General features: G+C 45.2%; 57 protein-coding genes, 1 tRNA gene and 1 pseudogene. 12 read left to right on the forward strand and 47 right to left on the reverse strand.

Going from position 1 to position 57,671, the window contains the following annotated elements:
* Positions 1-462: pseudogene (locus D1151_RS01325) on the forward strand (DDE-type integrase/transposase/recombinase); the annotation flags it as partial.
* A gap of 111 nt (positions 463-573) precedes the next feature.
* Positions 574-1,656 (forward strand): ISL3 family transposase, encoded by a 1,083-nt coding sequence (locus tag D1151_RS01330; protein ID WP_243151142.1) that lies wholly within the window; start codon positions 574-576, stop codon positions 1,654-1,656.
* Positions 1,657-1,821: 165 nt separating this feature from the next.
* Here D1151_RS01330 and D1151_RS01335 read toward each other — a convergent pair whose 3' ends face one another.
* From D1151_RS01335 to D1151_RS01455, 25 genes are all read right to left on the reverse strand, one after another.
* Positions 1,822-3,657, reverse strand: a complete 1,836-nt coding sequence (locus D1151_RS01335; RefSeq protein WP_161907668.1) for an extracellular solute-binding protein — start codon at positions 3,655-3,657, stop codon at positions 1,822-1,824.
* Entirely contained in the window at positions 3,654-4,466 is an 813-nt protein-coding gene (locus D1151_RS01340) for an ABC transporter permease (protein WP_160201547.1), read from the reverse strand. The genes D1151_RS01335 and D1151_RS01340 overlap by 4 nt, the downstream gene beginning before the upstream one ends.
* On the reverse strand, positions 4,459-5,532 hold the full coding sequence (locus tag D1151_RS01345) for an ABC transporter ATP-binding protein (protein WP_161907669.1): 1,074 nt from the start codon (positions 5,530-5,532) through the stop codon (positions 4,459-4,461). Before D1151_RS01345 ends, D1151_RS01340 begins: the two co-directional genes overlap by 8 nt.
* 21 nt (positions 5,533-5,553) lie before the next feature.
* Positions 5,554-6,087: a helix-turn-helix domain-containing protein gene (locus D1151_RS01350; protein ID WP_160201545.1), complete on the reverse strand. Its 534-nt coding sequence runs from the start codon at positions 6,085-6,087 to the stop codon at positions 5,554-5,556.
* Between the two features lie 198 nt (positions 6,088-6,285).
* The gene (locus D1151_RS01355) at positions 6,286-6,798 is read right to left on the reverse strand and encodes a CarD family transcriptional regulator (protein ID WP_160201544.1); all 513 of its coding nucleotides are present in this window, start codon (positions 6,796-6,798) and stop codon (positions 6,286-6,288) included.
* 176 nt (positions 6,799-6,974) lie between these two features.
* On the reverse strand, positions 6,975-7,916 hold the full coding sequence (locus D1151_RS01360; RefSeq protein WP_161907670.1) for a hypothetical protein: 942 nt from the start codon (positions 7,914-7,916) through the stop codon (positions 6,975-6,977).
* Positions 7,917-7,930: 14 nt separating this feature from the next.
* Entirely contained in the window at positions 7,931-9,001 is a 1,071-nt protein-coding gene (locus D1151_RS01365) for a CobW family GTP-binding protein (RefSeq protein WP_160201542.1), read from the reverse strand.
* An 81-nt stretch (positions 9,002-9,082) separates the two neighbouring features.
* Positions 9,083-9,394: a hypothetical protein gene (locus tag D1151_RS01370; protein WP_161907671.1), complete on the reverse strand. Its 312-nt coding sequence runs from the start codon at positions 9,392-9,394 to the stop codon at positions 9,083-9,085.
* A gap of 11 nt (positions 9,395-9,405) precedes the next feature.
* On the reverse strand, positions 9,406-10,098 hold the full coding sequence (locus D1151_RS01375; RefSeq protein ID WP_161907672.1) for an LrgB family protein: 693 nt from the start codon (positions 10,096-10,098) through the stop codon (positions 9,406-9,408).
* Positions 10,091-10,450, reverse strand: coding sequence for a CidA/LrgA family protein (locus tag D1151_RS01380; RefSeq protein ID WP_160201539.1), 360 nt, complete (start codon positions 10,448-10,450; stop codon positions 10,091-10,093). Before D1151_RS01380 ends, D1151_RS01375 begins: the two co-directional genes overlap by 8 nt.
* A 395-nt stretch (positions 10,451-10,845) precedes the next feature.
* Complete coding sequence (locus D1151_RS01385; RefSeq protein ID WP_161907673.1) at positions 10,846-12,207, reverse strand: FAD-dependent oxidoreductase; 1,362 nt, start codon at positions 12,205-12,207, stop codon at positions 10,846-10,848.
* 171 nt (positions 12,208-12,378) lie between these two features.
* Complete coding sequence (locus D1151_RS01390) at positions 12,379-13,437, reverse strand: type IV pilus twitching motility protein PilT (RefSeq protein ID WP_160201537.1); 1,059 nt, start codon at positions 13,435-13,437, stop codon at positions 12,379-12,381.
* A gap of 16 nt (positions 13,438-13,453) precedes the next feature.
* Positions 13,454-13,885, reverse strand: coding sequence for a hypothetical protein (locus D1151_RS01395; RefSeq protein WP_160201536.1), 432 nt, complete (start codon positions 13,883-13,885; stop codon positions 13,454-13,456).
* On the reverse strand, positions 13,885-14,313 hold the full coding sequence (locus D1151_RS01400) for a hypothetical protein (RefSeq protein ID WP_160201535.1): 429 nt from the start codon (positions 14,311-14,313) through the stop codon (positions 13,885-13,887). Before D1151_RS01400 ends, D1151_RS01395 begins: the two co-directional genes overlap by 1 nt.
* On the reverse strand, positions 14,310-14,801 hold the full coding sequence (locus tag D1151_RS01405) for a DUF4860 domain-containing protein (RefSeq protein ID WP_161907674.1): 492 nt from the start codon (positions 14,799-14,801) through the stop codon (positions 14,310-14,312). The genes D1151_RS01400 and D1151_RS01405 overlap by 4 nt, the downstream gene beginning before the upstream one ends.
* Positions 14,798-15,121 carry a hypothetical protein gene (locus D1151_RS01410; RefSeq protein WP_160201533.1) on the reverse strand — a complete coding sequence of 108 codons (324 nt, stop codon included), beginning with the start codon at positions 15,119-15,121 and terminating at the stop codon, positions 14,798-14,800. The genes D1151_RS01405 and D1151_RS01410 overlap by 4 nt, the downstream gene beginning before the upstream one ends.
* A 15-nt stretch (positions 15,122-15,136) precedes the next feature.
* Positions 15,137-16,171 (reverse strand): type II secretion system F family protein, encoded by a 1,035-nt coding sequence (locus D1151_RS01415; protein WP_161907675.1) that lies wholly within the window; start codon positions 16,169-16,171, stop codon positions 15,137-15,139.
* A 98-nt stretch (positions 16,172-16,269) separates the two neighbouring features.
* Positions 16,270-17,268 (reverse strand): transglutaminase family protein, encoded by a 999-nt coding sequence (locus D1151_RS01420; RefSeq protein WP_251613735.1) that lies wholly within the window; start codon positions 17,266-17,268, stop codon positions 16,270-16,272.
* Positions 17,269-17,700: 432 nt separating this feature from the next.
* On the reverse strand, positions 17,701-18,210 hold the full coding sequence (gene citX / locus D1151_RS01425; protein WP_160201531.1) for a citrate lyase holo-[acyl-carrier protein] synthase: 510 nt from the start codon (positions 18,208-18,210) through the stop codon (positions 17,701-17,703).
* A gap of 235 nt (positions 18,211-18,445) precedes the next feature.
* Complete coding sequence (locus D1151_RS01430; protein WP_160201530.1) at positions 18,446-19,708, reverse strand: TRAP transporter large permease; 1,263 nt, start codon at positions 19,706-19,708, stop codon at positions 18,446-18,448.
* 2 nt (positions 19,709-19,710) lie between these two features.
* Positions 19,711-20,208, reverse strand: coding sequence for a TRAP transporter small permease (locus tag D1151_RS01435; RefSeq protein WP_160201529.1), 498 nt, complete (start codon positions 20,206-20,208; stop codon positions 19,711-19,713).
* Between the two features lie 24 nt (positions 20,209-20,232).
* On the reverse strand, positions 20,233-21,264 hold the full coding sequence (locus D1151_RS01440) for a TRAP transporter substrate-binding protein (RefSeq protein ID WP_161907676.1): 1,032 nt from the start codon (positions 21,262-21,264) through the stop codon (positions 20,233-20,235).
* Positions 21,265-21,279: 15 nt separating this feature from the next.
* On the reverse strand, positions 21,280-22,137 hold the full coding sequence (locus D1151_RS01445; RefSeq protein WP_160201527.1) for an SGNH/GDSL hydrolase family protein: 858 nt from the start codon (positions 22,135-22,137) through the stop codon (positions 21,280-21,282).
* A gap of 13 nt (positions 22,138-22,150) precedes the next feature.
* Positions 22,151-22,987: a hypothetical protein gene (locus D1151_RS01450; protein ID WP_160201526.1), complete on the reverse strand. Its 837-nt coding sequence runs from the start codon at positions 22,985-22,987 to the stop codon at positions 22,151-22,153.
* Positions 22,988-23,016: 29 nt separating this feature from the next.
* A complete protein-coding gene (locus D1151_RS01455; protein WP_160201525.1) occupies positions 23,017-24,249 on the reverse strand; it encodes a hypothetical protein in 1,233 nt (410 codons plus the stop codon).
* 209 nt (positions 24,250-24,458) lie between these two features.
* Here D1151_RS01455 and D1151_RS01460 point away from each other — a divergent pair, with 209 nt between their 5' ends.
* On the forward strand, positions 24,459-25,178 hold the full coding sequence (locus tag D1151_RS01460; protein ID WP_160201524.1) for a GntR family transcriptional regulator: 720 nt from the start codon (positions 24,459-24,461) through the stop codon (positions 25,176-25,178).
* A gap of 215 nt (positions 25,179-25,393) precedes the next feature.
* Here D1151_RS01460 and D1151_RS01465 read toward each other — a convergent pair whose 3' ends face one another.
* The 4 genes from D1151_RS01465 to D1151_RS01480 form a co-directional block, all read right to left on the reverse strand.
* Complete coding sequence (locus tag D1151_RS01465; protein ID WP_161880229.1) at positions 25,394-26,050, reverse strand: helix-turn-helix domain-containing protein; 657 nt, start codon at positions 26,048-26,050, stop codon at positions 25,394-25,396.
* Positions 26,031-26,660: a DUF3990 domain-containing protein gene (locus tag D1151_RS01470; RefSeq protein ID WP_160201585.1), complete on the reverse strand. Its 630-nt coding sequence runs from the start codon at positions 26,658-26,660 to the stop codon at positions 26,031-26,033. Before D1151_RS01470 ends, D1151_RS01465 begins: the two co-directional genes overlap by 20 nt.
* Positions 26,661-26,715: 55 nt before the next feature.
* Positions 26,716-26,803: transfer RNA gene (locus D1151_RS01475), tRNA-Ser, on the reverse strand.
* A gap of 313 nt (positions 26,804-27,116) precedes the next feature.
* Positions 27,117-28,106, reverse strand: a complete 990-nt coding sequence (locus D1151_RS01480; RefSeq protein WP_161907677.1) for a diacylglycerol kinase family protein — start codon at positions 28,104-28,106, stop codon at positions 27,117-27,119.
* Positions 28,107-28,217: 111 nt separating this feature from the next.
* Between D1151_RS01480 and D1151_RS01485 the strand changes: the two genes are divergently transcribed.
* Positions 28,218-29,327, forward strand: a complete 1,110-nt coding sequence (locus D1151_RS01485) for an aminopeptidase (RefSeq protein ID WP_161907678.1) — start codon at positions 28,218-28,220, stop codon at positions 29,325-29,327.
* A gap of 71 nt (positions 29,328-29,398) precedes the next feature.
* Here D1151_RS01485 and D1151_RS01490 read toward each other — a convergent pair whose 3' ends face one another.
* From D1151_RS01490 to D1151_RS01520, 7 genes are all read right to left on the reverse strand, one after another.
* Complete coding sequence (locus tag D1151_RS01490; protein WP_161907679.1) at positions 29,399-30,724, reverse strand: DUF2812 domain-containing protein; 1,326 nt, start codon at positions 30,722-30,724, stop codon at positions 29,399-29,401.
* 4 nt (positions 30,725-30,728) lie between these two features.
* A complete protein-coding gene (locus D1151_RS01495) occupies positions 30,729-31,052 on the reverse strand; it encodes a PadR family transcriptional regulator (protein ID WP_160201519.1) in 324 nt (107 codons plus the stop codon).
* 483 nt (positions 31,053-31,535) lie between these two features.
* Positions 31,536-33,035, reverse strand: coding sequence for a carboxypeptidase M32 (locus D1151_RS01500; protein WP_161907680.1), 1,500 nt, complete (start codon positions 33,033-33,035; stop codon positions 31,536-31,538).
* 347 nt (positions 33,036-33,382) lie between these two features.
* Positions 33,383-34,336: an oligopeptide/dipeptide ABC transporter ATP-binding protein gene (locus D1151_RS01505; RefSeq protein ID WP_330588239.1), complete on the reverse strand. Its 954-nt coding sequence runs from the start codon at positions 34,334-34,336 to the stop codon at positions 33,383-33,385.
* Between the two features lie 2 nt (positions 34,337-34,338).
* Positions 34,339-35,325, reverse strand: coding sequence for an ABC transporter ATP-binding protein (locus D1151_RS01510; protein WP_161907681.1), 987 nt, complete (start codon positions 35,323-35,325; stop codon positions 34,339-34,341).
* A 15-nt stretch (positions 35,326-35,340) separates the two neighbouring features.
* Positions 35,341-36,207 (reverse strand): ABC transporter permease, encoded by an 867-nt coding sequence (locus D1151_RS01515; protein ID WP_161907682.1) that lies wholly within the window; start codon positions 36,205-36,207, stop codon positions 35,341-35,343.
* Between the two features lie 18 nt (positions 36,208-36,225).
* Positions 36,226-37,158, reverse strand: a complete 933-nt coding sequence (locus D1151_RS01520) for an ABC transporter permease (RefSeq protein ID WP_160201514.1) — start codon at positions 37,156-37,158, stop codon at positions 36,226-36,228.
* A gap of 181 nt (positions 37,159-37,339) precedes the next feature.
* Between D1151_RS01520 and D1151_RS01525 the strand changes: the two genes are divergently transcribed.
* The 6 genes from D1151_RS01525 to D1151_RS01550 all read left to right on the forward strand — a co-directional run bounded on the left by D1151_RS01525 (position 37,340) and on the right by D1151_RS01550 (position 45,127).
* The gene (locus D1151_RS01525) at positions 37,340-39,292 is read left to right on the forward strand and encodes an FAD-dependent oxidoreductase (protein WP_161907683.1); all 1,953 of its coding nucleotides are present in this window, start codon (positions 37,340-37,342) and stop codon (positions 39,290-39,292) included.
* Positions 39,289-39,585, forward strand: coding sequence for a ferredoxin family protein (locus D1151_RS01530; RefSeq protein WP_161907684.1), 297 nt, complete (start codon positions 39,289-39,291; stop codon positions 39,583-39,585). The genes D1151_RS01525 and D1151_RS01530 overlap by 4 nt, the downstream gene beginning before the upstream one ends.
* Positions 39,585-40,595, forward strand: a complete 1,011-nt coding sequence (locus tag D1151_RS01535; RefSeq protein ID WP_161907685.1) for a M42 family metallopeptidase — start codon at positions 39,585-39,587, stop codon at positions 40,593-40,595. The genes D1151_RS01530 and D1151_RS01535 overlap by 1 nt, the downstream gene beginning before the upstream one ends.
* 49 nt (positions 40,596-40,644) lie before the next feature.
* The gene (locus D1151_RS01540; protein WP_161907686.1) at positions 40,645-42,168 is read left to right on the forward strand and encodes an ABC transporter substrate-binding protein; all 1,524 of its coding nucleotides are present in this window, start codon (positions 40,645-40,647) and stop codon (positions 42,166-42,168) included.
* A gap of 100 nt (positions 42,169-42,268) precedes the next feature.
* Entirely contained in the window at positions 42,269-43,378 is a 1,110-nt protein-coding gene (locus tag D1151_RS01545; RefSeq protein ID WP_160201509.1) for an aminopeptidase, read from the forward strand.
* 15 nt (positions 43,379-43,393) lie between these two features.
* Entirely contained in the window at positions 43,394-45,127 is a 1,734-nt protein-coding gene (locus tag D1151_RS01550; protein WP_161907687.1) for an aminopeptidase P family N-terminal domain-containing protein, read from the forward strand.
* A 124-nt stretch (positions 45,128-45,251) separates the two neighbouring features.
* Here D1151_RS01550 and D1151_RS01555 read toward each other — a convergent pair whose 3' ends face one another.
* Positions 45,252-46,601 (reverse strand): MATE family efflux transporter, encoded by a 1,350-nt coding sequence (locus tag D1151_RS01555; RefSeq protein ID WP_161907688.1) that lies wholly within the window; start codon positions 46,599-46,601, stop codon positions 45,252-45,254.
* Positions 46,602-46,692: 91 nt separating this feature from the next.
* Here D1151_RS01555 and D1151_RS01560 point away from each other — a divergent pair, with 91 nt between their 5' ends.
* Complete coding sequence (locus D1151_RS01560; protein WP_161907689.1) at positions 46,693-47,526, forward strand: MerR family transcriptional regulator; 834 nt, start codon at positions 46,693-46,695, stop codon at positions 47,524-47,526.
* Here D1151_RS01560 and D1151_RS17280 read toward each other — a convergent pair.
* The 10 genes from D1151_RS17280 to D1151_RS01610 all read right to left on the reverse strand — a co-directional run bounded on the left by D1151_RS17280 (position 47,518) and on the right by D1151_RS01610 (position 56,700).
* A complete protein-coding gene (locus tag D1151_RS17280; protein ID WP_161907827.1) occupies positions 47,518-47,775 on the reverse strand; it encodes a helix-turn-helix transcriptional regulator in 258 nt (85 codons plus the stop codon). The genes D1151_RS01560 and D1151_RS17280 overlap by 9 nt on opposite strands.
* 39 nt (positions 47,776-47,814) lie before the next feature.
* The gene (locus tag D1151_RS01570; protein WP_161907690.1) at positions 47,815-48,438 is read right to left on the reverse strand and encodes an AraC family ligand binding domain-containing protein; all 624 of its coding nucleotides are present in this window, start codon (positions 48,436-48,438) and stop codon (positions 47,815-47,817) included.
* A 94-nt stretch (positions 48,439-48,532) separates the two neighbouring features.
* Positions 48,533-48,850 (reverse strand): cupin domain-containing protein, encoded by a 318-nt coding sequence (locus D1151_RS01575; RefSeq protein WP_161907691.1) that lies wholly within the window; start codon positions 48,848-48,850, stop codon positions 48,533-48,535.
* A 430-nt stretch (positions 48,851-49,280) separates the two neighbouring features.
* Complete coding sequence (locus D1151_RS01580) at positions 49,281-50,009, reverse strand: MerR family transcriptional regulator (protein ID WP_161907692.1); 729 nt, start codon at positions 50,007-50,009, stop codon at positions 49,281-49,283.
* Positions 50,010-50,029: 20 nt separating this feature from the next.
* Positions 50,030-50,587, reverse strand: coding sequence for a peptidylprolyl isomerase (locus D1151_RS01585; RefSeq protein ID WP_161907693.1), 558 nt, complete (start codon positions 50,585-50,587; stop codon positions 50,030-50,032).
* Positions 50,584-51,198: a TetR/AcrR family transcriptional regulator gene (locus D1151_RS01590; protein WP_161907694.1), complete on the reverse strand. Its 615-nt coding sequence runs from the start codon at positions 51,196-51,198 to the stop codon at positions 50,584-50,586. Before D1151_RS01590 ends, D1151_RS01585 begins: the two co-directional genes overlap by 4 nt.
* Before the next feature lie 12 nt (positions 51,199-51,210).
* The gene (gene proC / locus D1151_RS01595; protein ID WP_160201501.1) at positions 51,211-52,002 is read right to left on the reverse strand and encodes a pyrroline-5-carboxylate reductase; all 792 of its coding nucleotides are present in this window, start codon (positions 52,000-52,002) and stop codon (positions 51,211-51,213) included.
* An 18-nt stretch (positions 52,003-52,020) separates the two neighbouring features.
* The gene (locus D1151_RS01600) at positions 52,021-53,403 is read right to left on the reverse strand and encodes an aminopeptidase (protein WP_161907695.1); all 1,383 of its coding nucleotides are present in this window, start codon (positions 53,401-53,403) and stop codon (positions 52,021-52,023) included.
* Between the two features lie 11 nt (positions 53,404-53,414).
* Positions 53,415-55,790 carry a trans-4-hydroxy-L-proline dehydratase gene (hypD, locus tag D1151_RS01605; protein ID WP_161907696.1) on the reverse strand — a complete coding sequence of 792 codons (2,376 nt, stop codon included), beginning with the start codon at positions 55,788-55,790 and terminating at the stop codon, positions 53,415-53,417.
* Positions 55,791-55,794: 4 nt separating this feature from the next.
* Positions 55,795-56,700: a glycyl-radical enzyme activating protein gene (locus tag D1151_RS01610; RefSeq protein WP_161907697.1), complete on the reverse strand. Its 906-nt coding sequence runs from the start codon at positions 56,698-56,700 to the stop codon at positions 55,795-55,797.
* A 234-nt stretch (positions 56,701-56,934) separates the two neighbouring features.
* Here D1151_RS01610 and D1151_RS01615 point away from each other — a divergent pair, with 234 nt between their 5' ends.
* Complete coding sequence (locus tag D1151_RS01615; protein WP_161907698.1) at positions 56,935-57,597, forward strand: GntR family transcriptional regulator; 663 nt, start codon at positions 56,935-56,937, stop codon at positions 57,595-57,597.
* Positions 57,598-57,671 lie beyond the last annotated feature (74 nt).

Raw genomic sequence — 57,671 nt, forward strand, 5'->3', positions numbered from 1 at the left:
AATATACAATCATAGATGAAGCTTCCAGACAGCGCTTCCTCTACCCATATAAAGAACAGAGTTCTTATTCTACCGTTAATTTCATAAAGCGCGCTATCCAATTCTTTGGATATACGCCCAAAATGATTCAAACGGATAATGGCGCTGAATTTACTTATCCAAAAGACTACAAAAAACTACATCCGATGGATAAACTCTGTGATGAACTTGGCATTACCCACAAACTGATTCGTCCACGCACACCAAGACACAATGGCAAAGTGGAACGCAGCCATCGACTGAATCAGGAGCGATTCTACAATTACCTGCATTTTCTACTCCTATGAAGATTTAAAAGTGCAGATGCTCCGCTATCTAAAACGTTACAACAACACCCCTAAACCAGTCCTTGGGTGGGCTACACCTTTGGAGAAAAGGTCATCTTTGGAATTGCATTCTTATGATACCATATCGTCAAATTAATGCTCTCTTTTGGGTGTCATATCATTGACAAACCAACAGTCAAAAGAACTGCTATGCACAATTGCAGAAAAAATCCAATTCATTGATGAAACCTGCGTCGTACACATTACTATGCAGCAAAGAATTCACCAGTGCCCAGAATGCAGTACCCATACCTCAAAAGTACATGGCTACAGAATCCAGCGGGTCAAACATATCCCTATCGGTAATCCCCCCGTCATTCTCAGCATTCGTAAAAGACGTCATGTTTGCCCCTGCTGCGGTAAAAAGTTCTTTGAAACAATTCCATTCCTTCCCAAATATCAAAGAACCTCCAACGCATTATGGGCAATGGCACTTTTCGAATTATCAAAAACCGCTTCGATGAAATCTATTGTAGAAAGACTTAACGTCTCCGCTTCAACCACTGCACGTATTTTGGACAAAGTGAATTACCCTTGTACCACCCTGCCATCTGTAATTTCCATCGATGAATTCAAAGGCAACACCGGCGGCAGAAAATTCCAGTGCATCCTAACCAATCCCAAAGAGAAGAAAGTGCTGGATATCCTTCCAAACAGAAAAGGCGATACCTTGTACCAGTACTTTTCGAAGTTTCCAGATCGAAACAACATAAAATACGTTGTCATGGATTTAAGCACACTCTTTAGAAGTCTGGCAAAAACCGCATTTCCAAAAGCAGAAATCGTTGCCGACCGATTCCATGCCCTAAGACTTGCCATTTACGCATTAGAACAAGTTCGCAAAGAAGCCCAAAAGAACTTTCATACAAAACGAAGGAGATACTTCAAACACGCCAGAACACTTCTCATCAAACACAAAGAAAAGCTGGATTCAGAAGAACTCGAACAAGTAGCGAATATGCTCTCACTATCTAAGGAACTGGCACAGGCATACCATTTAAAAGAACTAGCATACGAACTATTTGCTTCCCTTGATGTGTATACCGCCAAGAAAAAGCTACTTGCCTTTAAAATGGCTGTACAGGTTGCAAACCTTGCCCCATTCAATAAAGTTGCTTCTACCTACACACAATGGGAGAAAGAAATACTAAATGCCTTTGATGTACCATTCTCCAACGGATATACCGAAGGCTGCAACAATCGAATCAAAGTCACCAAGAGAGTCGCTTATGGCATGAGAAACTACGAAAGATTTAAGAAAAGAATTCTACATACTATGGTTCAATATTAAACCAAAAGAGACAGCTTTATCACTGCCTCCTCAGTCACTTAAATTTTTTTAGTTTGCGTTCCACCTCAACATTTGACATAGAACCTCAAAACCGCAAACCGGAAGACTCAGGAATTTCTGAGACCTTCTGATCTGCGGTTTTTTCTAAGGCGCAGGGAGGAAATCCTACGACTTAAATTTCTTCCAGTATTTGGTGAACAAATCGTCCGCTTCTGCGCCAAGATTTCTAAGAGACTCACACTGTTTCAGCACTATTTCATCCGGAAACAGGATATCCATCTTGACCGAATCACCCTTAACACTATCTATAACACTGATATTTGGAATTGAGTATGTCAAATAATCGAAGTTTATCATCGCCGTTTCCTTTTCCAGCATAAAATTGATCCAGGCGTGGGCACTATCCCGATTTTTCGCAGCTTTCGGAATCGCCCAGGCATCGGTAAAATACTCACTGCCTTCTTTTGGAACGACATAAGCTAAATTTTCTTTTTCTTCGCGACAATACAAAACTTCACCATTCCAGATGACTGCAATATCCGCAGATCCGCCGAGAATCATATCCCTCGCCGAATCATTGGCATATTTGTATACCAGAGATTTTTGCTCTGTCAGATAAGCTGCTGCTTCAGAAAGTTCCGCCTCGCTGACAGTATTTAACGAATATCCCTTTGCTTTCAACGCAATTCCCATAGTGTCACGCATACTATCAGGCATAACAATTCTGCCCGCATATTCCGTCTTCCAAAGATCATTCCAGGAAGTGATCTCTCCCTCAGGAATTTTATCCGTATCGTATAAAATTCCCAGCGTGCCCCATGTATGAGGAACCGCATATTTATTTCCCGAATCGAAAGACTCCGCAAGCTGCAGATATTTTTTCTCCAAATTAGAGATATTTGGAATCGAAGAATAATCTACTTCTGCAAGCAAATCCTCGCTGATAAGTTTTTCAATCATATAATCGGAAACACAAATCACATCGTAATTAACCGAACCATTTTTTATGACAGGATACATTTCCTCTGCTGTGTCAAAAGTGTCCATGACCACAGATATCCCTGTTTCCTGTTCAAATTCTTTAATGAGCGCAGGATCAATATAATCTCCAAAAGCATAGACATGGACTTCCTTTCCGGTGTTGCCTCCTGTGGAACCGCTGAGATAAAGAGTTCCGCAAAGCAAACAAATCACCAGCGCTGTCAGCACTGCCATAATACGCTTTTTCGTCTTTCCGCCTGCCTTGGCCGACGCAACATTGGAAGTAGTCAAAACCAGCAGCACGGTAACAAAAATAACTGTAGACAGTGCAAAAAGTGTCGGTCTGATTCCTACTTTCACCTGGCTATAAACCAAAGTCGAAATCGTATTAATGCCAGCGCCTCTTGTAAAGTGTGTAATTACAAAATCATCTACAGACATGGTGAACGCCAGCAGAAATCCGCTGACAATGCCCGGTCTAATATCAGGAAGAACGACTTTATAAAACGCATAAAGCGGCGTTGCTCCAAGATCCAGTGCAGCTTCATAAGTATTTCCAGAAATCTGTTTAAATTTTGGCATCACCGACAGAATCACATAAGGAATGCTGAAAGTGATATGCGCAAGCAGTACTGTACCCCAGCTCAGTGAAATACCGAAGGCAATAAATGCCATCATCAGAGAAATACCTGTAACAATATCTGCATTGAGCAGAGGAATATTGTTCAGCGCCATGATTACATTTTCTGAGCGCTTTTTCATCGCCATAATCCCGATACATGCAGCAGTCCCGATGAGGGTTGCTATGGCGGCAGCTGCCAGCGCAATCGTGAATGTGTTCCAGATTGCTTCCATAATCATGGTATTTGACAGCATTTCCTTGTACCATTTCAAAGAAAAGCCCGTCCACAGAGACATAGACTTGCTCTCGTTGAAGGAAAAAAACATCAGGATCAGAATTGGCAGATACAAAAACAGCAGAACGAGGATCAGATAAATGCTTTTTCCAAGTTTTTTCATATCAGCGTCCCCTCCCCATTTTTGTCTAATTTAGAGAGCGCTGCCATGCTGATAACAATAAATACCATCATGACAAGAGACAGGCCCGAGCCCAGATTCCAGTTGGAACTTGTCGTAAATTCCTGCTCGATGATATTTCCAATCAGATTGATTTTCCCTCCGCCCAGCATGTTGGAGATTACAAAAGTGGTCAGGGACGGTACAAACACCATGGTAACACCGCTGGCAATACCCGGAATGCTGAGAGGCAGCAGGATATCTGTCAGTACCTTCCGCTTGGTCGCTCCAAGATCGTAAGCAGCTTCTATAATATGATCATCTATCTTCATCAGTGTATTATAGATCGGCAGTACCATAAAAGGCAGAAAATCATAAACCATTCCCAGTACAATTGCTGCCGGTGTATTGATCAGCGCAAGAGGCGGCAGATGTAAAAGTCCCAGCAGACCGTTGATCAATCCGCCCTTTTCCAGAATTACCTGCCACGCCATCGTTCGTAGTAAAAAGTTCATCCACATCGGCAAGATAAAAATGAACACCATAAAGCCCTGCCGTCCAAGCTTGCTCCCCTTTAAAATCAGCGCCAGCGGAAAAGCGATCACAAAGCAAATCACAGTACTGATTAATGACAGCAAAAGAGACAGTAAAAGCGCCTGCGCATGCTCTGCGCTCAGCATTGCAATCAAATTAGCAAAAGTAAATGTGCCGCTTCTGTCTGTAAAACCATAATAAGCAACAACTGCCAAAGGAATCACAGTACCGCAGATAATCCACAAGAGAAATGGCGCTGCAAAACTTTTTTTAGACATCGATTTCTATCGCCTCCTCTTCCTTGGACTGTGGTTTATGCATAATTTGAATATTTTCCGGAATCACATCCAGACTAACCTTAGTTCCTACCGGATAGCTGGTGGTATTCTGTGCAAGCCAGGTGAATCCGCCTGCTTCAATTTCCATTTCATAGTGTACACCAATGAATACATTGTGAGTCACTTCACCATCTAGCCTGCCTGCACCCGGTTTTCCAATAATCAGATCCTCCGGTCTGATTACAACATCGACTGGCTTATTTCTGCCAAAGCCGTCGTCAATACAAGGAAATACTGTACCACAGATCTTCACATAAAAATCTTCCATCATTGTGCCATCAATAATATTGCTGTCACCGATAAAATCTGCAACGAAAGCATTTTCCGGCTCGTTGTAAATCTCTTCCGGCGTACCCATCTGCTGAATATATCCACCGTTCATTACCACTACTTTATCGCTCATAGTCAGGGCTTCCTCCTGATCGTGAGTAACGTAAATAAAGGTGATGCCAAGTTCATTCTTCAGGCGAATCAACTCATACTGCATATCCTGGCGCAATTTCAAATCCAATGCTCCCAAAGGTTCATCAAGCAAAAGCACCTTCGGTTCATTGACAATAGCTCTTGCCATAGCAATTCTCTGCTGCTGACCGCCGGAAAGCTGATCGATTTTTCGTTTCTCATAGCCGTCCAGATTGACAAGTTTCAGCGCATATTCAACTTTATCTTTAATATACGATTCGCTCTTCCCGCTAATCTTAAGGCCAAAGGCGATATTCTGTCCCACATTCATATGTGGAAAAAGCGCGTACTTCTGAAATACAGTATTCAGATGGCGCTGATTCGGCGGCACATCGGTAATATCCTTTCCTTCAAAGAACACCTGCCCTGCATCAGGCTTTTCAAAACCGCCTACAATACGAAGCGTTGTAGTCTTTCCACATCCAGAAGGTCCCAACAGTGTGATAAACTCGTTCTCATTTACCGTTAAATTGAAGTCATCCAGCACCTGTGTATCTTCAAAAGACTTGTAAATATGCTTTAATTCGATGAGTGATGATGTCATTTAAGTTCCTTTCTTTACATCTTAAAAGCTTGGCGGCGAGCTTACCCATATCAGTTCTGCGCCTGCTTTCGATGAAATATAATGTTTTCTTGCTGGTGTATAATAAAATGAATCGCCGGCCTTTGCCTGATGGATTTTCTTTCCTATATGAATGGTAATCTCACCTTTCAGTACAAATCCAAACTCTTCTCCCTCGTGCGGATTGTCAGGATATGTCTGGCCGCCCGCCTCAAGGCTCAGGCGAATAGGCTCCATAACGTTCTTTTGCGCACTTGGAATAATCCACTCTATTTTATTCTTTAATTCAAGGTCTATTTTCTCAAAATAATCTTCATCTGCAAATACAATCTGTTCATCGCTGTCCTCTGCAAAAAACTCTGAAACAGATACTCCCAGGCACTGCAATATGTCTGAAAGTGTTGCAATAGATGGAGATGTCAAATCTCGTTCCAGCTGAGAAATGAAGCCCTTAGAAAGCTCCGCCCTGTCAGCTAGTTCCTCCTGAGTCAGTCCATTGACAATGCGCAGGGCTTTAATCTTGGAACCAATCTCCATATTCCTACTCCCTTACTGTGTCACAAACATTAAACTTCAAGTTTAGTATTTCTAAACTGTAGTGCAAGATTATTATACTCGTTTTTGATAACATGTCAATAGGTGATTTAACTTTTACAAATTTTTTGTCAAAAAAAATAAATCGGATTTCAAAACAATTTGCATTGTCTGGTATTCCGATCTATTTCTTATATTTACTTACAGCTCCTCATCACCTAGCCTGTTTCGGATATAATCCTGTACATCATCTCTGGAAATTCCCAGCGCTGCTGCGAACTCTCCGAAAAGAAGGTCTTCTGCACGTTTCATAAATTTTTTGTCAATCTGCCCAAGGTGGCGATTCTGAGCAAGTGCATCCAGCTTTTTTTGATGTATGGACTTGGTCAGTTTAAGCAAGTCTATACATTTATGGCTGTCAATGACTGACTGATAATACTTCGTAAGCTGTTGCATGCTACTGTTTTTGTAAATTTCCGTGTGAATCTGCGGAATATTGTCAATCAGATCTTTCGCTTCATCTTCGGAGATTACCGCACGCATAAACACTTTCTGATTATCTACTGGTGCATAAATGACGCCGCTTTGATAAAGAGGCTCCAGCACATAATACAGCCTGTCCTCATCTCCACCGGCAAAATCCGACTTACGAATATCCGATACTTTGCAAACGCCTGTCGTGCCATACATAATCAGGTCATCAATGTTATACATTTCGGCTCACATCTCCTTTCTTCTTCCATTATTTCTATCTCATTTATTATTATAACACGTTTTTGAAAGAAAATGTAAGTTTTTTGTATACAATTCCAAAATATTTTTATCATATCATTTTTTGCACGCAAAAGGGAACGACGATAAATGCGTCTGTTCCCTAAATTCTTGTCAGTTTAAAATTGTGCTACTTCAGGATCGGCTTCTTCTGTCTCTTCCACTTTTGTGCAGTAGAGCACAGGTCCCACCTCACCATAAGTTTCATCTTCTTCTACTTTCACTTTAGCTATAATCGTTACCCAGCCGCCGTGTTCCAGCAAATTTGCTGCATTTTCCCATCTACATACAAGTCCTGCAAACTGAATATCCTCTACACAGCATGTCATCACATGACGACCAAAGACAAATTTGTCGTCCGGCATACCGCCGCCAAGAACGCTGCGACCCTTTACAGTAATCACCTTGCCGTCATACTTGTCCTGCTCCTCGTTGATATCTCTGTACCACTCCGCATAGGCATTGTCTGCAATCTCAATCAGCGGCGCATTGAGGTCAAAAGGCAGAGGATCCGGAATCTGGTCCAGTTCCACATCGTCTTTATCATATTCATAAAGAATCTGGCTCTTTCGGTTAACTCCGCGAACAATTTTATGAAATTCCATCTTGTCAAAGCCTTTTTCGCAGCGGTTGAACACAACCATCTCAGCGCTTTTCAGTTTATCAAAGACCAGCTGCCGCATATTCTGATTATACACAGAAAAAGTCTGCGCATCTGCAAAAAACATTTCCTGATAGGTAATCCACTCCTTCGGCATATTTCTGTAGATCGTGTCCAAACTCCACATGCCGTTATACTCGATGATTACCCGTTCGACCTTATGCTTTTTCTGCAAAGCGCTAAGCGTCTCTTCCGTTAAATCTTCTTCCTCTTCAACCCGTTCAATAAACACGTTGGTTCCGAAAAACTTGACCGGATGATATTCTTCCTCACCCTCTTCACACAGAAGCAGCAAGGTTCTTTCTCCGGCATTGAAGTCATCGCCCTCCAGCGCCTCCTGAATAAACGTGGTTTTACCGCTTTCTAAAAATCCGGTAAACAAATATACTGGTATTTCCATATGCTACTACCTCTTTACAGTCCAAACAACTCTTTAATGCTGTCCTCTTCGATGCCTGCACCAATGACACACAGCATACCTGTTACTGCCGCAGTGCCATATCTAACATCAGGTTCACCCGGCACATAGTCAAAATGTAACCACTTACCGTCTTCTCCCTCTACAATTCCTTTCGCACGAAGCACCTGTCCATACATTGCAAAATTTGTCAAAGCGCTCAGCGCTTCTTCAATCTGCTCTTTTGTAAACTTATGAGATGTTTCCAGTCCAAAACTCTGGAATACTTCATCGGCGTGGTGATGATGGTGGTCATGATGATGTTCATGTTCGTGACAGCCGCAGTCACAATCTTCATCGTGGTGATGATGGTCATGATGTTCATGCTCGTGTGCGTGGTCGTGGCAGCCGCAATCCTCATCGTGATGATGATGACCATGGTCGTGATGTTCATGCGCTTCTTTCTCAAGAGTTGCCAGCTGCGCTGCCAGTGTATTCTTCTGCTCGATCGTTTCCAGAAGCTGCTGTCCTGTAAGCTCTTCCCAGTCTGTTGTTACTACAGGCGCTTTCTCGTTATATTTACGAACAAGCGCTACACAGTCGTCCAGTTTCTTCTGCGCAAGCCCCGCCGTATGGCTGAGAATAACTGCTGCCGCATGTTCAATCTGATTATTATAAAACTCCCCAAAGTTCTGCATGTACATCTTCGCCTTCTTTGCGTCCACAACCGCAACCGCAGCATTTAAGCACAATGCTTCGTTATGCAGATTTGTCACAGCAGTTATCACATCGCTAAGTTTTCCTACACCGGACGGCTCGATGAGAATTCTGTCAGGCGCAAACTCTGCCAGTACCTTTTCTAGTGCCTTTCCAAAATCACCAACGAGGCTGCAGCAGATACAGCCAGAAGTCATCTCATTAATTTCAATTCCTGCATCTTTGAGAAATCCGCCGTCAATCCCGATTTCTCCAAATTCATTTTCGATGAGAACTACTTTCTCATTCTGATACGCTTCTTCAATGAGTTTCTTAATTAGCGTTGTCTTTCCGGCACCTAAAAATCCGGAAAAAATATCTACCTTTGTCATATTATCATCTCTCTCCTGTAAAGTTCTACTTTATAGTATACCACAAATTCCCATAATTCTCACCGGAAATATAGAAATTTTCTATTCTGCGTCATAATACGCTTTGACTCTGCTTTCTACAAGTGCCATAACCTGATCCCAGCCGCCGATACAGATCCAGTCCTGCGCAAGATGTACCTTTACTACCTCATAAAGCCATGTCTTATAGTGTTCTATCGCCGCCTCAAAGTTCAGCCCCTGTTTCTGCAGCTGCTTAACATCAAAGGCAGCAAACTCTACTGTAATTTTACAGCGCTGCCGCGGCACTTCTTTTAACCCCTTTGGAAAGTCCAGCACTGCTACATCTACACTATTAAAAAAGGGAGGGTCCATCCTCAGCTGAATTTCTTTCATTTGATTCTCCTTTACCAAAAACAAGCAAATACACTGGCACCTACCACTGTGACAAGACCCGCCACCGCAATGGAAAGGCTGCTCATAGCACCTTCAATTTCTCCTATTTCTATCGCCTTTGCCGTGCCGACGGCATGAGACGCTGTGCCAAAGCCCACACCCTTTGCGATAGGCTCTTCTATGCGGAACAGTCTGCAAACCGCTTCGCCGAACATATTTCCTAAAATCCCCGTAATGATTATGACGGCTACCGTAATCGTGACATAGCCGCCCAGCGTTTCCGAAACACCCATGCCAATAGCTGTCGTAATAGATTTTGGCAGTAGAGTCACATAAGTTTCGTGGCTGAGGCCAAAGAGGACTGCCATAGCAAGTATGGAGACAAGGCTTGTCAAACAGCCTGCAATAATTCCAGCCATAACTGCTTTCCAGTTCTTTTTCAAAAGACTCATCTGTTCGTACATAGGAATGGCAAGACATACTGTAGCCGGCGTCAGCAAATAACTAATATACTTTGCACCTTCGTAATATGTATCGTAGTCCATATCTAAAAGCAGAAGCGCACCGATAATCAGCACCGTTGCGATCAAAATGGGGTTAAACAGGGGAATTTTCAGCTTTTTCTTTGCAATTTGTCCAATTTCAAAGCAGAGCAGCGTAAGCCCCACGCCGAAGAATACAGACTCAATCAGAATATCATTCATCAGCTTCACCGCCTTTTCGAATCACAAACTGGGTCACTCTGCCGGAGACCGCCATCACTACTACAGTTGAAATGACGGTGATGCAAATAACTGGAATCCACACCGGCTTCAGTACGCCCCAGGATTCCAGAAGCCCTACTGCCGCAGGCACAAACATCAGCGGCATAATCTCTACCATAAACGTTCCGGTCTCTCTGACCGCTTCCAGAGGAATAATCCCACTCAAAAGACATATCAGCATAATTACCAGTCCATAAATGCTGGCAGGTACCGGAAGCGGAAGTAAAAAGTTAAGCATCTCTCCTGCAAAAGAAACTATCATTACAATTAAAACCTGTCGTATATATTTCATTGATTTCCTCGTTTCTATCTAAAATTGCAGCTTGTCCCTCTGCCGCAATTTAATAGTATATCACCTTGCCGAAAAAAAGCAACCGTCTTTCCCTCTTCACATGAAGAAGGAATCTCGACAAGTTTATCAATGGGAAGCTTAACCTAAATTTTGTTTTTATACCAAAAATGTATAAATCTAACGGCAAATCTTAACCTAAAATGAAAAAGTATTAAAAAAGTGTATAAGAGAAACTTGAAACATGGTCGAAACATCCTTGTAAACGAAACATTTGCCAAAGGAATGCAAGTGCTTTATACACTTTTTTAGCTTTTTTAAATTCTCGGTTAAAATTTTGGTGTTCTCTTATACACTTTTTTTTAAAATTTCTATTTTAGGTTAAACTCTTGTTCCTTCTAAATCCTTTTTTTCATATCCATTTGCGCCGGATTATCAATCAATTTTCCATCCCCTGCAAATCTTGAACCGTGGCAAGGGCAATCCCAGGTTTTCTCCGCCGTATTCCATTTCAGCGCACAGCCAAGATGGGTACAGCGAGGTGCAGTTGGCCGCATAAAATTTTTTGTCGTCTCAAAACCGTTTACCAAGAGCTGCGGTCTCAGTATCGTCCGCTGAGGTGAAAACACCCTTCCAATCTCCCGATCCAGTTCTCCGGTCAGGGCCATTGCCGCTGTCATCGCGCCGGTCATCCCCCACTTGTTAAAACCCGTCGCCACCAGCAGCCCGTCCTTTTTTCGACTATAGCTGCCAACGTAAGGAACTTCATCTAACGTCATGCAGTCCTGCGCCGCCCATGCTGCCACTTCCCGGCTGCCCGGATAAAGGCGCTTTGCCTGCTGTCTCAGCTGTTCAAAAGCCGCATGGCTGGTTCCGGTTCTGCCACCTCCTCCGCCTAAAAGTAAATAGTCGTCATAGGTTCTAAAGGATAGATCCAGAGGATTACCCTTTTCACCGCCATTTCCGATATACATGCCGCAGACCTGCTGCATTTCTGCCTTTCCCTCGTCATTCTGTGCTGAAAGCGCTAACACATAGGACCGGCTCTGGTACATCTTCATAAAATACATGCCTCTGCGGTCAATAAACGGAAAGTGGGTTGCGATAATTACCTTATCCGCATGAATCCTTATATCCCGACCCCAGCCATTTATAACAAAAGCCTGCCAGCCAAAACGCTGCTTCTTTACGTCGCTTACAAAACTGTGCTCGTAAATTGCCTGCCCCTTGGCAATCTCTGACGCAAATTTCAGCGGGTGAAACTGGGCCTGCCCCTTCACCTTAACTGCACAGGCTGCCAGCAGCGGTATATCCACATGCTCCGTGTAGGATACTTTTCCGCCAACCTCTGTGATAGCCTCAATCTCAGAAAGTACCGCACCCACATCGTTCATCGTGTAAACGTAGTTATCCTTCTCTTCAAAATCACATGGGATACGCACAGCTAAACGTCTGTACATCTCTATCGCTTTCTCATTTGCCGATAGATATGCTGCGGTCTTTTCCCTGCCAAAACGAGCAAGGCGTTTTCTGTAGGAAAGTCCATGAAAGGCGGTAATCTTTGCCGTCGTATTTTTCGTCACACCGCCTGCGATAGTATCCTTCTCCACCACCGCGTAGTTCGCCCCTTGCTCATTCAAAAAATGACCAATTAAAAGACCGCACATACCGCCGCCAACCACCAGCACATCTACTTTCATATCATGCTCTGCCGTGGGAAATTCCGGCATCTTGATATCTTTTGTCCAGATTGATTCCATTGCAATAACCTCCAAATACCCCTATTGTGCCACCAGTGTGCTTTTTTATAACAATATCTAAAAATTAACAGAATCTCAATAAAAAAGCTGTACAACAATCTAACCTCACTTGTTTGAGACTGTTATACAGCTTTTATTTTATTTTAATACGCAGTCCAAAGTGGTCCTTCCTTATCCCAACCGTCTCTGCATCTGTTCTGCATTGTCCGCATAGATAAGTGCCGTATCCTTACTAATCTCACCATTTTTACAAAGAGTCAAGATAGACTGATCCATGGATAACATACCCTCATTTGCCCCTGCGGCAATTGCGTTGTTAATCTGGTGGCTCTTGTTATCTCGAATCAAACTCTTGATTGCATTATTCATATGCATGATTTCAAAAGCCGGCACCAGATTTCCAGAAGTGCCTGGCAGCAGCTGCTGTGATACGACTGTGCGAAGCACCATGCTCAACTGGGTTCTCACCTGTGCCTGCTGCTCACTTGGGAAAGAATCCACAATTCTGTCGATGGTATTTACAGTTCCTTTCGTGTGCAGCGTTGCAATAATCAAATGCCCTGTTTCCGCTGCGGTCATGGCTGTACGAATCGTCTCGTGGTCACGCATTTCTCCCAGCAAAATCACATCCGGTGCCTGGCGCAGGCAAGCACGAAGTCCGGAAAGATAGTCCTCCGTATCAATAGAAATTTCTCTCTGGCTTACAATGCTCCTGTCATTTCTGTGCAGGTACTCGATGGGATTTTCCATGGTAATGATGTGGCATTCTCTGGTGTGATTGATTCGGTCAATGATACATGCCTGAGTCGTAGATTTCCCGCTTCCTGCAGTACCCGTCACCAGAATCAGCCCGTGACTTGCCTCCGACAGTTCCATCACCTGAGCCGGAATCCCCATTTCTTTCCAATCAGGAATCCCAAAAGCAACCACACGCACGACAGCCGCCATCGAGCCGCGCTGCTGATAGGTATTTACACGAAATCGCGCCAGTCCCGGCACAGAGAAGGAAAAGTCATCATCACCGCAACTCAAAAAATGCTCCATGGGTCTTCCCGCTTTTTCGTAAATCTCTGTGACCAGTTTTGCGCTGGTATCCGGAAGAACTCGCTCTTCACCAATAGGTGTCACGCTTTTGTCCAGTTTCACGCAAACTGGACCGCCTGCCACAATAAAAATATCCGAAGCTCCGCATTCGACTGCTTTACCTAAATAATTCATCAAATCTGCCATAATCAAATCCTCCTGGTCACTCGTTTTCTATGCTGTCTTCAGGTTCCGTGCCGTCCCAAACAGGAAGGTTTTCATCAATCTCCTCATCTCTACTGGTTTCCACTCGCCAATGTTCTATCGTATAATCGGCTCCGTTAAACCGAATCGAAACTTTTAGGTTTTGGTTCTCCGAAATCGGACAGGTATAAGTATATCTGTTTCCCCTAATTGTTACATGCTCCGGCACTTTGCCCTGACGAATCTGCGCCAGTATTTCTTCCGCACGAGAATCCGCTTCATAGTAGTCTGACACAGCCTTTGCCGAAGCCTTACTGAGTCTCTCATCTGCCCGCACCGTGGAAAGACTGAGCAGCGAAAACACAGTCAGGCACAATACTGCAAAGATGACCAAAAGGGATGTTCCCCCTACTGCAGGCGGCGAAAATGATTCTTTGCTGATTTTTCTCATTACTCCACCTCCCGATTCTGCCACGATACCGGCATGCTGAACAGAAGCTCTCCCTCAGCATCATATACTGCAATCTCCGCACTCTGCAAATATGCTATGTCCGTATCCTTATAACTGAGCTGCAAGCGGAATGCTGCCTCCATCTCACCCTTACTATCTTCGAACGGTTTCCATTTTTCATTGTAAAATATCTGGCCGCCTTCCTCTCCTAAGTTTGCGCCCATTTCACGAAAATAGGTCTCTCCATCGCCAGCTTTCATGGACTCCGCTGCATTCTGCACTTCCACGACTGCCCGGTCACGGCAAATGCTTTCCTCAGAAATCTCTTTGGAAGTTGTAAAAGCCTGCAAGCACAAAACTGCCGCAAGGGCAAATACCAGCAGCATAATCATCTGCTCTATCATCACTAGAGGTGCTTTGCTTCTCATGACGCTGCCTCCTCTCCGCTTCGCAGAGTCAAAACCATAACAGTCTCAGCCTCCTGCGTTCCTTCATTTCCGTAGGAAATTTCCAGTCTTCGACCCTTCATAGAGAGGGAAAACTTGGAAATCGGCATAATTTTCTCTCCATCTTCTGGCGCCAGCTGTGCTCCTTCGGCACAAAAAAGTTCCATCAAATAGCCGTCATAACTATAAATTAAAGTTACATAAGTATTTCCTTCAATTTCTTTCGCAAGGGAAAGCGCATTTCCATCCCCAAAATCGGTTACAGAAACACTGTTCATATCATCATTTTGACGCACCTGAGTCGCAATGTACTGTCCGCAAACTCGGCTGTCATACGCAATCCTGTCCTTGGTTGTCAAACCGTTGTATGCATCAGCGCCTGCAAGCAAAGCAATTAGCAGGCATACTGCAAATACACCAAACAGCAATAAGGCGATTAGACCTTCTAAATGATTCTTCTGTATCTTCATTGATCATTCTCCAGTACTGTAATATCCGGCATCAGGTTATCGGCAATCACCATATAGTGCACCGTGTAACGCTCCTCGTCAATTTGAACGCCATAATGTTCCTTCAGGTATTCAAGACTTGGAGGGTATGCTCCTTCAGCAGCATAGCACGCCACACAGTTTCGTCTGATGGCCTCTTGCAGCTGCTCCAAACTTTCTTGATTTCTACCGCTATCCAGGCTATTAAACGCTGTCGCAAAGCACAAAAGCACGCAAACTGCAACGGCCGGAAGCAGCAGTCCCTTTATCAGTCCACTCCATTTGGAAAATTTTCTTTTCATCCTTTGCACCGCCTATTAACCAATTGCTGACATAATATGCATAAGCGGAAGCATTACAGAAAGGAGAATCAGCCCTACCAGAAGTGCACAAACCAGCACCAGTGCAGGTTCTACCTTGCCGACCATCGCTTCAATCGCAAACTCGCTCTCTTCAGATAAATCTGCAGCAATTTTTTCTACGGTTGCGTCCATGGTGCCGCTTTTCTGACCCAGTTCCATCAGTCTGCAGGAAGCCGCCGGAAGCATTCCGCTTTCCTGCATGGCAGCATTCAGGCTCTTTCCCTCATCGATTAGATTTCTGCAAGTTTCGCAGCGCATTTTCGCCCCTGGAACGTCACAAAGCAGTTCCGCAGAAAGTTCCAGCGCTTCCTCTGTCTGAAGTCCGCTGGATACACCCATAGCAAATGCCTGAATCAGCCTGGAAGTATTTAACTGACGAAAGATGCCCTTATCGCCGCGGCTGTTTCTCCATGCGCCGAGAAACTTCTCACGAAAGCTTCCAATCGCTGCAAAAGCCACCAGGAAAATCATCACAGCGGCTAAAAGAATCCATAAAACCGGCATTGCCTTATCAAGCCAGCGTCCCAGCATCAAAAGTCCGCCGCCAACACCGGTGAGTTGTCCGCCTAAAGACGCATATACATCATCAAAAATTGGGAGCACCTTTACCAATAAAATGCCTATTACAATCAGCATTAAAACCAGCATAACTGCAGGATAAAGAAGCGCGCTCTTAATACGCTTATTCAATCTGACGCGGCGCTCATAATATGTAGCCAAGGCCGTCAGCGCTTCCTCGGTACGACCTGCATGCTCGCCCACATCAATCAGCCCGCATACATATGCCGGAAACCTGCCGCTTTCACGAAAACACTCTGAAAGAGATACTCCATCGTCTGCCTTTTGCGCCATACCCTCCAAAATTTCTTTGTAGTCTGCTTCTTCTGACAGCAGCGCCAACGCATCCCCCACGGGAATTCCTGCATGAAACAGCAAAGAAAGTTCAAGGCATAAAGCTGCTATCATCTCATTTGAAAGTATTTGATTCATAATTATTCCGTCCTCGTCTTTCATTCTAAAAAGTTTTAAATGCGCAACAAATCGTTAGGTTGCTTTAACAGCTCCCTAACGATTTATTTCGCAGTTTTTTAATAGAAAAGTTTTGGTGCATAGTTGCTTCCGTCACCGACGTATTTCTTGATAGATTTACTATTCTTAGCAGAGGAAACGAATGTCGGATCCATACGCTGCCATTTAACACCGTCGAAGTAGATAGCACCATCAACCCAGCCTGTATCTTCACTCCATACACTAATCCAGGCATGATATGCACTGCCTGCATATCCTACAACCAGTTTGCACGGAACGCCCTGGCTTCTCAGCATACCAGTCATCAACGCTGCATAGTCGAAGCAGATTCCCTTTTTCTTTTTCAGAACTTTATCTAAATCAGGAAGATAACCGGACTGCACAGTCTTTGCAAGCTTGGTATCATAGGATAAATTCTTTATGACATATTTATAAACTTTTTCCACTTTCTTCAGTGGATCTTTGGTTTTGCCTACGACGCTCTTCGCCTTCTTGACTGTATTAGGCGCATCCTCATAGTTTACATACTGATTCGGACGAATGAACGGTGCAAATTCATCATCAAGAGTTGCCTTGAAGCTTACAGAAAGCACTGTGGAGTACTTATTGTCCGTTACGTTCTCGAATACCGTAACCTTGTAACTTCCGTTGCCATCTGACAGCGGAAATGTAGTCCACTCGTCTACGTTAATGTTATACGTATAAGTTGTAGTCGGACCTGCAACCTGTGTCTTAAGGCGTTTTTTGGTGGAACCGATAAACTTGACCATAACATACCCGTCTTCAACATTAGAATAGTCAATGATTGCACGGTCATCCTGCTTCACGCTGGTTCCAGACGGTTCCGGAGTTAATATATTAGGGATGGAAGGCGCTTTCGCTAAGATTGCCGGTTCATCCGGAATCTCTACATCTTCCGCATCAACAAGTGCAACCTGCTCGATATAAGGAATGTCATCCATAGCTACACTGTCCTCAGAATCCTGCCCGCAAGCCGTGAGTGATGTCAGAACCAATATCAGCGCCAAAAGCAAGGATAGGGTTTTCTTTATATACACAAAATCACCTCCATAAAAATTTGTATCTTTTCTTCTACGGTTAGAAGTATACCACAGAATTTGCGGAATGAAAACCCCTTTTTTGAAAAAAAATATAATCTTTCCGAACTTTCTTCCCAAGAAAACACCACACTTTAATTAAACGTTTATTTTTAGCCATTTATTCTCAATTCAAGTTCGGATATCAATTCGTTTTTTTGGTAAAAAATCCGAAATATCATGTTCAAAAATGGAAATTTTATACCGTTTTCCATTAAATTCCTCTGGTTAGATTTCGTAGTAACACCTTTCATATTCGTGCAAAATCTAACCGATTTGTATGAAATTATCCCATACCATTTTATGTCATACTATCTTTATGCGTGTAAACAAAAAAACAATTCAGCCAGCAAATTCACAGACTGAATTGACATTTTTAGCCTTTCTATTCTACTAAAAAAACTTGCTTAAAATCCGATTAATTTCCGCAAGGAGCAGCTCCATCGGATGGCTTTGACTGCGAGCACAGACCTTCGCAGCTTCACCACAAAGAAGACACCGCCTGCCTGGCATTCCAAGGTTTGACCGTGAAATACTCCCTTTTTCAGATAAAACATCCATATCAAAAATTCTTCCCAAAGGCGTCGTATCTTCGATTTCCACAGTCACCCTTTTCACCTCTTCAGGCTGCATACCTGTTATCATTAGATAGCCTTCTGCGCCGGTCGAAAGAAATTTTTCTTCTCTATATAAAATCTGTTCTGCCGAAATTTTTTCCGCAAGAAGTTCCATTCCCACCTTCAAAGCTTCCCTATAAGCAGGCTTATCTTTTACAGGCCCCGGAATGTTCAAAGTCACCGAAACCAAAACGCCATCATGCTGGTCAAGCAGCATTCTTTGCTTCTGCGCCCGCTTTTCTCGGGAGTCTAAAAGTTCCTGCAAAGTAATCGGATGTTCTGTCATGTCCGTCCTTCTTTCTGCTATTACTGTATTTCCTATGATAAATCAAATACCCCAGTAATTCAACATTTCTTTTTATTGAAAAGTCATTTTGGAGGCTCTCATGCTTTTTCGAAAAATAGAAACACTTTTATTATATCATGTTTTTTCAGCACAACCCAAATAATACTGACACTTTAATTCCATAAGAAAACCCGGTCTGCTTCTCGCAAACCGGGTTTTATCTCAACAAACTATATTATAGCAGCACTGTGGTCAGTACTGGAAATGCAGCAATCAAAATCACCGCCGCAATTACCGTCAAAATATACGGAACCAGCCCTTTTACCACGTCTACATAACTTTCTCCCGTCGTCGAGCAAACAGTAAACAAGTTGACCCCAAAAGGAGGCGTAATATAACCAACTACCAGCGCAATTACAAAGACCAATCCCAAATGGAGCGGATCAAATCCGAGAGCAAGTCCTGTCGGCACGATAATCGGTGCCAAAATAACAACAGAAGCGCTGGTTTCCATCAAAGTACCGATGATAAAAAGCAGAATTAGAAGCACTGCCATGTATAGTACTTTGGTATGTAGCAACGGCACCAAAAATGTCGTAATAGTTGCCGGAATTTTTCCTGCTGCAAGAAGCCAGCCAAATACGTTAGCTGAGCCTACGATCAGTAGTCCCATCGCCGAAACTGTAGCGGATTTTTTCAAAATCTCAAAGAGCTTTTTAAAGGTCATGCTTTTATAACAAATTGAAATCAAAAGACTGTACGCACATGCAATCGCCGCCGCTTCCGTTGCAGTAAAAATGCCTTTATAAATACCGCCAAGTACCAGCACAGGCATAAACAAAGTTCCTGCAGCCTTCCATGTATAGCCAAGCACTTCCCTTGCCGTATACTTTTTATCGCTGACCTCTATTCCCCATCTTCTCGCCATTAAATTGTTTGCTGCAATCAGTGCAACAGCCATGAGTACGCCTGGAACAATTGCTCCTGTAAACATATCCGGCACACTGACTCCCATGGTTGTCCCGTAAATAATCATCACAATGCTCGGCGGAATAACCGGTCCTAAAGCCCCTCCGGCAGCAACCAGCGCCGCAGAAGAATTTTTCGGATATCCTGCGTCAATTAGCGCCGGATACATAATCGCTCCGATAGCCGCAACAGTTGCAGGTCCGGAACCTGTTAGTGCCGCAAAAATCGCACACGCTACAATTGTAACGGTACCTACACCGCCTCTGGTACGTCCGCATACACAGGATGCCCAGTCTACAAGGCGCTGCGACATACTGCTGCCCTCCATAATATATCCTGCCAAAATGAACAATGGACAGGCAAGAATCGGAAAACTGTCAAGACCTCCAAACATTCTCTGTACCATAATGATTAAATCAGCAAAGTCGGTACTCACCAGTGTAATTCCACTGCAAAGCACAAGGGCATAGGCAATCGGCATACCGATTAACATCAAAACTAATAGAGAAATAATTAAAATTGCGCCCATATTTATGCACCCGCCTTTCCGCAAAGCTTTGCGATGCCAGTGGCTGCCCCATCAACACAGTGAAGCAGTGTCAAAATGCTTCCTACCGGAATCGCCCCATAAACCAGACTCATAGGAAGATGTACCGCCGTACTGGTTAATCCTGAGGCAGATGCCGCATAAGTAATGCCATACTTTGTCAAAATAGCTGCAGTCACTCCTGTTAATATGAAAATAATTGTCTCCTGCAGCGCAATCTGCTTTTCACTTTTCAGCCTCTTTTTTAGAAGGTCAATAGCCGCTCCACTGCCCTCTTTTACTGTCACAGCCGTGGCAAGAAGAATCATCCACACAAATACATATCGCATGGTTTCCTCACTCCATGTGAGGGAATTATTTAAGAATCGGCGGAATATCACCTGCAGGGTGCAAACGATGGCAAGATATGCCATCATTACTGCACAAACTGCTTTGCACGCCTCATTTACTACGTTACTGATTTTATTTAATCCCTTTAACATAGTCTCCGTCCTTTCCGGCAGCGCCTACTTTCTCAGTGAATCGACATAGTCCATAGCCTTGTCATAGAGCTCAGCGCCAATTTTATCGCGATAGCTGTCCAAAATCGGCTGCACTGCTTTACGCATTTCCTCTGTATTTACATCACGGTTTACTACTGCGCCAGCTTTTTCAATTTCAGCAAGCTGAGATTCCACAGATTCCATCTGTGCTTTTCTTGAAGCCTCATTAGCCGCTTTTGCTGCTTCAGAAAAAATTTCTTGCTCTTCAGCAGACAATTTATTCCACAAGTCATCACTGGTACACATATACCATGCTGCAAACATGTGATTGGTCATATCGATGTACTTCGCTGCGGTATAAAGCTGCATGGAATAGATGGAAGAAACCGGAAACTCACAGCCGTCTATGGTACCCTGTTGCAAACCTGTAAACACCTCAGCCCCACCCATCGGTGTTGCATTGGCACCAAGGGCATTAAAAGTATCTGTAAACAAATCCATCGGCGGAACTCTCCACTTCATTCCCTTGAAATCAGCCATTGCCTTAATCGTCTTCTTCGTGTTCAGAGACTGGCGGAATCCTCCGTCCAATATACTCATCACCTTCATTCCTTTGCTCTCCAGACCCTGATTCATTTCTGCTGCAATATCACTGTCAATGAAAGCATTTGCCTGTTCATCATCGTCAAAGAGGAACGGCAGTGCATACAGCTGGTGGGCAGGATCGTACCCACTGATTGCCGCGTTTGAAGTAATTCCCATATCTAAAGTGCCCAGGGTCAGTCCTTCTGCAATTTCCACATCATCACCCAAAACACTGTCACCTTGAATATCAAATGTGATTCTTCCTTCTGTCTTTTCTGTCACTAAATCCGCAAATGTTTTGCAGTATATGTAGACAGGATCTTTTTCGTTATTCGGATGCGGAGTTGCAATAGTAATTTCCATCGCTTTTGCTTCACCATCTGAGCCAGCCGGTTCATCAGAACCGCCGCTGCACGCAAAAAGTCCTAAAATCAAAGTAAGGGTCAATATTGCCGCTAATATTTTCTTCATGATTCTTTCCTCTTTTTATCTTTCTCCAAACATGGTTTCCACTGTGTCCAGTAGAACTTTCATAAAATGCTTTGCAAGAAATTCCTGCGCCTCTTTTGTCAAATGCAATCCGTTTTCTGGAATATTCACATCGCCCTCAAAAGCTTTTAAATTCTCCGTTTGGTCGTTCAATACACAGTTTTTCACTTCTGCAATTTCTCTGATAACGCCGTTAAAAACATCCCAGTCATCAATTCTGTAGGTCCATCTTTTATCACGCACTCCTCTTTCCTGCGCAGGAATGTTACACGGAGTTAGGGTGTGGAGAATCACCTGACTGTCGTATTGTTTCACCATATCGATAATGTAATTCATATCTCTTGCAAATTCTCTCGGACTCACATTATTCTTTGTATAGACGTCCCGGTTTCTTCGCATATCGTTAATGCCCATATAAATCGAGCACAAATCCGGCTTATACCTCAGCACCCGGTTATAAAGGTGTGCCATGGTTTGCGGCACAGTCTCGGCAGTTACTGCTGCGTCGATAACTTCAATTTGCGGATAATACCGGCGCAGTAAATCTGTCACTACATTGACATAGCTCAAATATTCCGATGAAAAGGAGCAGCCGATAATCGCAAAGCGAAAATTTTTTTCAGTCAGAACCTTCTCCATTCTCTCTCCATATTCTGACCTTACAGTTTCCGCCATTTCATCTACCTGGAATTTAAGCGCGCTGATAATATCCTCAATTTCTTTTTCGGTATAATCAAAGCCCTTGGCCAGAAGTGGAATATTATCTTCCATCCACATAACCCCCTGGTCGTAGCTTTTAAATCGGATATTGGTATATGCGTCATAATAGTCGCTGACATTTCCAATCTGTTTCACACTTTCACCTCCTTCAAAGCTGTGCCAGCAGCACCTTTATAAAGCCTCTTGCAATGGCAAATTGCGCTTTTTCTGTCAGTAAAACTCCATTCCCATCTAAAACTACAGGTTTTTCTATCTCACGCAAAACAGCTGCAATATCATTGAGTGCACACTGATTTTTTTCTGCAATCTGATAAATCAGTCTGTTCCTAATCTCAATTTCGTCATTACTGATTGTCCAGTTCATATGCGCATATGCATGTTCCGCCGCTTTTTGCTCCACTGGAGGCAAAGTGTTTAAAATCACCTTGCTCCCAGTGTGAAGCATAACCTTAGTGAGGTAGTCCACGTTATCTCTAAACTCTTCTCTGGAGGAAATCGTCTTCACGAAAGCATCTTTACCGCAAAAGGCGTCATTGGTTCCAATCAAAATAGAAGTAACCGTAGGTTCCTGAGACACTGCAAGACCGTAAATGTATTGCAGCGACTGATTAGAGGTATCCCCCGTATTTCCTGCAATAGAAAGCTTTATTTCCGGAAACTCTGCGAAAAGCCGCTTCAGAATATTATAGTAGCTCAAACATTCGCTAGTCATCTGATCTCCAATAAAAACAAAGCTGGCTGGACGATTTTTAAGTTTTTCATAAAGCTTCTCGCCAAACTCCTCTTTCAACAACTCGACTTCGTCTTGTAATATCCGATCCATTTCCGAAAAAATCCTTTCCACTTCTTCCAAAGAATACCCATAGATTTCTGCAATCTTTTCGGCGTCATTGTCCAGCGGCACGCAGTGCCTGTATAGCTTCATTCTCGTATTGGTATAGCTGTTAAAAAAGCTCCCCGTATATCTGGCATCTTCTTTTGCCATATTCTTGGACCTCCTTTTTCTTTGAAATTTTAGTCAAGGGGTGGCATTTCCGGTATCCATTTTTCCTGCAGCAGTACATCCGGATCTCCGTACTTTGCTGCCTCTTTAATTACCTCCGGATCGTCCAAAATCATTAAGCGTCCGTCTTTAATTAAAACTTCCCCATTTACAGTCAGTGTTGGGAAGAACACTTCCATATCTCTGTGTCTATACCACTCATCTTTACCGCCGCCGATTCCAAAGTGCAGTACGCCGGAACGTCTGGTACCGCCAACCCATGCCTGGAAAGTTTCAGAACCCTGATATCGATATTTATAACCCAATCTGAACGCACGAGGATGTACACCGTACATAATTTCTTCTATCCAGTTAATTCCAGGTCCCGGAGATACCCCAAAGGTCGTGCATCTGCCCTCTGCACTGGCATTTTTTCCTTTCTCAAAATCTCTCATCCATTCTTTTGCGACTGCGCCGCCGCCCTCCATTGCTACAATGCGTCCGCCTTTCACGAAGGCTTTCATTTCAGGCACATAACCGGTATGAATAGATGTCGCTACGATTACACCTTCTGCATTGGCGCCATTAGGCTTTGGTTCGTAAGGAATCATGCCTACCTGCTCCGTTCCAAAGGTATTAATCGGATCCTTTCCGTTTTCGTTCTTGATTTCTCCCTTTGTACACATTTTAAAACCTTTTATGGTAATATCTGTTCCCTGCAAATCAGTAATGTGCATAACTGCATGATCCGGGTCACCGCCGATGGCATTTAAAAGATGCTCATGAGCCTTGAAATTCAAATATTTAAGCAAATCGTTCGGATAGGTTGCCCAATCGCTTGTCAGCGCTTCTTTATTAGAAATAGCCACGCTGAGCATTCTCGTATGATATTTGCACCAAAAATCTGTCGGATGCAGTCCGTATTTACTGAATCCTGTGCCGTAAATTCCGTGCATATCGGCATATCCACTTAGATTAATACACAAATCAGCAGCTTTCATTGCCTCTATCAGCACCTCCGGATACGGACCGCAAAGGGTATTGTTGGTGATTTCACTGGAGCAGCAGCCGACTCCTGCCGCCGGAATCGTAATTGCTGTTACATACCCTCCCTCCGATTCGTAAGCAATTCTATATGCATCTACGATTAAAGAATCCGTTGTGGTATCTGCAATCAGCAGCACAGATTCGCCTTCGGTAATAGGGCACGCATTTCTTGCACAGTTCAGCGTGCCTTTCATCATGTCTGAAAGTCTAATTGTCATAATGATCTCCTTCTTCGCTTCTCAGTTTATGTGTTACAATTTTCAAAGAATTTGTAATACAAAGTATATACCACTTCCGAATTCTTGTCAATACATTTTTAATCATTTTTTAATACATTTATAATACACTTCAAAAGAATTGTCTCTTGCATTTTTCTCTTATTTGTATTATAATCGACTATAATAGGACATACTCAGGAGGAAAATTTATGGCTAAAGGGCGTACTACTTTACCCCTATATCTGCAAATCGCAGCTAGGATTAAGAAACATATCGAAGATGAAGAGCTCATGGCAGGTGACCGTCTGCCCTTTGAGAGTTGGTTTATAGAACATTTTAACGTTAGTCGTGTCACAGTCAGAAAGGCTATCGACCATCTCATAGCAGAAGGCGTCATAGAACGTCGTCCTTATCAGGGACTTTATGTATCTCAAAAGGAAATGCAAATGCATTCCGATTCTCCAATTTATTCTTTCGGACTTTCCGACGATGACCCTAATATTACGTCAAAAATCATCTCTTTTGATACACTATCTGCTTCTGATAAGCTGCAACAGATTTTCCAGTACGAACAGGAAGAAAAAACATACTATATCAATATTTTACGATACTATAACGGCAAGCCGTTTACAATTCAGTCTGTTTATCTGAACAAAGAGCTGCTTACGGATCTTGACATTTTTGCTTTAAAAGACAGGCCTCTTTACGAAATCATAGAAAAAGACTACGGACTTAACATCAGCCATCTCAATGTAACCATGTCTATCTCTGTACCTACAGAAGAACAAGCCGAATGGCTCTGCGTATCTCCCCTTGATAATCTTTTGGAGGCGACCGATTCACTGTGTCTTTCCGACAATAGGGTTGTCCGCTATGCGATTTCCCTCTATACCAACGCGATTGACTATAACTATACGGTTTATAAATAAATTTCATTTCACGAAAAAAGCACCTATTGACTACGATAGGTGCTTTCTTATGCTGTGTTTTCATTCCCATAACATTCGGATTTTTTAAGGGAATTAGATGTTTTAAAGGTAAACTGCGAAGGGCCCTCGCTTTAAACTCCTTTATATCAATTTGTTAATCCAATTTGAAATAAGCCAGCCTGTCATTTGCTTTTATCTCAATTTATGTTACACCGTTACTCTTCTGATATAGCAACAGTTTCCAGTAGATCCTCCACTCTGCAGCCCAACGCATTAGCAAGGGAGGCAACCGCCCGTACAGACGCTTTCCCAATCTCCTTCGTGCCAAGTTCATACTGTTGCAGTGTGCGCAGATTAACATCTGACTTTTCGGCAAGTTCTCTTTGTGAGTACCCGCATGTTTTCCTCTGAGCCTGTAGCTTTGTTGTTTGCTTTTTTCGCCGTAATATAGCGTTTACGGTATATAAAAACTTTTCTTCTGCCGCTTCATGGTGCGTGGAGTACATCTTCAGCACCTCAATCATTGAGATATTTGCGTGTATGTCTTTAAACGACTGATCCGTGTACCACTGGTAAAAAGCAAGTATCCAACCACTCCAGTATTCAGCCGATGCGGCGTATTCAATTTGCGCCTCCGGGAAGTTTATAGCAATCCCAGATTTTAAACAGACCTCCATAACAAGTTCGGTTCCTGAAAATCCTGATATAACCTTTGGATTACCTTTGCCAAACTTATCTGCATAACCGCTGGCAATGAACAGTTCCATAAAAGCATCAGCTTTCATTTTGCAGGCGTTTACGGCATAGTCAAAGGCTTCGCCTAAATTGATCATAGCGTCATGCAAATACTGTTCAGTGTAAGCGTGGATCATTTGGCTTTATCTCCTTTCGTATAATATCTCGCATGAAAATCCCATCCAAATCCTCATTTTCCAATTCTTTGTTGTAGGCGTCTCTCGCCTTATTATCTCTCACTTTACGCCTTGCATAATAAAGAGTATTATCCGCAATCTCATAATTAAGAAAACGGATGCTTTCAAATGCTTTTTGAGATTTTAAAACAAACTGCTCACCGAGCTTTCCGAGCTTCATGGCATAACCTAACTGCTTCAGCGATATCTCATTGCTCACAAAAGAGCGGGCAAACGAAAAGTAAGAGTCATCTGCACGATATCCTATAATGACATCATAGGATTGGAACTCCGGAAGAAAATTTTGAATCAAATAGTCTTTTTCTCGTCTTGCAAGAGGGGTTGATAGTCTTGCTTTCCGATGAAGCATCAAAATGGCAAGCCAGTTTAGTATTGTGAAATCATTCGAAGAAAGGTTCAGAATCGCTAAATCAGAGAGATCGATTTCATACCGATTAGCAAAGCCGTCTACATTCTCGCTACAAGCCCATTCTTTAGCAAGCTCAATATGCTCTGTGCAGTAGAAGCCTTTCCCATAATCCTTTACAATTTCGACCTTTCGGCTTCGAATCCCTGACTCTGATTTCCACGAAAAAAGCGCGCCTGCGGCGCGCTTTTATAACACTTGGCGGAGAGTCAGGGATTCGAACCCTGGGTCCGGTTAAGGACACAGCATTTCGAGTGCTGCACGATCGACCACTCTGACAACTCTCCAAAACAGCTTATTTATTCTATCATAAATCCATTTAAGTTTCAACTAAATTCTACGATGCAAACACGGCAAACGCACAAAAACGTTCTATGCCAGCTAACATTGACAAATTTCTTTCACCCCGTGTATTTTTGTCAATAAACCATCAGTGCAGCAGGTCAAAAGCGCTCTTAAATCCCTTCAACTTTGTCAGAATTGACAAAAAATCAAGAGTTTGTCAATCTTGTCAATATTAGAGCGTAAAATATGAACAAATCGGTATTTTAACGCACATTTATTGACAAAAATACAAAATATCCAAGAATTTGTCAATGTTCAATTTCTGAAAGCTTTTTCGTGCGTTTGTCGTGACGATGCAAAAACCATTGCAGCCTTCGGCACAATGAACCGCAGTCCATTAGGCACGATAGAAAATTCCACTTCTCCCGCAACCTGAATCTCTCCATCTGCACAAAGAATAAAATTTTGCGCCATAGGCGAAATCTTTAAGGCAGTACACTGTTTCACCGTTATAACCTCTTCAATCCCTGGAATTTCTAAATGATTACCCTTCATATAGCTAGGAAACAGTTTGAGAAATTTCAGTCGAGATACATCGTGAATGATATTCAAATCAAAGACGCCGTCTGTCAACGCTGACTGCGGCGATGTTTTCAATCCGCCACCGCAAAAACTTCCGTTGGCAATTGCGCAAAGCAGCACTTCACCATCGATATGCACGGCATCGCGTTCTGTTAGATGCAGACAAATCCCCTTCTTTTTGATGAACATGCCAAGCACTGCCAAAAGATACGCAAGACTGCCCGAAATCATCGGTTTCTTCTTCAGCCGTCCAGCCAGTTCTGCCACGTTGCAGTCAAAACCGATATTAAACATGTTAGCGCAGTACCGCGTTTGCGCTTTTCCGGCAATCACGCCGCTATATCGCATCAAATCCACCTGTGTATCCGCCCCCTCAAACTGTGCCTTGAGGTCGAGAAAGCTTCCCGCTTCAGGAAAATTACGCACAAAATCATTGCCCGTTCCGATAGGCACACAACCTACTGCAATATTGTCAAATCCAAAACTGCCGTTGATTACCTCATTCAAAGTGCCGTCTCCGCCACAAGCGTAAAATCTAGCTTCTTTCCCCTGCAATTCCTGCGCAATTCGGCGAGCAGCAGTCTCACCGTCACCCTCTGCCTTTGTAATATATATCTCATACTGCATAGACAAAGCCTCGGCTGAGGCTTTAATATCCGCAATAAATCGTTCAATCCCTTTCCCCTGACCCGCAACCGGGTTCACAAAGAAATAGCTGATCATTATATGCTCCTTTATGTCATAAGTAGTTTTATTTTACGCTAATCTCCTTTTAATTACAAGGGGTTTCGGCTATAATATATCGAAGAAACAAAAAAACAAGGAGGTATCCCGATGGATCCAAGAGACAAAAAATTGGCAGATTTGCTGATCAATTATTCCTGCGATATAAAACCGGACGAAAATATTTTAATCGACTATGAAGGCGCTGCTTGCAAGCCTTTGATCAAGGAGCTGATTCGCAGCACCTACAAAGCCGGCGGCAGACCCTTTATCGCAATTACCGATAGCGAAATCAACCGTGAACTTCTGTTGGAATGCAGCGAAGAACAGGTCAAATTTAAAAACGACTATCTGCTTCACCAGATGAAAGGCATGGACGCTTTTATCGCGGTGCGCGGCGGTGATAACGCCTCCGAAATGGCGGATGTACCTTCCGAAAAACTGAATCTGCACAGCAAACTTATGCAGCCTTTGCAGGACTACCGAGTCAACAAAACTAAATGGTGTATTCTCAGATATCCAAACGCCGCGATGGCACAGCTTGCGGGCACCAGCCAGGAAGCTTTTTCGGAGTTTTTCTACAATGTCTGCACGCTGGACTATGCAAAGATGAGTAAAGCCATGAATCCGCTGGTAGAACTGCTAAACAAAACCGACAAAGTCCACATCAAAGGACCTGATACAGATTTGGAATTTTCTATCAAGGGCATCGGCGCGGTCAAATGCGACGGCAAAGCCAATATTCCTGACGGCGAAGTCTATACCGCTCCTGTCAAGGACTCCATGAACGGCTATATCACTTACAATACCGTCAGTCAGGAGCAGGGCTTTACCTTCGAAAACATTCGTTTCGACATCGAAAAAGGTCGCATCGTCAATGCGTCCGCCAACAACACCGAGCGAATCAATCAGCTTTTGGACACCGATGAAGGTGCAAGATATTTCGGAGAATTTGCCTTCGGTGTCAATCCTTACGTCCTGCATCCAATGAAGGATACCCTTTTCGATGAAAAAATCGCCGGCAGCTTCCACCTGACGCCGGGTATGTGCTACGAAGATGCTCCAAACGGCAACGACTCCTCCGTCCACTGGGATTTAGTCATGATTCAGCGTCCTGAATACGGCGGCGGCGAAATCTGGCTGGACGACGTCCTCGTGCGTAAAGACGGGCTCTTTGTTTTGCCAGAACTGAAAGGTCTCAACCCTGAAAACCTGAAATAGCCAAAGTTTTAAAAGCCGCAGGGCGTCTGCAAAGGCAAACCATTGCCGAAAAACAGACGCCCCGTATTTTATCATTTTACTGCCAGCAGCTTCTCGCGGATTATTTTTTTCTGACTGTCGCTGAGCGGTATATTCGTATTTATCCAAATCGCTCTGTCACCATATTGAAGAATCCACTTATTCTCTTTGCTGCCGCCTTCACCAACGGAAATATAAGTCTTTCCCCCATGAAATCCCTCATCTTCTATCTCGGAAAATTCCATGAATTCCCTCCGCGATTCTATCATCCACTGCACAAGCTTCCTGGCATTTCCAACATAGACTCTATATGAAAGAAAGTAATTTTCTTCATTGTTCGAAAAATCGTCGCATTCCATATACCGAATAAATGGCGTTCCACCTCTGTCGCAGTACCGGTCCGCATAGGCTGCCGTTTCGATGCCCAAATCTTCCATCGTAAGCGGCAATTCATCCAGGGAAACCATTTGGTAACTACCGTCAACCTGCACATATTCGCCACTCTCTGCGGTTTCTATAATTACACCAGTCACTGCCGAAGTCAGCACCACCAATCCAATTCCAATCAATAAATAAGTTCCGTAATTCCCCTTCCTCGCTTTGCCAAATCTAGCGCTAAAAAAAGGAAACAGTATGATAAATAGCAGAATCACCGCAAACAGCGCCAACGTTGTTATCATCTCCGTTCGCTTTCCGCTGAAATAGGCGTCCAAAAGCTGTGCGCCCCAAATGCCGCCGAAAATATACAGCAGTATAACCTTATCCAAGATTCGATTCAGCCGTTTCTTCCTATAATCCGGAGACTGACCGTCCGCGACAGCTTTTTTAGCCTTTAAATACCAATGCAGATAACTGCCTACCAACAACACAAGCACCAGCATAAGAAACGGCATACCGAATACAGCAAGAATTTCTCTGCTGCTCATTAAAGTACCATAATCAAAGTTCAATCTGAAATGCTTCATCCAAAGGCAAGAAAAAAATAAAGCGATAACCGGAAGCCAGAGATTCATCTTCTTTGCTTTGCGGTGAACTGCCGCAAGCTTCAATGCCGGATCTGTATGAATAGGCGTTGCATCTAAATCATCAGTTTCAAAAATCTGAATCTTCCCATCGCTGAACATATGCCGCCAGCCAGCTGATTCACAGTACTCGATAAATCTTGCGTTGTCGTAGTCATTGTCATCGGAATAAACCAGTTCTACACTGACTCTGACTTTCCGCAGCGCACTCCTGCGAAAGCCCAAACTTACGCCCGTCTTGCTAGTCAGCTGCCAGCCCTCAGCCGCTTTTTTCTCAAGAAATTCTGCCAGTGCGTCCAGTTCATTATATTCACAGGCAAAACGTACTGTCATGGTGTTCATGTCTTTCAGTTTCATCTTCTCACCTCTCCTCCTCGTAATACTTTTCAAAATCCGAAACCAGCAGCTGATGCCGCTGATGCTCCTGCAAGAGCCGCTTCTTTCCTTCCTCTGTCATACGATAGCTTCGCTTTCCCCCTGCCACTTTGCCTGTGGTCTCTTCAATCAGACCTTCTTTTTGAAAATCACCAAGAAGCGCGTACAATGTGCCCGGTCCCAGGCGAACGCGTCCGTCAGTCATCACTCTGACAGCCTCCATTACGTCAACGCCGCAAAGTTCCTGCTGGAGCGCAAGGAGTACATAATACATCTGTTCCGTTAAGGTTTTAAATTTTTCCCGCGGCATGATTTCATAATTCCTTTCTCAGTCCCATCTCATCATATCGAATATCGTATCGATATTCGATATGATTGTAGCTACAGTATACACCAGCGATGAAAGTATGTCAACTGATATTGGCACCGTATCCTTAACCTAAAATAGAATTTCTTTTAAAAAATGTATAAGAAGATTCCATGCCGCATCTGTCAACTCGGTTTTCATCGCACTTTAGCAATAGTTTAGCTGCGGTTTCAACCAAATTCATTCTCAAAACTTGCATCTGGCGCAAGTTTCAAAGAAATTTTCCTAATGTCTTACATTCTACGCAAGGCAGCTCCCTTAGACGAGTTATCTTCTTATACATTTTTTTAGAAAAATCGAGGTTTAAGTTAAAAAAGCAGTGCATCAGCAAAGACAGGAAACCATAGAAAAAAACCTCAAAAAAGCCCATACGCCCCAAGGATTCCCCCGGAGCGCATGAACCAGTTATTTTACAGGACAACAATCCTATAACGCATATAAATTTTTAAACTTCTTTTCCAGATAATCTATATAATAAGCCGGATTAAATGGCTTTCCGCAGGTCATCTGAATCAGTTCATCCGCTGTGTACAGCATGCCGTGACGATAGATTTTTTCAGTCAGCCACTGACGCACCGGTACGAAGTCGCCTTTTTCGCAACAAGCATCCACATCGACAGCCTCACGCAGCACCGCGTAAATCTGTGCGGAATAGGCTGTTCCCAAAGCGTAGCTCGGGAAGTATCCAAAGGCGCCGCCTGCCCAGTGCGCATCTTGCAACACGCCGCGAGTATCATCCGGCACATCGATGCCCAGATATTCCTTATATAAACGATTCCATTCTGCAGGCAGTTCGCTGACGGAAAGCGTGCCGTCGAACATCCGCTTTTCAATTTCATAACGCACCATAACGTGGAGCGCATAGGTCAGTTCATCTGCGTCAGTACGTATCAAAGATGGTTTTGCCACATTGACAGCCCGATAAAACGCTTCAGCTGTCACATCCTTCATCTGCGCAGGAAACAATTCCTTCACCTTTGGAAAAATCAACTGACAAAACGGCAAACTGCGCCCGATGTAGTTTTCCCAAAGGCGGGACTGCGACTCATGGATTGCCGTGGTAGCTCCTGCTCCCAGTACTGAAAACTGCAGTGCATCGTCTATCGACAATTCATACATACCATGACCGCTTTCATGAATGACGCTGTACAAATTACTAGTCAAATCCTCTTCCAGATATTTGGTCGTAATACGCACATCATTCTTAGAAAACTCAATCGTAAAAGGATGTTCAGTCTCCCGCAGGATGCAGCGTTCTTTGTCAATTCCCATCACATCCATCACATATTCTGACAGTTCCTTCTGTGTTTCTATATCAAAAGGTCCTGTCAGAAACGAGGTGTCCGGCTGCTGCACCGCGCCTACCGACTGAATCAGAGGCACCAATTTTTCCCGCAGCGCGTCAAAGAAAGGATCCATCTGCGCCTTCGTCATGCCCTTTTCAAATTCGTTGAGCAGTGTATCATACACATCGCCGCCCGGATTGATGTATTCGGCGTAGCGTTTTTTCATTGCAATCAGCTTCTCAAGATGCGGCGCGAAAATCGAAAAGTCATTGTTCTTCTTCGCCACTTCCCAGTAGTGATTCGCTTTGGTCTGCGCTTCCTCCATGGCGACAACCTCTTCCTTTGGAACCTTCGCCATCTTCACCTGCTCCTCGTTAAGCTCCTCAACTTCACGGCGCGTCTGAAAATCCAGTTCCTGCCGCTGTCCATACAAATCCTCTAATAAAGTCTTAAACTCCGGATTCACAGTCAGACTGTAAATTTCCCCGCTGAGCACACCTGTCGTTGCACTCATAGACTCTGCCGCACCCGCCGGCATGGATGTAGAAGCATCATAGAACAGAAGGCTGGCAGCATGATTGTATGCCTTCAGCTTTTTTTGATGTTCCTTCAAGACTTTTACTTTATCATCTAAATTCATTGCTGTTTCCTCCTCTTTCATCGGTTGTGTAAAACCCTTCTTTCTCTGGTTAATTGCACAACTCATCATCGACAAGGTTGTGTAGAATCCCTAGATTTATCCCAATTTTACACAACTTGAACTACAACAGTTCTCTTTTCAAAGAAAAAGTTGTGCAATCTATAGAAAAAGAATATCCGTTGCACAACTATCTTCAGAAATCTTTACTAACATTGGGCTTAATAACGTGGAAGTTGTGCAATTTCATATTTTTCCATTGGTTTTACACAACATAACCAACAAAGAGCTGTGCAAAACCAGAAATAATTCCAAATTCTGCACAACCTTTGTCAAATACGGCAAGTACTTTACGCTTTACAGCATGCAACAAAATGTCCCGGCTCTCTTTCCTCAAACGGAATATCAGCAGCGCGGCATTCATCACTTGCAAACGGGCATCTGTTCGCAAAACGACAGCCCGGTTTCGGATTAATCGGATTGGAAACTTCACCCTTGATAACTTCGATTTTCTTCCCCTTCATCTCGATGCTAGGCACCGGAATCGCAGACAGCAACGCCTTTGTGTACGGATGAATCGGATTTTTAAACAGTTCCTTGGATGGCGCTAGTTCCACACACTGACCCAGATACATAACAGCAATCTGGTCGGAGATGTGACGTACAACAGAAAGGTCATGGGTAATGAACATATAAGTCAGATTTCGTTCATCCTGCAAATCCATCAAAAGGTTCAGAATCTGTGCCTGAATGGATACGTCCAGCGCGGAAACCGGCTCATCGCAGACGATAAACTTCGGATTTAGCGCTAGGGCTCTTGCCACACCAATTCTCTGGCGGCGACCGCCGTCCAGTTCATGCGGATATGCGCCGGAAAGTCTTTCTGCAAGACCTACCGTTTCCATAAGCTCAGAAACCTTGTCAAAAACTTCCGCTCTGCTGCCGCAGGCTTTGTTAATAATGAGTGGTTCTGCAATCAACTCCTGCACACTCATGCGTGGATTCAGGCTGGAATACGGATCCTGAAAAATCATCTGCATATCCTGTCGGATTTTATGAATCTGTTTATGCTTATAATTCGTAATATCGTTTCCATCGAAGATAATTTTACCATCGGTCGGCGTATGGAGTTTCAAAACAGTCCGTCCCAGCGTGGACTTTCCGCAGCCGGATTCGCCTACAACGCCCAGGGTTTCCCCTTCGTTGATAGACAGCGTAACGCCGTCCACTGCGTGAAGCTGTACCCCTTTGGATATATCAAAGTACTTCTTGAGGTTTTGTAATTCTATTAACGGTTTTCCCACGATTATACCTCCTTCACCAGGTTCTCAAAGAGATGGCATCTAATTTTATGCGTGCCGGAAACAGCTTCTTCCGGATGAACTTCTCTGCACTGTTCCGTGCACTTTGGACATCTCGGTGAGAAATAGCAGCCGCTTGGCAGGGCGGTCGGATCAGGCATCATGCCGTCAATCGGATGCAGTCTTTCTTCCTCTTCCTCAAGGTTTGGAATGGAGCCAAACAAGCCGGCGGTATACGGATGATGGGCATCGCCAGTAAAAATATCTTCCACTGTACCGTACTCGATGATTTCACCGGCATACATAACAGCCACCTTATCACAGGTCTGTGCGACAATCCCAAGGTCATGGGTGATCATTATCATAGCCATATCCAGCTTTTCCTTCAGTTCCTGCATCATAGCCAGTACCTGCGCCTGAATGGTTACATCCAAGGCGGTAGTCGGTTCGTCTGCAATGAGAAGTCCCGGATTGCAGGCAAGGGCGATGGCGATGACAACACGCTGTTTCATCCCGCCGGAGAACTGGTGCGGATAATCTTTTTTTCTGGCAGCTGGAATGCCTACAAGCTCCAGTACTTCTTCCACTCGAGCATCGATCACTTCCTTGCTTCTACCCTGGTCATCATGGAGCTGTAGAGACTCTGCAATCTGATCCCCTACAGTCAAAACCGGATTCAGCGCCGTCATTGGATCCTGGAAAATCATAGACACCTTCTCGCCACGGATTTTCTGCATTTCTTTCTCGGAAAGTTCCAGTACGTTTCTACCCTCTAGTGCAATGCTGCCATTTGTAATCTGTGCCGTACGCTCCGGCAGCAGACGGAGAATGGAAAGTGCCGTCGTCGTCTTTCCTGCGCCGGTTTCTCCCACCAACCCCAGGGTTTCTCCTTTATCCAGATCAAAGGAGATGTTGTTGACTGCGTAAACTGTTTCCAAATCCGTCTTATAGATCACTTCCAGGTCCTTCACCTGTAAGAATTTTTCTTTCATCTTATATCCCTCCATTTAATCTTTCAGCTTCGGATCCAGTGCGTCTCTCAGCCCGTCACCAGCAAGGTTAAAGCACAATGCCGCTAAGACGATGAAGATACCCGGAATATACAAAAGGTACGGCGCGTTAAACATGTATTGTCTCGCATCAGAGAGCAGCGCCCCCCACTCCGGTGCAGGCGGCTGTACACCCATGCCCAGGAAAGAAAGCCCAGAAGCGGACAGGATCATGCTGGAAACGTTCATGGTCGTCGTTACAATGATTGGACCCAACGCATTTGGAATGACGTATTTTAAAATAATACGCAGGTCAGAACCCCCATAAGACCTTGCTGCTTCAATATAATCATTGTCAATGACAGTCAGCACCACAGAACGCACCATGCGTACCATGCTCGGCACACAGGATATGGTAATGGCAATGAGCAGGTTTCTAAGATTTGCACCCAGCGCCGCTACCACAGCCAGCGACAACAGAATCGGCGGAACCGTCATCACTACGTCCACAAGACGCATAATCACATTATCTACCGTTTTGCCGTAATAGCCTGCTGCTGCACCAAGCAGTCCACCGATGAGCAGGGCAAAAATACTGGTAGAAATGCCGATGAGCAGAGAATATCTGGAACCGTGGACAATCCGAGCAAAGAGGTCTCTGCCGATTTCATCGGTGCCGAACCAGTGCGCTGCACTTGGCCCCTGCAGTCTGATGGCAGGGTTTTGTGCGATTGCCTCCTGATACGGCACAATCAAATCCGCAAAGATTGCAATCAGCAGAATGAAAATCAGAAGTACTAGGCCCAGCATAGCAGTCTTACTTTTTTTGAATCTACGCCAGATTTCTTTCATCTGGCTGTTCTTTTTCGATGTTTTCTTGTTCATATGTAAGTTCCCTCCTGATTAACTCTTGTACTTGGCCTTCAGCCTTGGATCTATATATGCGTAGAGCAAATCGACGATCAGCATAATCAGACAGAACAGAACTGCCAAAAACAGTGTCGCTGCCATGACAGTCGGCGTATCCTTCTGACGAATTGCCGTCACCATCAGCTGCCCAACGCCCGGTACACCAAATACGGTTTCGATGATGACCGCGCCGCCAAGGCTTGCACCAAATCCCATACCGATCGAGGTCAAAACCGGCAGTAGTGCATTTTTCAGTGCATGACGGAAAATGACGATTTTAGACGGTGCCCCTTTGGATTTTGCCGTTCTGATATAGTCCATACGAATGGTTTCCAGCATGGTGGAACGCGTCAGACGAATATCTGCCGCAATGTTGGACAAACTCAGGGTTATTACCGGCAGAATGTAACCCTGCCAGGAATCCAGTCCGTTGGATGGCAAAAGCCCCAGTTTTAAAGAAAAGATCAGCATCAGCATCAGCGCCAGCCAAAAGCCAGGCACTGCAGAAAGCACCATGGAAGTTGTCGTCAGCACATTGTCCAGTACCGAATACTGCTTCACCGCAGAAATTACGCCGAGGATAATACCGATGACTGCGCCCAGAAGGCAGGACCACAAAGTGAGCCAGAAAGTCGCAGGGAATCTTGCCAGAATCTCATTGAACACCGGCATGCGGGTTCTGTAAGAAATGCCGAAATCAAACTCAGTAACAATATCCTTTATATAGTTAAAAAACTGTGTAAAGAATGGCTGATCTGCACCGAGGGCATGATTGAGCGCGTCAATGTCTGCCTGTTTGGCGGTCATACCCAGAATCAAAGATCCCGGATCGCCCGGCGTCAAATACATAATAGTAAACACCAGGAACGTGGCACCAAACAGAACGGGGATGGTGAGTAATAACCTTTTGATTACGTACTTATACATACTGTTTCCTCCGTCTTTTTCGTTTAGGTTTTGTATAATACCAATTTTCTTTTATCGACATTTTAACTCATTTTGTAAAATTCGTCAATAAATTTGCAAAATTTATATTGCAAATTTTTTTAAAATTTGATAATATGGTGTTACAAATAAAGAATCAATTGAAAATAAAGGAGGAACGCCAATGACTACCAACCAAAGGTGGCCCTATCCATCACAGGTCGGCAAAACCACCCATATGGAAGCTGACGTGCTGGTGCTGGGCGGCGGTATCGCAGGCTGTATGGCAGCGATTTCGGCGGCGAGAAAAGGTAAAAGCGTCATTCTCGTAGAAAAAGGCGCAACGAAGCGCAGCGGCGCAGGCGGCAGCGGCTGTGACCATTGGGAATCCGCAGCAACCAATCCGTGCTCTGGGGTAACCCCAGAAGAACTGGTTGACGCCATGCTGGACGACAACGACGGTTACAACAATGCCATTTCCCATTACATAGAATGTAGAGAAGGCTGGGACCATCTGCAGGAAATCGAAAAGATGGGCGGCAAAATCAGAGACACAGAGGACGAATTTAAAGGCGCGGACTTCCGCGACGAGGCGACCAAGCTGATGTTTGCCTACGATTATAAGAATAAATTCACCATCCGCATCTGGGGTACGACCTTTAAACCGGCCATGGAAAAAGAATTGAAACGGCTGGGCGTCAAAATTGTAGACCGCGTCATGGTCACTTCCCTTTTGACAGAAGGCGGCAAAGTCGGCGCGAAATGTATCGGCGCTACCGGCGTGCACACTAGAACCGGCGAATTCTATGTTTTCTCCGGAAAGGCCAGCATCATCACCATGTCAAGACCGGCAAGAGTCTGGCTGTTTTCATCGGCCCACCCGGGTCTTTGCGAATTCCGCCCGATGACAACCATCGGTGACGGTCACGCCATGGGCTGGCGCGCAGGTGCTGAATTCAATATGATGGAAAAATCTGTCCGGGCAGAGTTTTCATCCGCAGGACGATCCTTTCCGCCGTACAGCGCAGGCAACAACCACAACACCTGGTATCCGGCTTCTCTCATCGATGCAGAAGGAAAAGAAATCCCATACGCCGACAGAGACGGTAACATCTTAAAGGATGTCAAATCCAGATTCTACCCTGCCGAAGGACAGCACTACTTTATGAAGGGCGGCAACATCGAGCAGGCGAAATACGAATACGACGGTCCGGAAACCCTGCCTTACGATAAACTGAAAGAAATGGGCTATAAGCTTCCATTCTATGCAGACCTCTCCTCCATGCCAGAACTTGAAAGAAAAGTCATCTGGGGCATGATGGTCGGTCAGGAAGGCAAGACCAACGTACCGGTCTATAAAAATTTCACAGAAGCCGGTTTTGACCCGGAAAAACACGTGCTGCAGTGCTACGGCGTAGGCTGGACCAGTGCAGAATTTCTGCCGCAGGAACGGCAGCTCTTCGGTATGCCGGGTGGTTTCATGAACGACTGGAATCTGATGACCAACATCGAAGGACTCTTTGTGGCAGGCGACAGCCTGTACTCCTCCAACTGCTTCGGCCATGCAGCCTCCACCGGAAGCTATGCAGGCAGAAAGGCCGCCGCTTTTGCAGAAGGTGAAACCACTGTCAAAGCGCCGCACCAGCCACAGGTCGACGCAGAAATAGAACGAGTGTATGCACCGCTTTACGCGGATCCTGATACCGGTATCAGCTGGAAAGAACTCAACGAAGCCACGGCCAAAGCCATGCAGAACTACTGCGGTGAAATCAAGCGAGATGAACTGCTGCGCTCCGGCGTCGAACTGCTTGCAAGATATGAACAGGAATTTGTTCCAAAGGCCTATGCTGCAAATCCTCACGAACTGGTGCGTCTTTTGGAAGTCTTCGACATTCTCACTGTATCTCAGATGATTCTGCAGGCTTGCCTGGCAAGACATCAAAGCTGCGAAAAGCTAGAATTTTTCCGCTCTGATGACGATGGCAAAGACAAAGCGCCGTTCATCTTAATCAGCCAGGACGGAGAAAAGGTTGTCCACAGAGAAGTGCCACTGGATTATGCAGGCAACATCAAGGAAAACTACGAAAAATATAATCAGGACTATATCGAGGAAAAGAAAGGAGGCTGCTGCGAATGAAACCCATCAAAGAATTTTCCATTAGAAAGACCCCTCCTGCCGTACCTCTCACCTTTGATACAGAAAAGTGTATCGGCTGCGGCCGATGCATGGAAGCATGCCAGATGGACGTTTTGATTCCGTCTTCCGAAAAAGGCGCGCACCCAGAGGTAGCTTACGCCGACGAGTGCTGGTACTGCGGCTGCTGCGTCATGGAATGTCCGAAGGACGCCATCAAACTGCACCATCCGCTGATGAACCAAACCCGCTGGGTAGAAAAAGCAAGCTTACTTGCGAAAGGAGCTGAGAAATAATGGAGCTGTTAAAAGAACTGACCCAGGCCTGGGGCGTAGCAGGTCGTGAAAAGAATATCCGCGCCATCATCAAGAGAGAAATTGAAGGACACTGTGATGAAATGATGACAGATGCCGTAGGCAATTTAATCGCTGTCAAATACGGAAAAGACCATCCCGACAAGAAAAAAATCATGCTGGCTGCCCACATGGACGAAATCGGTCTGCAGGTGAAAAAGATCGAAGGCGACGGTCGTATCAAAGTGTGCCATGTCGGCTTTGTCTGGGCAGGCGCCCTCTTCAATGACAAAGTGGTCTTTCAAAACGGCACTGTGGGCGTAGTCGGCTGCGAAGGCATGATTTGGGACGCCAAAAATGATTTAGATAAACTGTACATAGACATCGGCTGCACGTCCAAAGAAGAAACCGAAAAATATGTCAAAGTCGGCGACTACTGCGGCTTTATCGGCAACTACTACGAGCTGAAAAACGAACGAATCACCGCCAAGTCCTTTGATAACCGGGTCGGCTGCTACATTCTCATCGAAGCCATGAAGAAAAATGACGGTACTGGTCCTAACGACGTTTATTATGTCTTCACGGTGCAGGAAGAAGTGGGCTGCCGCGGCGCCATCGTCTCCGCAGAGAGAATCAAGCCGGACATCGGTATTTCCGTCGATGTGACACCGGATCACTTCTACCCGACCGACCTGACAGGCGCAAACGCAGTGGGTGAAGGAATCGGCGTCAGTGTGGGCAATCCATCAGCGATGCTGGACGAATATCTGGTCGACGCCATGATCGCATGCTGCGAAGAAAACGATATCAAATATCAGCGCGACGTCATGGACAGAGGCGGCACAGACGCCAGCAGCATCAACATGAGTGGCATGGGTGTTCGTGTCTGCGGCATTTCCGTTGTAGACAGATTTCCACACAGTCAGAGCTCTATCATCTCCAAGGAAGATGTCAGAGGTGCCATCAAACTGACTGACTTATACACCAAACAAGTCTTCCAATTTACAGAATAGACACGTTGTCCATTCTGTGAGTCGTGATAGAACCGAAAGGAGAAGAATTATGAAAAAGAAATTGATGAAGGGATTTGCCCTGATGCTGTCCCTGACCCTTGTGATGGGTCTGTTCGCAAGCTGCGGCGGCGGCAAAGAAGGCGGAGATGCCGAAGCCAAAACTGATTTGACCGTAGCAATCGACACCGATTACGCAACCCTGCACCCTGCCGACACCATGTCCGCAGCAGAAGCACGTATGACTGCGCAGATCTACGATCCGCTGATTTTCAGAAATTATGAAGACCAGACCAAGCTGGAATCAAGAGTGGCTGAAAAATGGGAAGTCAGCGAAGATGGAAAATGTTACACCTTCTATCTCAGAGACGATATCACGTTCCATAATGGAGATCCTGTCACCGCAGAAGACGTTGGTTTCTCCCTGGATTTATTCAAAAAATCTCAGTATCAGGGTGCTGTCGTAGATGGACTGGATCACTACGACATCGTAGATGCACACACCATCAAAATCTATACCACCCACGTATACGCCCCATTCCTGACCAGCATGTCAGACCTTTACATTGCAAGTAAAAAATACTACGAATCCGTAGATGAAAATACGTTTGCACAGGAACCGATTGGATGCGGTCCTTACAAATTTGTCAGCCACGATATCGGCGACAAAGCAGTCTTTGAAGCATACGACGGATACTATCAGGGCGAAGCACCTATTAAAAAGGTAACCTGGAAAGTCATCAGTGACGTTGCTTCCATGGGTATGGCAATCCAGACCGGCGAAATTGACTTTGCTGAAATCGACGCATCTGTAAAGAGCACGCTGGAAGGCGTTGACAGCGTGCGGCTTCTTGATGCAGACCAGACTACATTCGGATTCGTTGCCATGAACACCGAAAAAGAACCGTACAACAACGTAAAATTCCGTCAAGCAATCAACTATGCGATCGACCGTGAATCCATCGTAGCAAGCGTATGTGAAGGCCTTGGTGAACCAAACTCCAACCTGCTAACACCAGGCAGAATGGGCTATAGCGAAGAACAGATCCAGTACACTTATGATGTAGAAAAAGCAAAAGCCCTGCTGAAAGAAGCCGGCGTAAAAGAAGGTACTGACCTTGGAAAAATGTATGTCGCAGAACAATACAAGCTGTTAGCCCAGATGGTACAAGCAAACTTAGAGGCCGTTGGTTTGAAAGTACAGATCGAAATTCTGGAATTCAACGCTTATCTGGATAAACTGAGACAGGGAGACTTCGGCATTACTGCGCTGCAGATGGGACTGGAAGGCGATACACAGATGCTGTCCATGGCACTGACCAAAGATTACATCGGTATGGCAAATAACGCCCGCTACTCCAACAAAGAAATCGAAGATATGTTCAAAGAAGCAACTACCATCATCGATGATAAAGACAGAGAAGCACTGTATGTAAAGCTCTTCACAAAAGTACAGGAAGAAGCAGTCTATGCAATTCTGTATAACCCTGGCATGCTGTATGCTGCCAATGCAAATCTGAATGTACATACCCTGCCGCTTGAGGGTGAGTATTTCTTCTATGACTTCTCATGGTAAAGGATGATATCCTGTTTCCCAATGAACCAAAATTCTAAAGAGGATATGGAGCATCGTCTCCATATCCTTTTCTTTTATCAACCCTAAAGGAGGTACTGACATGGATCCCAGAAATCAAAAATTATCCGAAATGATTGTAAATTATTCTACCAACGTGCAAAAAGGTGAAAAAGTACTCATCGAATACGAAAACGAAGTCTGCATCCCGCTTGTGAAACAACTGATTGCCGATGTGTACAAAGCAGGCGGTCTGCCTTACGTCAATATCCGTGAGTCCGCGATTATCCGCGCCCTCTGCATGGGATGCACAGAAGAACAACTTGCATACCAGACTGACTACCTGCTCTATCAGGGACGGGAAATGGATGTATATATCGGCGTTAGAGCCTTCAACAACGTATCCGAAATGGCTGACGTGCCAGCAGATAAAATGAACCTGTATTTCCGCGTCAACAGCCCGACCAGAGAACAGCTGGTCAACGATACCAAATGGTCGGTGATGAAATATCCCAACGCAGCGATGGCGCAGCTTGCCAGCATGAGCGAAGACGCGTTCACAGACTTTTACTACGATGTCTGCACCATGGATTACGCAAAAATGAGCAAAGCCATGGATCCGCTGGTGAAGCTGATGGAAAAGACTGATCAGGTACATATCGTAGGTCCAGGTACTGACCTTACCTTCTCTATCAAGGACATTCCAGTCATCAAATGCGACGGCAAAATCAATATTCCAGACGGTGAAATCTACACCTCCCCTGTCAGAGATTCTGTTAACGGCGTGATTACCTATAACACACCGTCCCAAGAACAGGGATACACCTATGAAAATATTCGCTTTGAAGTCAAAGACGGAAAAATTATCGATGCGACCTGCAACGATAACAAACGAATCAACGAGCTGCTGGATACCGACGAAGGCGCTCGCTACTTCGGCGAATTCGCCATCGGCGTACATCCGTACATTCTCCATCCGATGAAAGATACCCTCTTCGACGAGAAAATCTGCGGCAGCTTCCACCTGACGCCGGGCAGAGCTTACGAAAACGCCTATAACGGCAATAATTCCGCTGTACACTGGGATTTAACCCTGATTCAGCGTCCAGAATACGGCGGCGGAGAAATGTGGTTTGATGACGTGCTGGTCAGAAAAGACGGACTATTTGTTCTGCCGGAACTGTTACCGCTGAACCCGGAAAATCTGAAATAAAGAGGAGTCCTTCAAATGAAACAGGAAATTACACGTCTTCGCACCGTCATGAAGGAACATGGACTGGACGGCTATCTGGTGCCGACCACCGATTTTCACGGCTCCGAATACGTCAACGATTATTTTAAATGCCGGCAGTACCTGTCCGGCTTCACTGGCTCCAACGGCACCCTGCTGGTAACCGAAGATGACGCCAGACTCTGGACTGACAGCCGCTATTTTATCCAGGCGGCAAAACAGCTTGACGGCACCGGTATCTCCATGATGCAATGCCAGCAGCCGGGCGTTCCGGAAATCGAAGACTATCTGCCTACCATCGCGGGAGAAGGTTTTAAACTAGGCTTTGACGGGCGCATTGTCAGCTTCCAAAACGGCGAAAAGTACGCTGCCAGCTGCGAAGTGGTCTACGATTTGGACTTGGTAGACGAAATCTGGGAGAATCGTCCTGCCATCAAAGCGTCAAAAATCTACGCCCTGCCGGATTCTGTCACGGGCGAAAAGGCTGATTCCAAGCTTTCCCGCGTGCAGAAGGCTCTTGCAGAGGACGGCGTAGATTATCATCTGATTACCAGCCTCGAAGACATCGCATGGCTCTTTAATCTGCGGGGCGATGATGTTGCCGATACGCCGGTATTCTTCGCCTTTGCGCTGCTTACGCCAAAGGACGCCCGTCTTTACATTCTGGACGAGAGCTTCGATACTGCGCTGGTGCCGGTTGGCGTCACCGTTCTTCCTTACTTGCAAATATTTGAAGATTTAAAGACCCTTTCCAGGGGCAAGTGTCTATTGAACAAGCGGCTTGTCAGCTATGCGCTGATGTTGTCCATTCCGGAAACCGTAGAAGTAATCCACGGCGCAGGGCCTATTGAATTGATGAAAGCCATCAAGAATTCTGTGGAAATCGCTGCTACCCGGCACGCCCACATAAAAGACGGCGCGGCTATGGCAAATTTCATCTACTGGCTAAAGAAAAATGCTGGCAAAATGGAAATCACCGAGGTTTCCGCCAGCGAATATCTGAAGCAGTGCCGCTACGCGCAGGATGGTCTCATCGAACTGAGCTTTGAAACCATGGCGGGCTACGGCGTCAACGCCGCCAGCATCCACTACGATACGCAGCTTGGACACCCATGCTATCTGAAAGATGAAGGGCTTTTGCTGGTAGATTCAGGCGGGCAGTATATCGACGGCGGTACGACAGATATTACCAGAACCATTTCTCTGGGTACCTTAACCCGTGAAATGCAGGAGCACTACACCATGGTGCTGCAGGCTTATCTGGCGCTAGAACACGCTCAGTTTACCGCTGAGACGACCGGCCGGGAACTGGATCAGCTTCCGCGAGAAAAGGTAAAGGCAGCAGGTTCTTGTTACCAGTACGATACCGGTCACGGCGTAGGACATATTCTCAGCGTTCATGAGGGACCCCGCATGATTGGACCGACTGACAACCACATGCTGCCGGGCATGATTACCAGCAACGAACCGGGCATCTACATCGAAGGCAGCCACGGTGTACGCATCGAAAGCGAACTACTCTGCGTGGAAAATCCGGACGGCAGCCGCAGCTTTGAATGCATCACCATGTGCCCACTGGACAGAGCCGCCATCCTGCCGGAGCTTCTCACAGATGAGGAATTGACATGGGTCAACGCTTATCACAGAGAGGTTTACCAGAAGCTGGCGCCGCTGCTGGAAGAAGATATAAAAAGGTGGCTAGCAGAGGAAACAAAAGAAATTACCAGATAGTTGTTCTCATCATACAAAAGGCTGCGAAGCGCAGACGAAATCATTTCGCCTGCGCTTCGCAGCCTTGCTTTTTCGCAATACTTTGCCCGTCTCATATAAAGCTATTAGACGATTTTGAGAAAGCCTAAACCTCAACTCCTGTACCGTATCCGTACCGGGGCCGGTATTTCAGAAACATAAACACAGACAGGCAAGCGGCAGCAAACTCTGCAGCTGGTGTCGCCACCCAAATCCCTGTAATACCAAAGAGTGACGGCAGCACAATCATCGCAATCACCATGAACATAAAGGATCGCATAAAAGCGAGCACTGCTGACACAATACCATTTGACAACGCAGTAAACATGCCGCTGGCAAAAATATTAAAACCAATAAATAGCAGCGCGATCGTACAAATACGATTTCCGCCTACCGCCAGATCAAACACCGGGTTATCTGGTCGCGCGAAAACAGAAACCAACGGTTTTGTAAGAAGCAGCGACAGCGCAACTGTTGCTGCGGAAATGCAGCCAATGACTTTTAGACTAATCTTAATCATCTTCTGTAATTTTTCACGATTTTTTTCTCCGTCATAAAAACTGATCATCGGTGCGACGCCATAAGAATAGCCGGTATACAGAGAGCTTGCAAACATCAGTACGTACATAATAATCGTGACAGCTGCAACGCCGTCTTCTCCCACATAGTGCAGCATGGTCCAGTTAAACAGCATGGTGACAATCCCGGTAACAAGCGCAGTTGCCATCTCAGAGCAGCCATTGGATGCGGCACTGCGAAGAACGCGCAAACGAAATACTGGCTTTCTGAAATGCAGTAAGCTTTTTTTCTTGCTGAAGACAACCAAACCTACGACCGCCGTCACAGAATAGCCAAGCCCCGTTGCCAAAGCCGCACCGCTGATTCCCATGTCAAACCATGCAATCAGCACATAATCAAGCACCATATTCAAAATGCCGCCGCTGACAGAGCAAATCAGTGAAAGGCTTGCCTTCTCACTGGCAATCATATACAGGGTAAAATTGTTCATCAGCAAAATGGGAACCGTAAATAATAGATAGCGACTCAGATAGGCCGTGCAATAACCCATAACATCCGCAGATAATCCCATATTCGTGAGAATTGGCTTCATCACCCCATAGCCAAGCCCGCACATAAAAATCCCCACAACAACATTCACTAGAATGAGAAAAGTGAAATCTTCTCTGGCTTCCTCTGTCTTTTGTTCGCCCATTTTGCGCATAATCACCGCGCTGCCGCCTGTAGCAAGCATGGTTGATATTGCCGTAACCAGCTGAATGAACGGCGCTGTCAAATTGATGGCAGACAGCGCTTTGGTGCCAATCAAATTAGAAACAAACAGACCGTCCACCATGGTATAAAAAGACATAAATACGCTCATTGCAATGGTCGGTACCGCGAACTTCAAGATATTTCCTAGTGTTACAGGCTGTGCATATGCATTTTGTTTTTCCATTTTTCTTCTCCTCGCACTTGTTTTTCTCTACTGTATGTAGTATCATAAACCATACAGTAACTGTACAGTCAAGAGAAAAAGGAGAATTTTTATGGATACGAACGCAAAACTTCTCACGATTGGTCAATTTGCCGCCCTCCACGGAATCAATAAAAAAACACTCATGTGGTATGACGAAATCGGACTATTCAAACCCGCTCTCATCCACCCTGAAAATGGCTATCGCTACTACAATTATCATCAAAGCGCGCTGCTCGAAACCATTTTAATGCTCAGAGAATTAGATGTTCCTGTCAGCGAAATACAAACCTTTATCGCACATCGATCCGCAGAAACGCTGCAAAAGCTGCTGGACAAGAACATACTTCTGCTCGATAAAAAAATCGCTCATATGCAGGCGATGCGCAAAAACCTTTCTACGCGCCGTCAGCACATAGAGCATCTGCTGCATATGGATTTATCAGAAATCCGCCGCATCAAAAAAGATGCCTCCTGTCTGGTTACAGTTCCTATCGACAAACAGACATCCTATGATGAACAAGTAGAAATGATTCTGGAAGAAACACAAAAATATCAACTGCGCCGCCTTCACGACGCTTCCTACGGCACGATGATTTCTGTCAAAAGTTTGCTGGAAAAACAATTTGAAGATTACAGCAGTCTGTTCATCGAAGTTCCTTTCCCCATTCAAAGCGAGGGACTGCATATGCAGCCTGCGGGCGACTATCTGCAAGCATTTTACCAGGGTGATTGGAATCAAATGTCCTCCAAATACGAGGAAATTTTTTCTTATGCCACAGACCATAATCTGCAGCTTTCAGGATACTCCTATGAAATGATAATTAACGACAACGTAACAGAGTCTATGAAGGAGTACATCGTGCAGATTGAAATTCCTGTTTGTTCCGACCGTATATTATTGTGAGACTTTATTTTCTCGGCATTTCGCCCGATACTGACTTGGGGACATGCCGACCTGCCGCTTAAATGCCCTGCAGAAATATGCGGTATCCTGAAAGCGCATATTTTCTGCAATTTCAGTTACATTAAGTTCTGTATTTACTAATAGTCGCTTCGCCTCCGAAAACTGTGCCTCACGGATCAAAGTACCTACTGTTTTGCCGGTGATTTTTTTAATTTGCTCATTAAGATGACTCTGGCTAACCCCCCAAATTTCCGCATATTCCGATACTGATAAATTTTCGCTAACACGCTAATCGATTAGATTTTGGAGCCGCAGATGCAGTTTCCCTGCCATGCCAGGCGTTCGTTCTATGCCCTGATGTGCAATTTCTCGATGCCGCCTGTGAAAATAAATCAACAAAATATTGAGACATGCCCGCAGCACCTGCGCATAGTCGGGCGACTTGCTTTCATATTCTTTCAGCATCATCCTGCAGACTGCCCGCATGGTCTGTGCAAAATCCTCGTCCATATAGATGGCAGGCATTTCTACCATTTCCTTAAAAAGTTGAAATTCCCAAACAGAACTGACACTGATGCTGGACTGAAACAGAAACTCCTCCTGGAAATAAATAAGAATGCCTTTCGCCCTGGTGACATTTTTCCAGTAGTGTACCTGACCGGGACTGATAAGAAAAACCACATTTTTCAGGTCATCGTACGCCGTGTAATCGATGATATGCGCTCCGTCTGCATCTTCAATAAATACAATCTCATAAAACGGATGCCGATGTGCAAAAGCTGCCGAATCCCCAAAAGCGCTGTCGTCAATATTGTCATAAATGCAGAACCCGAATTCCGGGTCTTTTTCCGGCAGAAAAAAATCCTCATGAATGCTCTTTTCATCTGCTTTTATGCTCTGTCCTCTTCCCATAATCGTGTTCTCCTTATCAAACTCTCCCATAAAGCAAGAAATGGACATACGGACTGTCCTATCTGACAGCCCGTCGTCCACTATCATTTTGTCTCTACTTCATATAGCAGCCCGTCACATAGCAACGGTATTTATGCAAAAATCCCTCGAAGAAATCCGGATCTTTTAGCTTTTCCGGCTGATGAGTCTGAAGTGATTTGTAGTCTTCCAAAAGTTCAAGGGTATAAGTCTCTCCGCCATAGTCAAACACCCGGGCTTCTTCCAGCACCTCAAGTTCATGGGTATGGTACGGCGGAATATGTACCAGACAATCCTTCTCTGCAATGTAAGTTTCACCTTCCACATCAAAACGAATTTTGCCGTCCGCCACATAATAGAGTTCCCAGTTTTGATTTGGATAATGCCATTCCACGCACAGTCCCTTCTGCAGGAAAGCGATGGATTATACGACGGAATTATGGTACTTTTTAATAAAATGCAACAAGTGCACACTAACCCACATCTTTCTTATACTTCGTCAGTTGTGCATATGCTGTCAATTTATCTCCAATCCGCACAACTTTCACGATGCAAGGTGTGCAAATCCTGCTGACCATGCTGCCTCTTGCACAACTTTTGCGCTTCGTAACACGAAAAACATTTTTTCCATCAAAAAAGTTGTGCAAAACGAGATGGTTTCATCCTGTTTTGCACAACATACTGCATGCCGCTTTCATCTTCTTCGCTATAAGTTGTGCAAAACGCTCATTTCAATCCTTCCCTTGCACAACCACCACTGCCAAAAGTTGTGCAGAAACGGTTTTTATCACATTCATATGCACAACTCCGTAGCCTACATCCTTTTACCGCCTGCAATACACCTCTATCGCCTGGCTAACAAAAGACGCCGTGCCTGTGCCTCCGGCTTTATTGATATTTGCCGAAAATTCCGCGTCTGCGGTATACATCGCGCCAAGTCCTGCTAATATCTCGTCGGTACAGGTATAGTAATGCTCCGTAATAAAGTCCTGCAGCCTGTGCACCTGTGCCTGCACCTTATCAGATTCCAGCGCGCTTTCCCGCATAGCGCCGAATTCTGCGAAAATTTCCATCATCTGCATGCTCATATGCTGCATCTCCTCTCCGGTGCAGTTTTTCCTCTTTTCGGTAAATTCCCTGTACGCAGAGGTTTTCCCGTATGCCGCTTTTGCGCGCGCCGCGTATTCGTCCATTTTACTTGTATCAAATGGTGTAAAATCCATATTGCTCACTCCTGTCGTTTTGATTTCACGGGCAAGTTCAATAAGATTTTCAAGGTGCTGCTTTTTCATCGTCAGCAAAGTAATCTGCTGCGTAAGCGCCCTATCTCTGTCAAAATCCGGACTTTCCAGAATCTCTTTGATCTCCTTTAAGGGAAATTCCAGTTCTCGAAACAGCAAAATCTGCTGCAGCCGTGCCAGCGCTGTATCACCGTACAACCGGTAGCCTGCCTCCGTCACCGCGTCCGGTTTCAAAAGCCCGATGGCATCATAATGATGCAGTGTGCGCACACTGACGCCGGTGAATGCACTGACCTCTTTTACTGTTTTCATACTGATTCCCTCCCGTGTAACTACAGTATAAACGATGACGTAACGTTAGAGTCAAGGGATTTTTCTATATTCACTCGTTGCATATAAACCGGCGTCTTGGGCACGTTGATCTCCACGCCATCATCATTAGGCACAGAAATGAGTGGCAGATTCGTGATGCGCTCCACTACGTCCCAGCCGGAAATCACTTTGCCAAAGGCAGCAAAATTTCCGGAAAGCCGCTTGCCTGCCCCATCGGACAGTACAATGTAAAACTCACTGCCTGATGCGATTTTTCCATCGCCGCTCATGGCTACTGTTCCCTTTTCAAAGGGTACGCGGTTGACAAATCCATTCAGCGCGCACTCTGCGACTAGTTCCACATCGCAGCGTGAATCATCAAAATGGGTATAGCTGGGCTGCAAAACAAAGTCCGGCACAATGCGGCGAATCTGCCTGCCGTCATAAAGCCCTGCCTTTGCCATGCGAATAAAGGAAGCGACCGTCTCCGGCGCTTCCCTTTCATATAATCGGATTACTACACTGCCCAGCTGCGTATTATCCATTGCAAATTCTATCACTGCAGTGGAATCATTCATGCCTTGTTTTCCTTTCTCTGAAAAAATCCAAGCAGCAGCGGCATCATTTCCCTGCTGTATTCCGAAAGGGAATACGCGCCGCCCGTGAGACACCAGTCTGTTACAATGGCTCGCTCCGTCATCACATAAGCACGCACCAGCTGGCTGACCGTTTTATCTCTGGTAAGTTCCCCTCTGCGCTGTCCTTCCTCGATGATTCTGGTAATCAGGCGAAAGTACACACGATTGGTATCCAGAAGATGACGATATCCCTTGCCCTGCAGCTGCTCCGCATACATCGAAGCAATCAGATCCGGCGAAGTCATATCTTCTATCATAGCGTGGATTTCACCGTTGAGAAAAAGCAGTTTCTGAAAGCTGTCCATTTCCGGTTTCAGCTCTTTTTCCAGCTCCGTGTATTTCTCATCCAGAATATCAGACCAGGTCGCAAGCAGATCACCTTTGCTCCGGAAATAATAGTAAAAAGAGCCCTTGGCAATCCCTGCTTCCTCCAGAATATTGTCCAGGGTCGTATCTTCATATCCTTTCTCCCGGAACAATTTCCACGCGGCGTCGATAATGCGGCTTTTCATGTCCGTCCTTTTCATGTCCGTCCAAGTTTCACGATTCATCAGAAAACCGCCTTACATGCTCGCTGCTTTATCCATACATGCCTGCATACACTCGATCAAAGCGCTGCGAAATCCTCTTTCCTCCAGCACACGCACCGCCTCTATCGTCGTACCTGCCGGCGAGCAAACCATATCCTTCAGTTCGCCCGGATGTTTTCCCAGTTCGGTTACCATAGCAGCGCTGCCCTGTACTGCCTTTGCCGCAAACTTATACGCCTGCGGTCTTGGCATGCCGCCCATGACTGCCGCGTCCGCCATGGCTTCGATCATCATAAATACATAGGCAGGGGAACTGCCGCTGACGGCAACTACCGCATCCATCACGTTCTCAGCAATAATCTCATAGTCTCCAAAACCGCCTAAAATTCTGCTGGCAGTTTCCTTGTCTTCTTCTGTAACAAATGTATTGCAGCACATTGCCGTCATGCCGCAGCCTACCATAGCTGGCGTGTTCGGCATAGTTCTGATAATGCGCACGTCTTTGCCAAACTGGTCAGAAAGCCACTGCAGCGTTTTTCCCGGTGCAATAGTGATGATTAACTGTTCGCTGACTGCATCTGTGATCTCCGCAATTACGGACTGGTAGTATTGCGGTTTTACCGCTAAAACCACTATATCGACAGCTTTGACAAGCGCCACGTTGTCCGGTGCAGTCTGAATCCCGAACTGGCTGACGGCTTTTTCTATAGCAGCCGGCAGTGCATCTGTTCCATAAATATCTGTCGGTGCAAAGACCTTTTCCTTAATGATACCGCCCATAATTGCGGAAGCCATATTTCCGCATCCGATAAATCCTATCTTCATAGTCAAACCCTCTTCTCTTTACTGTAATTTTTCAAAGAATACACGGCAGGCAAGGCACGCCTCGTACAAGTCGCTTTTCAGCATAAATTCGTAAGGCGAATGCGCACCCAGCACGCAAATTGCCGCATCAAAGCTCTCCATACCCATGTTAGAATAATCCACTGCAATAGTACCAAAACCGCCAAACTTTTCGATGCCTGCAAACGGCTGCCAGATGATATCGTTGTCATTGAATATCTTTCGAACCTGCCCCAAAAATTCTGCGCTGGCTTCACTGGTGTCCATTTTTCCATAACGGCTGGCATATTTAATCACCTGCAAACCATGTCCCAAAAGGGAACCGCTATACGGCTCACAAACCTCTGGATAATTCGGGTCATTACCGCAGACCGCTTCCAGCGACATCACTTTGCTGCCCAGCTGAATTTTGTTCAGTGCAATTCCATCTCCGCTGCAGCCGGTCTTTTCAGCCAGCAGACGCAGGAAGTAGTCGGTAACTCTGGAGTGAGAACCGGAGCGACCTGAAAATCCCGTTTCTTCTTTGTCTACAAAGATAGCGACAGCCGTCCGTTCTGGCGCCTCGCACGCCAAAATACCATGAAGCTGCGCATATACTGCCGCCCGATCGTCAAAACCGTAGCCGCACAGCGCGCTGCTGTCAAGACCGATATCTCTGGTCCTGCCTGCCGGTACGATTTCGATTTCCGCACTGATAAAGTCTTCTTCTATCATACCATACTTTTCGTAAAGATACTGCAAAATATTTTCTTTTACGGCGTTTGCCATATCTCCTTCCGCAGGGGTTGCGCCCAGGAACACATTCATCTGCTCATGGTTATAGGCTTCTTCCTGCTTTCTCTGCCCCTGCTCCACAGAATAGTGCAGCGACATATCGGTGATAAAGAGAGCCGGTTCGTCTTCCGACGCACCCTCTGCAATTTCTATGACAGAACCGTCTTTGCGCACCACGGTGCCGTACATGGACAGAGGCGTGCTGGTCCATTTCTCCAGCTTGGAAAGGCTGTACATGCAGGTCTTTCCGTAAGCAAAACCATCTTTTTCAAAGATTGGCAGAATCTTAAAGTCAAGACGTGTACAGTCAGTATGAGCTGCCACAATGTTTGCGCCCTCCGTTAGCGGCTTCTTTCCGACCACAGTCAAATAGAGCAGCTTTCCGTTATCGTTATAGTACACCTTGTCGCCGGCGTTCACGCTGTCCTTTCTCGTGATATCAACAAAGCCTTTCGCCTCTGCCCGTCTGACCGCCTCCGCCACACAGAGGCGTTCTGTCTTGGACGCGTCGTTAAACGCCTTAAAATCTGCTGCCGTTTCCATAATACTGTTTTTCTTTTCTGCGGAAGCATTCTTCCAAATATTGGTACGCTTATAGTTCAGTTCCATCTTTTTTCCTCCTAGTTAAAATCCTGTTCGGTTCTCATGATGATTTCATCCTGCAGCGCTTTGGACAGGTTGCGGAAATAGTCGCTGTAGCCCGCCACGCGCACGATCAAATCCTTGTTTTCCTCCGGATGTTTCTGCGCCTCAATCAACGTATCTCTGCCCACCACGTTAAACTGGATGTGGTGACCATCCATGGCAAAATAGGATCGAATCAGGTTTGCCATCTGTTCCAGACCCGTATCTCCTTCCACGGTTTTCGGCGTAAATTTCTGGTTGAGCAGGGTGCCGCCTGTGGTCAGATGATCCATCTTTGCCGCCGATTTGATGACGCTGGTCGGTCCGTAAATGTCCGCCCCTTTTTCCGGTGAAATCCCCTCGGATACCGGCATGTGGGCGTGTCTGCCGTTGGCGCTTGCCAGCATCACCTCGCCGAAATAAACGTGACAGGTAGTCGGCAGCATATCGATGCGGAAATGTCCGCCCTTAGTATTCGGTCTTCCCGTTACGGAATCTCTGAAATAGGAGAAAACTTTTTTCATGATGTCGTCCGCGTAATCGTCGTCATTGCCGTATTTCGGGCTGGCATCGTGTACCCAGTGATAGATCTCGTCGTGACCTGCGAAATCGTCTGCCAGCGCTTCCATCAGCTGCTTCATATCAAAACGCTTTTCATCGTAAACGTTGTATTTAATCGCGGACAGACAGTCGGTAATGGTGCCGATGCCGACCCCCTGAATATAGCTGGTATTGTATCTGGCGCCTCCTGCATTGTAATCCATGCCTTTTGCGATACAGTCGTTGGTAATGGAGGAAAGAAGGGGTACCGGCATGTTCTTCGCGTAAATCTGCTCTATCACATTGGTGCCTCTCACCTTGATGTCCAGGAAGTATTCCACCTGCGCGAAGTATGCTTTTTCTAACTCCTCATAGCTGTGATAATCTGTAGCCTCGCCGGTCTTCAGTCCCAGCTGCTTTCCGCCTACCGGGTCAAAGCCATTGTGCAGAGTGATTTCCAAAATCTTCGGCAGGTTGAAGTACCCGTTCAAAATATATGCTTCGTTTCCGAACGCGCCGGTTTCTACGCAGCCGCTGGTGCCGCCAAGGCGAGCATCCGCAATGGATTTTCCTGCATTGACCAGTTCCATGACGATGGCTTCTGTATTATAAAATGCCGGCTGTCCCCATCCCTGTCTGGAAATCTCACAGGCTCTTTTCAGGAATTTTTTCGGCGTTTTTCTGCTGATCTGCACGTTGGAGCTAGGCTGTAGCAGACGCATGTCGTCCATACAGTCTAAGATCAGATAGCTGACCTCGTTGACGCCGTTTTCCCCGTCCGGCGTGATCCCGCCGGTATTGATGTTTACAAAGTCCGTATAGGTGCTGCTTTCTTTCAAGGTGATGCCTACCTTCGGCGGCGCCGGCTGGTTGTTGAATTTTACCCACAGGCACTCCAAAAGTTCCAGCGCTTTTTCTCTGTCCAGGACGCCGTCTTCGGTGTCTTTTCTATAAAATGGAATCAAATGTTGATCCAGTCTGCCCGGTGAAAACGCATCCCAGTTGTTCAGTTCGCCAGTCACGCAGATATGTACAAACCAGTACATCTGAATCGCCTGCCAAAAGGTTTTCGGCGCATGCTCCGGTACTACCCTGCAGTTTTCGGAAATCTGCTGAAGCTCCGCCTTGCGTTTTTCGTCAGTTTCCTGTTCCGCAAGCTCGCCTGCATAGCTTGCATATCTTGCGCCCAGTGCGATAATGCCCTCGCACGCCAGCTTCATACCTTTCAGTTCGTGTTCCTTTGCCAGTGCCTGCGGGTCGTTATAATAATCGATGTTTTTTAGCTCTGTTTCAATTCTTTCAATACGCTCTGCAAATCCTTCCACGTAAATCCGATTGCCACAAACGGTATGTCCCGGACCTCTCTGCTCCATGAACTCTGTAAAAATCCCTGCTTCATAAGCATCTTTCCATTCCTGGCTCATATGGTCTAAAATTTTCTTCCTGATGGTGCGATTCTGCCAGTAAGGGATAATCTCCGCTTCCTGCAGTGCAAATCCCGCCTCATCGACAGAAAAATTGATTAAATCCCTGTCGTTCATCACGTGCATGTCTTCCATACTGTGACAGCAAAGTTCTGGAAAGGTCGGCGCACCTTGGGGCGACGCACCTTTTTCTCCCACAATCAATTCCCCTTCGCCGATGTAAAGGGTCTTTTTCTCACAGTAATCCTTCAGCGCCTGTCCCCGCAGCTCCGGTACGGAAAGCACTCCCTCAAACTGCTTATAGGTTTCCGTCATAATCTTCGCGCGCTCCATGTCGATGTAAGGCTGAGTGGTTACGCTCTTTTCCCGCAGCTTCTGCACTCTCTCATTCATGCCTCTTTGTTCCATCTTCTTATCCTCCAATCTTTACGTTCTGAAATCCCATTTGCTGTAATATGTTCTGATAATCCGACAATTCGCCATCTGTCGGCGGCGCAAATACATCTTCGTAGGTTTCACCCAGCTGCCGGTATTTATCTTTGCCGTGATCATGATACGGAATTAAATTGATTTGTGCCGGCGCTATGTGATTCTCTCTGAGCCAGCGTCCAACAGATTCTATATCTTCTGACGAACTGTTGACCGGCTTTGCCAGAGGCAGCCTGAGCCAGATCTTAGCACCTGTTTTTGACAGCTTCTGCAGATTTTCTAAAATCAGATTATTGTCCACGCCTGTATAATGCTGGTGTTTTTCCAAATCTAACGCTTTTAAATCATATAAAAAAGTATCTATATAAGGTAAAATTTCTTCAAATTTCTCCCATGAACAAAAACCACAGGTGTCAATATTGACTGAAATGCCCCTATCGTAAAGCGCCTGCACCAGGTTCTTCAAATAGCCCGTCTCAACCCCCATAACTTCACCGCCGGAAAGGGTTACGCCTCCGTCAGATTCCTCATAAAAAATCTGATCTGCTTCCAGCATTTTTACCAGCTTCGCAGCTTCATAGCTGCGCCCTACTCTTTCAAGCGCCTGATGCTTGCAAGAGTCTACACATTTGCCGCATTTTCTGCAAAGATTCATATCTACAGATATCCCATCTTCCTGCATTTGAATCGCACCAATTCCGCAGGTCTTGATACAGCCGCCGCAAGAGACACACCGCTCTTGAAAGATGCGAATCTGTCTGTCCGGATTCTGCGTTTCCGGGTTGTGACACCACTTGCATTTCAATGGACACCCCTTGAAAAATACTGTGGTTCTGATGCCCGCTCCGTCATGAATGCAATATTTCTGAATATTGGTTATGTATGTCATCAATCATTTCCTTTATTTTATTGAACTTCGGTTTGTACTATAGTCTAATTATATCACTAGTTCTATTTTCCAGTCAACAGTTCTTGCAAATCGTTCGCAATATTTTGTACTGTACTCAAATATTTTTGATTAAAATTGTAATATTTTGCAATATATTATCTCTTTTTATTTATCTCTTGAATTTTCTTCAAAATTTTGCTAAAATATAAATAGATTGTTTTAGGAGGATTCATCATGGCAAACAGTACTACATTATCCGAGCATATTTACGATGAACTTTATCATGATATTACTGACCAGAGACTGGTCTGCGGTCAAAAGCTTACGCTAAAAATGCTAAAAGAGCGATTCAATGTAAGTCATACCCCGATTAGAGAAGCGCTGACCCGGCTTTCTGAAAATGGGCTGGTTACCTACTATTCCAACTGCGGCGTTACCGTAAGGCAATTTACCGAAAGTGATATTCGCCAAATTTTCCAGCTGATTGGGGAACTTGATGCATTGGCAATCCAGTTTTGTAAAAATTCCTTCTCCGAAGCTCCCCTTGTCTTTGAGCTGGAGCAGATTATCAAGAAAGGCAATGCCCTTCTTGCTGATAACAAGATAAATGAATGGAAAGATTACTCTGAGGAGTTCCACATTGCCTTTTACCGGCATGCACAGAATGAGTATCTTAACGATGCAGCCAAGAGACTGCGCTCCCAGGTCGAGGTACTGTCCTGCTTATATTATCAGCCAGTCAATGTGGACGAAATCAACCTCCGCCACGGTGAAATTTTCCAGTATATCAGTATAGGTGATTTTGACAGCGCAGCAAACCTCATGCGCAAGCATCTCCAGTTCGATATGGTCTATGCTCTGAATGCTTATCAGGAATATCAAAAAAAGAATAATTAAAAGCAAAAGCTGTCTTGCCTATAAAATGCAAGACAGCTTTTTAAATTGATGAGATTATCTGTCTACGTTAAGTT

The sequence above is a fragment of the Emergencia sp. 1XD21-10 genome, from assembly GCF_009936045.1.
In the GTDB taxonomy this organism is placed as follows: domain Bacteria; phylum Bacillota; class Clostridia; order Peptostreptococcales; family Anaerovoracaceae; genus Senimuribacter; species Senimuribacter intestinalis.

Excerpts from the sequence above, each read along its gene's own strand:
- D1151_RS01330 (WP_243151142.1), top strand. The coding sequence starts at position 574 with ATGCAGCAAAGAATTCACCAGTGCCCAGAATGCAGTACCCATACCTCA.
- D1151_RS01335 (WP_161907668.1), bottom strand. The coding sequence starts at position 3,657 with ATGAAAAAACTTGGAAAAAGCATTTATCTGATCCTCGTTCTGCTGTTT.
- D1151_RS01340 (WP_160201547.1), bottom strand. The coding sequence starts at position 4,466 with ATGTCTAAAAAAAGTTTTGCAGCGCCATTTCTCTTGTGGATTATCTGC.
- D1151_RS01345 (WP_161907669.1), bottom strand. The coding sequence starts at position 5,532 with ATGACATCATCACTCATCGAATTAAAGCATATTTACAAGTCTTTTGAA.
- D1151_RS01350 (WP_160201545.1), bottom strand. The coding sequence starts at position 6,087 with ATGGAGATTGGTTCCAAGATTAAAGCCCTGCGCATTGTCAATGGACTG.
- D1151_RS01355 (WP_160201544.1), bottom strand. The coding sequence starts at position 6,798 with ATGTATAACATTGATGACCTGATTATGTATGGCACGACAGGCGTTTGC.
- D1151_RS01360 (WP_161907670.1), bottom strand. The coding sequence starts at position 7,916 with ATGGAAATACCAGTATATTTGTTTACCGGATTTTTAGAAAGCGGTAAA.
- D1151_RS01365 (WP_160201542.1), bottom strand. The coding sequence starts at position 9,001 with ATGACAAAGGTAGATATTTTTTCCGGATTTTTAGGTGCCGGAAAGACA.
- D1151_RS01370 (WP_161907671.1), bottom strand. The coding sequence starts at position 9,394 with ATGAAAGAAATTCAGCTGAGGATGGACCCTCCCTTTTTTAATAGTGTA.
- D1151_RS01375 (WP_161907672.1), bottom strand. The coding sequence starts at position 10,098 with ATGAATGATATTCTGATTGAGTCTGTATTCTTCGGCGTGGGGCTTACG.
- D1151_RS01380 (WP_160201539.1), bottom strand. The coding sequence starts at position 10,450 with ATGAAATATATACGACAGGTTTTAATTGTAATGATAGTTTCTTTTGCA.
- D1151_RS01385 (WP_161907673.1), bottom strand. The coding sequence starts at position 12,207 with ATGGAATCAATCTGGACAAAAGATATCAAGATGCCGGAATTTCCCACG.
- D1151_RS01390 (WP_160201537.1), bottom strand. The coding sequence starts at position 13,437 with ATGGCAGATTTGATGAATTATTTAGGTAAAGCAGTCGAATGCGGAGCT.
- D1151_RS01395 (WP_160201536.1), bottom strand. The coding sequence starts at position 13,885 with ATGAGAAAAATCAGCAAAGAATCATTTTCGCCGCCTGCAGTAGGGGGA.
- D1151_RS01400 (WP_160201535.1), bottom strand. The coding sequence starts at position 14,313 with ATGAGAAGCAAAGCACCTCTAGTGATGATAGAGCAGATGATTATGCTG.
- D1151_RS01405 (WP_161907674.1), bottom strand. The coding sequence starts at position 14,801 with ATGAAGATACAGAAGAATCATTTAGAAGGTCTAATCGCCTTATTGCTG.
- D1151_RS01410 (WP_160201533.1), bottom strand. The coding sequence starts at position 15,121 with ATGAAAAGAAAATTTTCCAAATGGAGTGGACTGATAAAGGGACTGCTG.
- D1151_RS01415 (WP_161907675.1), bottom strand. The coding sequence starts at position 16,171 with ATGAATCAAATACTTTCAAATGAGATGATAGCAGCTTTATGCCTTGAA.
- citX (WP_160201531.1), bottom strand. The coding sequence starts at position 18,210 with ATGACAGAACATCCGATTACTTTGCAGGAACTTTTAGACTCCCGAGAA.
- D1151_RS01430 (WP_160201530.1), bottom strand. The coding sequence starts at position 19,708 with ATGGGCGCAATTTTAATTATTTCTCTATTAGTTTTGATGTTAATCGGT.
- D1151_RS01435 (WP_160201529.1), bottom strand. The coding sequence starts at position 20,208 with ATGTTAAAGGGATTAAATAAAATCAGTAACGTAGTAAATGAGGCGTGC.
- D1151_RS01440 (WP_161907676.1), bottom strand. The coding sequence starts at position 21,264 with ATGAAGAAAATATTAGCGGCAATATTGACCCTTACTTTGATTTTAGGA.
- D1151_RS01450 (WP_160201526.1), bottom strand. The coding sequence starts at position 22,987 with ATGGCAAAAGAAGATGCCAGATATACGGGGAGCTTTTTTAACAGCTAT.
- D1151_RS01455 (WP_160201525.1), bottom strand. The coding sequence starts at position 24,249 with ATGACAATTAGACTTTCAGACATGATGAAAGGCACGCTGAACTGTGCA.
- D1151_RS01460 (WP_160201524.1), top strand. The coding sequence starts at position 24,459 with ATGGCTAAAGGGCGTACTACTTTACCCCTATATCTGCAAATCGCAGCT.
- D1151_RS01465 (WP_161880229.1), bottom strand. The coding sequence starts at position 26,050 with ATGATCCACGCTTACACTGAACAGTATTTGCATGACGCTATGATCAAT.
- D1151_RS01480 (WP_161907677.1), bottom strand. The coding sequence starts at position 28,106 with ATGATCAGCTATTTCTTTGTGAACCCGGTTGCGGGTCAGGGGAAAGGG.
- D1151_RS01485 (WP_161907678.1), top strand. The coding sequence starts at position 28,218 with ATGGATCCAAGAGACAAAAAATTGGCAGATTTGCTGATCAATTATTCC.
- D1151_RS01490 (WP_161907679.1), bottom strand. The coding sequence starts at position 30,724 with ATGAAACTGAAAGACATGAACACCATGACAGTACGTTTTGCCTGTGAA.
- D1151_RS01495 (WP_160201519.1), bottom strand. The coding sequence starts at position 31,052 with ATGCCGCGGGAAAAATTTAAAACCTTAACGGAACAGATGTATTATGTA.
- D1151_RS01500 (WP_161907680.1), bottom strand. The coding sequence starts at position 33,035 with ATGAATTTAGATGATAAAGTAAAAGTCTTGAAGGAACATCAAAAAAAG.
- D1151_RS01510 (WP_161907681.1), bottom strand. The coding sequence starts at position 35,325 with ATGAAAGAAAAATTCTTACAGGTGAAGGACCTGGAAGTGATCTATAAG.
- D1151_RS01515 (WP_161907682.1), bottom strand. The coding sequence starts at position 36,207 with ATGAACAAGAAAACATCGAAAAAGAACAGCCAGATGAAAGAAATCTGG.
- D1151_RS01520 (WP_160201514.1), bottom strand. The coding sequence starts at position 37,158 with ATGTATAAGTACGTAATCAAAAGGTTATTACTCACCATCCCCGTTCTG.
- D1151_RS01525 (WP_161907683.1), top strand. The coding sequence starts at position 37,340 with ATGACTACCAACCAAAGGTGGCCCTATCCATCACAGGTCGGCAAAACC.
- D1151_RS01530 (WP_161907684.1), top strand. The coding sequence starts at position 39,289 with ATGAAACCCATCAAAGAATTTTCCATTAGAAAGACCCCTCCTGCCGTA.
- D1151_RS01535 (WP_161907685.1), top strand. The coding sequence starts at position 39,585 with ATGGAGCTGTTAAAAGAACTGACCCAGGCCTGGGGCGTAGCAGGTCGT.
- D1151_RS01540 (WP_161907686.1), top strand. The coding sequence starts at position 40,645 with ATGAAAAAGAAATTGATGAAGGGATTTGCCCTGATGCTGTCCCTGACC.
- D1151_RS01545 (WP_160201509.1), top strand. The coding sequence starts at position 42,269 with ATGGATCCCAGAAATCAAAAATTATCCGAAATGATTGTAAATTATTCT.
- D1151_RS01550 (WP_161907687.1), top strand. The coding sequence starts at position 43,394 with ATGAAACAGGAAATTACACGTCTTCGCACCGTCATGAAGGAACATGGA.
- D1151_RS01555 (WP_161907688.1), bottom strand. The coding sequence starts at position 46,601 with ATGGAAAAACAAAATGCATATGCACAGCCTGTAACACTAGGAAATATC.
- D1151_RS01560 (WP_161907689.1), top strand. The coding sequence starts at position 46,693 with ATGGATACGAACGCAAAACTTCTCACGATTGGTCAATTTGCCGCCCTC.
- D1151_RS01570 (WP_161907690.1), bottom strand. The coding sequence starts at position 48,438 with ATGGGAAGAGGACAGAGCATAAAAGCAGATGAAAAGAGCATTCATGAG.
- D1151_RS01580 (WP_161907692.1), bottom strand. The coding sequence starts at position 50,009 with ATGAAAACAGTAAAAGAGGTCAGTGCATTCACCGGCGTCAGTGTGCGC.
- D1151_RS01585 (WP_161907693.1), bottom strand. The coding sequence starts at position 50,587 with ATGAATGATTCCACTGCAGTGATAGAATTTGCAATGGATAATACGCAG.
- D1151_RS01590 (WP_161907694.1), bottom strand. The coding sequence starts at position 51,198 with ATGAATCGTGAAACTTGGACGGACATGAAAAGGACGGACATGAAAAGC.
- proC (WP_160201501.1), bottom strand. The coding sequence starts at position 52,002 with ATGAAGATAGGATTTATCGGATGCGGAAATATGGCTTCCGCAATTATG.
- D1151_RS01600 (WP_161907695.1), bottom strand. The coding sequence starts at position 53,403 with ATGGAACTGAACTATAAGCGTACCAATATTTGGAAGAATGCTTCCGCA.
- hypD (WP_161907696.1), bottom strand. The coding sequence starts at position 55,790 with ATGGAACAAAGAGGCATGAATGAGAGAGTGCAGAAGCTGCGGGAAAAG.
- D1151_RS01610 (WP_161907697.1), bottom strand. The coding sequence starts at position 56,700 with ATGACATACATAACCAATATTCAGAAATATTGCATTCATGACGGAGCG.
- D1151_RS01615 (WP_161907698.1), top strand. The coding sequence starts at position 56,935 with ATGGCAAACAGTACTACATTATCCGAGCATATTTACGATGAACTTTAT.